Origin of the sequence: Veillonella agrestimuris (assembly GCF_943193065.1) — a bacterium.
Classification (GTDB): Bacteria; Bacillota; Negativicutes; order Veillonellales; family Veillonellaceae; genus Veillonella; species Veillonella agrestimuris.
The window spans coordinates 1-43,347 of sequence record NZ_CALPCS010000015.1 but is presented as its reverse complement, the minus strand read 5'-3'; the positions used below and the strand labels follow the sequence as shown (position 1 = coordinate 43,347).

Below are 43,347 nucleotides of genomic sequence, written 5' to 3'. Positions count from 1 at the left end.
TGCTTATTTTTTTTGCAAAAAAATAATGTTGGTTGTGCCACCTTGATGGTGACACCCCAACATTTATTATAGAACCTCTTTTTTGTGTTTCTATGAGCAGAAATTTTTGAGCAAAATAAAGAATTGTATAAGAGACTAGAAAATAAATAGATATAAGAAAATCGTTATGTGCGGTATTTTATTTGCAATTTGCATTTTATGCAAATTGCTTTTTTTATTAAGTTCACTTTTATTTAAAATAGAACGTGTATGTTTTGAAATAATAGCTGCATGGAGATATTTATAAGCTAAAATCGTTTAGTATTTCTATGCTGATACATATATAATCTATCTCTAAAAATGTTAACTCTAATAATTAAAGTGGTTTACGTAAAATGAGAACTATGTTACTATCAAGATATAGAGGTAGTTAACAATAATGGCTGTTATATGTTAGCAAACGTATGCCATGTATCATTCGATAAGGAGGATCTTTATGTCCAGTATGTCACGAAGTACCACAGAAACTCGTCTTACAACACATGATTTAGTTTTGTTTGCGCTCTTTGCAGTGCTCATAACAGTAGGTGCCTATATACGTGTGCCAATTCCTTATGTCCCCTTTACGTTACAGGTTTTATTCACCACATTAGCAGGTTTGCTATTAGGTGGAAAACGTGGCGCTATGGCAGTTTCTTTATATGTCTTATTAGGCCTTATTGGTGTACCTGTGTTTACTCAAGGTGGTGGACCATCCTATATTTTGCAACCTTCTTTTGGTTATTTATTAGGATTCATTGGTGGCGCTTATGCAACAGGACGCATTGCGCATAGTAGTAAGATGCCTTCTTTAGCGAGACTGATTATGGCTAGTTTTGTAGGACTGGCTATTGTCTATATATGTGGTATGGTTTATGTATATATGATTAATGATTTATATCTTGGTACGCCTATAGGATTGTATGCATTATTTCTGTATTGTTTTCTTTTAATTATCCCTGGCGATATTGTATTGGTCATTGTTGCTGCATTGTTAGGGAAACGATTATTACCATTAGTTCGGAAATAAGTAGCTAGAAAGGACTGATTTAGTGGTGAGTAAAGGTATTTTTATTACAGGAACAGGTACAGATATTGGTAAGACCTATATAACTGCATTGATCATTAAAACATTACGCATGCACGGATATGATGTAGGTTATTATAAGGTTGCTGTTAGTGGTGCTTCATCCGTAGCTACTAGTGATGGTGGATACGTTAACAATATCGCACACATGGGTGAACCAGAAGATATGTTGTTATCATATCTATATGAGCATCCTGTATCACCTCATTTAGCAGCTAAGTGGGAAGGAAATCCTGTAGAAAAAGATGTTATTATGAAAGCTTGGCATCGAGTGTCAGAGGCGTATCCATTTGTTACAGTAGAAGGTTCTGGTGGCATCGTTTGTCCTTTACGTGATGATGATAAAGCCTTTTATTTACTGGAAGATATTGTTCATTGGTTTGCGTTACCATCTCTTATTGTTAGTCATGCAGGTCTAGGAACTATTAATCATACAGTACTGACCGCACATTATATGAAAGAAAAGAATTTACCTGTAAAAGGAATTATTCTAAATCATTACACAGGGAGTTTGATGGAGAAAGATAATATTCGTATCATTGAACGTCTTACTCATATTCCTGTCATTGCTACGGTCTGTGATGGTGATGACATGATTAATATAGATCCTAATGTTTTGATTGGTTTGTATGAATGATAAGAAAGAACATTAACATAGACATGTAGAATAAGATTTCTATAAAAGAATAAGAGGATTATACAAAGGATGTATTATGAATTATATAGAAGAAGATCAAAAATATATTTGGCATCCAGCCCAACAAATGAAAGACGCTGAAGTGTTTCCCCCTGTGTTCATCGATTATGCAAATGGTCCATTTCTATACGATGAAAATGGAAAAGAATATATTGATATCATTAGTTCTTGGTGGTGTAATTTATTAGGGCATTGTCATCCTGAAATTAATGAAGCCCTTAAGAAACAAGTAGATGCTTTGGAGCATGTGATTTTTGCTAATTTTACACATAAACCAGCCATTGAATTGTGTCAAGAATTAGCCACGCTTGTACCGAAAGGATTAACAAAATTCAATTTTTGTGATAATGGTTCTAGTTCCGTAGAGTGTGCCCTGAAAATGAGCTTTCAATATCAGCATCAAAAAGGAGAAACGCAGCGTCACTTATTTATGTGTTTATCCGAATCCTATCATGGAGAAACGATAGGTGCTCTTTCCGTAGGTAGTATGGATTTGTATGCGCAATTGTTCAAGCCTATGATGATGGAGAATATTCATTTTGATGGATTAGATTGTTATCGTTGCTCCTATGGGAAAATTCGTGATACTTGTGATTGTGAATGTTTTGAAAGTGCAGAAAAAGCTTTTGAAACGTATGGGCATGAAACGGTAGCTGTTATTGTTGAGCCTATATTGCAAGGTGCGGCTGGCATGCGCATCTATCCGCCAGAATATTTGCGTCGTTTGAGAGCGTTGGCGGATCAATATGGTGTGCTTCTCATTGATGATGAAATTGCGGCAGGCTTCGGTCGTACTGGTACAATGTTTGCTATTGAACATGCTGGTGTGTGTCCAGATATTTTGTGTACTTCGAAAGGCTTGACTGGTGGATATTTGCCAATGGCCATCGTATGTACTACAGAGGAAATTTATAATGCTTTTTATGATGATTATGGCACCCATAAGGCATTTGTTCATAGTCATACCTATGCAGGTAATCCCTTGGCAGCTAGTGTAGCTACGGCGGTTATTAAGATTTTAAAAAGAGATAAAATCCTTGAACAAGCACAACATACAGCTGACTATCTAACAGAGAAATTGAACGAAGCATTAGGCCATCATACACATGTGGGGGAAATCCGTCATATTGGACTCGTTCATGCCATCGAGCTTGTAAAAGATAAGCAAACGAAGGACGCTTTTCCTGCTGAACAACGGATTGGGTGGCATATATTTAGAAAAGCTATGGACCGAGGACTTGTATTGCGCCCCATTGGCGATGTCATCTATTTTAATCCGCCATTGAATATAGATAAAGATACTCTTGATAAAGCTATTGTGCTCTGTAAGGCAGCTGTAGAAGATGTATTGGGAGGGTGAAATAGATTTATAAGATTGAGAGTGTAGGAGGGAAACAAGGAATTGAGCGGCTTATAGTCGAAATAAAGAATAGCAGAGTTTAAATAAAAGGAGCTATAATAATTGACAATACGTATACACGTGTTATAATTATGGGAGAATACTATGAAGGATAGAGAATTATTAAAGCTTCTTCTTCAAAATGGATGGTCTATTAGCCGCCAAAAAGGTAGTCATATCATTGTAGTTAAAGGTTCTAAACATATATCTTTGCCAGTGCATAGGAAAGATATGAAAAAGGGACTTGAATTAAGTATTTTAAAAAGGGCTGGTTTACGTTAAGTAAGGGAGGTCTATATGGTATATATTTATCCCGCTATTGTTCATTATGAAGATGACGGATATTGGTTGGAATTCCCCGATTTGCCAGATACATATACACAAGGTGATACTATTGAAGAGGTCATGACTAATGCTGTTGAAAGTATGGAATTAACGTTGTTGCATTTGTTGGAAACTGGTGAACAGATTCCTCAGCCTAGTAATATTCAAGCGTTAACTACCGATACGGATTCTTTTACAACATTAGTGCAATCTAATATTGATTTGGCTAAACATTGTACATCAGTAAAAAAGACATTAACCATACCGCAATGGTTGAATGATCGAGCACTAAGTGAACATTTGAATTTTTCGCAAATTTTACAAGAAGCGTTGATTAAAAAGTTGACTATGTAAACGAAAAAAATTCTTTGAAGAAATGGTCTGACTTACAAAAGTCGGGCCTTTTTTCATGCCTTTTAGGAAGCTATTTATATATACCTAAAAATGGTATAATAAAGAATACGATATAATTATGTGAAGTAATGGAGTACGCCTATGGAAGCATTTCGTTTACTAATAGTTACAGGTATGTCTGGTGCCGGTAAAACACAAGTTCTACAAGCGTTAGAAGATATGGGATATCTTTGCATCGATAATATTCCACCTGTGTTGATTCCTAAATTGAGCGAGATTTGTCGCCAAGGTGGGGAACGTACGAACAGAGTAGCCCTCGTGGTAGATATTCGGGGCGGTGAATTTTTCGAAGCCTTATCTACATCTCTTGATAATTTAAAAGAAATGAAAGTGGATTATGAAATCGTATTTATGGATGCCACTGATGAAACATTGATTCGCCGTTATAAAGAGACGCGACGCAGTCATCCATTGGCTCCGAATGGTCGTATTACTTCTGGCTTGAAACAGGAGCGTGCAATCCTTGATTCGGTGCGACATAAAGCAGATTTCATTATTGACACGACTAATATGAAAACGGCAGCCTTAAAAGACTATTTAAAAGAGCGTTTTGCTCAAGTCGGTCAAAAACAAGGCATGGCGATTACTGTCGTGAGTTTTGGTTTTAAATATGGATTACCTCTCGATGCCGATATGGTTTGGGATGTACGATTTTTGCCAAACCCTTTCTACATTCCCGAATACCGCCATAAAACTGGTCGCGTTAAAGAAGTTAATGAATATATTCATTCCTTTGATGTAACGGAAGAGTTTAAACGACGCTATTTCGATACTATCGATTTTCTCGTACCAAATTATGAGCAAGAAGGGAAGTCGCAGTTTATCGTCGCTGTCGGTTGTACGGGTGGTATGCATCGTTCTGTAGCCATGGCAGAAGCGCTATATGCGCATCTTTCAGAAAAAGGATACCGTGTATCTATTGAACACCGAGATATGATGAAAAATAATGTAGAAGAGGATTTCAATCCACACCAAGTGATATCTGCGTGTGATGAACAATAAGGTGATAGTATGTTTCGAAAACGTTGGTTTCGGTGGTTAATACCGGGACTTAATATAAAACGATGGCTCACCTTGTTCAGTTTAGGTGTAGGCCTATTGATCATTGGTATTTCCTTGCTTTTCAACTATCAATGGTTATCTGCTATTGAAGATATTGTGTTAGCTTATTCGTATACGCTAACGGGATTTTATAATTATACTGTGCTCACTGCGATTGGATTATTACTCATTGCCTTAGGGGGCATTTTAATGCTCATCGGTACGAGCAAGGTTATTAAAACGATTATCCGTGCTGTGTTGCCTGATCCATCTAGCAAAGTATCAGATATTATTTTCCAAAATATTCGTCTCGACAAAGGTCCCAAAATTGTCGTTATCGGTGGCGGTACGGGTTTATCAAATTTGCTAAGAGGGTTGAAAGCCCATACGTCTAATTTGTCGGCTATCGTAACGGTGGCTGACGACGGAGGCTCTTCGGGACGCCTTAGAGAGGACTTTCAAATGATTGCTCCTGGTGATTTGCGAAACTGTTTGATTGCCCTCGCTGAACAAGAGGGGGATATGGAGAATTTGTTCCGCTATCGCTTTGATGGAAACAATGAATTATCTGGTCATAGTTTCGGTAATCTCTTTATTACGGCTTTGGCGCAAGTATACGATGGCGATATTCATGAAGCCCTCGAAGCGGCTAGTAAATTGTTGCGTGTCCGCGGTCGTGTCATTCCGTCCTCTACAGAGTTTATCAATTTAAGTGCAGAAATGACTGATGGTTCTATCGTAGATGGTGAAAGTAATATTCCTAATAGCGGGAAACAGATTCGCCGTGTGTTTAGCACCCCTGAAAGTCCAAAACCAGAAGGGGCAGCATTGCGCGCTATCGACGAAGCGGACGTTATCATTTTAGGTCCTGGTAGTTTATATACGAGTATCATTCCTAATCTGTTGACCGATAAGATTGCTGACCATGTACGGGCGAGCAAAGCTAACAAGCTTTATATTGCTAATGTGATGACCCAACCAGGGGAAACGTCTGGTTATTCCTTGGCCGATCATGTACAAGCCATTATTGATCATAGTGGGGCTGGCATTATTGATACGGTCCTTGCCAATGATGGGCCATTGCCAATTCAAATGGTAGAACAATATAGCGCTGTCGGTTCTGAGCCAGTAGCCATTGACTCGAAACGATTAAAAGAAATGGGTATTCGCACCGTTCGCGCTACCTTGATTAATTCTGAAAAACCAGCTGTTCACGATCCAGTACGGCTTGGCAAAGTTATTATGGACATCGTATATGCTATGAAGTCCGATATGGAACCGCGCGTGTTAGAATATTATTTGCAACGAAGCGACCATTAAATTGACTGTTAAGTGGTTTATTGTATTGATCATTACATGAAAGGAGGTTCCTATGTCGTTTGCAGAAGATGTGAAAAATGAACTATGTTCCTATGAGCCAGAAAAAGATGCCGACTTGGCTATGAAAATTGAAGCATCTTGTTTGCTGCGCATGGGAGGTTCTTTGTTGCTAGGCATGAATGGAGCCATTGGTATTCGGTTAGCCACCGCGAATAATGCGGTGGCTCGCCGTTTGTTAGGCATTCTAAAAAAACAATATGCATTGCCTACTCACGTGATGGTGCGGCAAGGTCTCAATTTGCGGAAAAAGAATATGTACACTTTGTCTGTCGATCCCTCCCAAGAAGGACGATCCGTATTAGAAGATTTAGCATTATGGCCTGTAACAGAGCAGTTGCCGCGGCCATGGCTTTCGTCGATGGAAGCACGTCGTGCTTTCTTGCGAGGCGCCTTTTTAGGCGGTGGTTCTGTGAATAAACCGCAAAGTGATTACCATTTAGAATTTATGACTGGTAATGAACATTTCGCTCGAGAAATTGTACATGTGTTGAAATTATTCCACATTCACGCTGGTTTAACGGAGCGAAAAGAAGAATTTGTAGTGTACCTCAAAGAAGGGGATGCCGTAACGAATTGCTTGCAAATTATGGGGGCCCAATCGGCGTTGATGGAATTTGAAAATGTACGAATTATGAAAACAGTGCGGAACCAAATTAATCGTCAAGTCAATTGTGAAACGGCAAATTTACAAAAAACTGTCAATGCTGCGGTGCGCCAAGTAAAGGCCATCCGCATTGTAGATGAACATATGGGTATTGAAAAACTGCCAGAAAAGTTGCGTATTGTTGCTCGCTTGCGGTGGGAACATCCAGAAGCGAGTTTAAAAGAATTAGAAGAACTGATGGAAGGCACTTTATCTAAATCGGGTATTGGCCATCGGTTGAAAAAAATTGAATCTATGGCTCTCACCTTTGATCCATTGGGACTAGAAGAGGTTTAATATGTTTTTTAAGAAATTATATAAATTAGCATCTATTTTTACGGCATTAGGCCTCGTGTCTGCTCATGCTAGTAATACAGACATAGATTTGCAGAAGGTTGGCTATTATGGTTTTACGGCTATGCCAGCGACATTAATATCGCAGAAGGATACATTGCTATTATCCGATAGCCCTGAATATGTAGGCCCTGTAGGCGGTGTATTGAGTGCAGGCACGATGAACGGCAAAGGGCGGGTTTATTTCTACCATGTTAATGAAATGGCGGATCCTCATAAAATTGCTATCGTCTTAGAAAATACTTCTGATGAGCCTAATACGATTACTGTATATCGGGAATTAAAATCTGTGTCTACATCAGATTATTTCGTAGCTGGTAGAGATTTGTCCCGCAAAGATTTAGAGCAACCTTTGACAGATAAACCGCTCTACTCCTTTACGATGGAGCCTCACAGTCGACATATTGTATTTGATGATTTAGAAGAAACGCCAGTATTAAAAGATGAGTTGTTTACAGGTATCGTTGATTTAAACACGACGGCGCCTGTATTTACTCGTGTTATGATGATTCCTATGGGGCTTAACTCTGTAGAAGCATCCCATTGGGTTAAAAATCTCCCTATCGATCACGTTCGTTTGCGTGGTACTTTTACCGGTGCTGAGCGGGTCATGGCGGTGCCTCAAGAATATAATTCCATGTTAGGCGGCGCCTATGTGGAAATTGGTAATGACCGAGAAGATCCATTTGTAGAAGGCGTGGACGAACTCGATCAAAACGCCTATGTAAAAGATGTTGGTAACTATGGTATTTCCTATACTCTCACGATTCCTACAGCAGGAGCAGATCCATTCCGTCTCTATTTAAATCCTATGGGTGGCGCTTATTCCGGTTCGTTCACTGTGAAATCTCAACGTCGTTGGCAACAAGACCCTGGTGAAAGTGTAACTTACCATGTTGGTGGTGAAGATGGTATTCGAGTGTTAGGTCACAATACGATTATGGATAATCGTCATATTGGTAGCTATAATGGTGGAGATACATTAACAATTAATTTTATGCCTGCAGGGGCGTCGAATTTGCCAATTCGTTTCTTATTAATTCCAGAAGCCTTAGCAAATCCGCAATATACAGAGAAATTAAAAATGACAGAAGCTGGTCGTAAAGTTTTGGCGAAAGAGGCGAAAAAAGAGTTAGAGAAAAAAGCGAAGGCCGTAGCGGCTACAGAAAAAATCGCCTTGTCTAGAGAAAAAACACGGGATAAAGCAAGTGCTGCTTTGGAAGAAGCGAAAGTAGCTCTTGAAAAAGCAAATGCCGATTATAGAGCGGCGGCAGCTAAAGCAAACGGAAAAGGTTCGGATGAAGTATCTTCGGCAGCTCGTAAAGTAGAAAAAGCTCGCTTATTAGTGGAAAAACGAACGCGCGAATATGATGGTGCTCAGCAACAAGTTATGGAGGCGCGTCATGCGTGGGATCGCGAAGTAGTGGCTTATAAAGAGTTAGAAAAACAATTGTAAAAGGATGGGATTTTTCGTCCTTTTACATTGACTTTCACTAGTGAATTCAGTACAATAAATAAAGAAATAATGCATAGAAGTGGTACGAGAGACCGCTGCATTACACAACACCTTTTAATTTGGTCCAGAGAGGCTAAGAAAGGAATATAGTTGAAGTCTGCCCGTAAGGGTATCTTTGTGTAACTATCGACCTTTTGCCTCTTGGTAGAAGGTCGTTTTTTATTAATAGCACCAGTAATAGTAATAGTAATAGGAGGCAATGATGGGACAAGTGAGCTTACATGGCAAACATTTGCTAGGTTTGCAACAAGCTACACCAGAAGAAATTAAATTGATTCTTGATGTAGCGAAAAAAATGAAACAGGTTGTATTGTCTGATGACAAGAAAATTCCTTATTTAAAAGGTAAAGCTATTATCAATCTATTCATGGAACCTAGTACGCGGACGCGCAGCTCCTTTGAGTTGGCTGGCAAGTATTTAGGCGCTGATGTTATTAATATTTCGCCAAGTGGCTCTTCCATGGGGAAAGGTGAAAGTTTCCGAGACACATTGCTAACATTATCCTATATGGGAACTGATGCCATCGTTATGCGTCATAGCGCAGAAGGGGCACCATTGTATGCTACAAAAGCAGTTGATCCTATCATCATCAATGCTGGTGACGGTGCTCATGAGCATCCAACGCAGGCTTTGCTTGATATGTATTCTATTATCGAGCAAAAAGGATCCATTGAAGGTAAAAAAATCGTCATCGTTGGTGATATTATGCATAGTCGCGTAGCTCGTTCCAATATTTACGGTCTCACTAAAATGGGGGCTGACGTTCATTTAGCCGGTCCTCGTACTATGGTGTATCCAGAACTTGAGAAATTAGGTGTTACTGTTCACCACGATGTACGAGAAGCTGTAAAAGATGCAGATGTGGTCAATGTATTGCGTATCCAATTAGAGCGTATTCATTCTGCTCTATATCCGACAAATCGTGAATATGCTCGAATTTTCGGTATCAATAAAGATGTCTTAAGTCTTGCTAAAGACGATGTAATGGTAATGCATCCAGGCCCAATGAACCGAGGCCTTGAAATTTCTCCGGACGTAGCGTACTGGGATCAATCGGTTATCCAAGAACAAGTACGAAATGGTGTAGCTGTACGTATGGCCGTATTATACTTAACAATTCATGGAGGTGACGGTAGTGAGCTTGCTAATTAAAAACGGTACGGTAGTGAATCCGGCAAAACAACAACATGAAATTGCAGATGTACTCATTGAAAACGGCAAAATTGCAGCCATAGGCCAAAATTTAGAAGCCAATGGTGTCGAAGTATACGATGCTACAGGACTTATCGTAGCGCCTGGTCTCATTGACATTCATACACATTTACGCGAACCGGGACAAGAAGCGAAAGAAGATTTCCATTCTGGTACACAAGCTGCCGCTGCCGGTGGCTTTACGCGGGTGGTAACGATGGCTAATACGACACCAGTTGTAGACAATGCGCCACTCGTACGCGGTCTTAGAAAACAAGCAGAATTGACAGGCGTTGTAAAAGTCGAATTTATTGGCGCCGTATCAAAAGGCTTGGAAGGTAAAGAATTAGCTGAATTAGGTGATATGGCCGAGGCTGGTGTAGTGGCTTTCTCCGATGACGGTCACTATGTAGAAAGTGCTGCTTTCATGCGTCGGGCTCTTGAATATTCGTCTATGTTCAATAAAATGGTTATCGACCATGCGGAAGATGTAACACTTTGTAAAAATGGTCATATGCATGAAGGCATCGTATCTTATGAAATGGGCGTTATCGGTCGACCTGCCGTAGCAGAAGATATGGCAGTAGCTCGTGATATTATGTTAGCTGAAATGACAGGCGGTCATATTCACATCGCTCATGTAAGTAGTAAGAATACAGTTGACATGGTACGTGCAGCGAAAGCAAAAGGTCTCAATGTAACGTGCGAAGTAACGAGCCAACATTTATCCTTTACCGATGAATATTTGAGAGATTATAATCCGGCTTTTAAAATGGCTCCTCCTATTCGTTCGGAAGATCATCGCCAAGCATTAATCGAAGGTTTGTTAGACGGTACAATTGACGCTATTATTACAGACCATGCGCCACATGCATTTGAAGAAAAAGACCAAGAGTTCTGCTGTGCGCCGAACGGGTTCAGCGGTCTTGAAACATCTTTAGCAGCAGTCATTACGAATGCCTATGGAGAAGGTAAATTGTCCATTGATCAAGTGGTGTACCATATGAGTACGCGTCCTGCTGAATTGATGCGTTTAGATGCAGGTGTCTTAGAAGTAGGTAAAGCGGCTGATATTACCGTGTTTAGTACTACAGAAGAGTGGACAGTAGATAGGAATCAGTTCTACACAAAAGGCAAGGTGAGTCCTTTTGATGGTATGACTGTTACAGGGAAGGCAAAATTAACCGTTGTAGACGGTGAAATCGTTATGAAGGAGGGCGTAGTCCTACGATGAAAGGCAAATTAGTACTAGAAGATGGTTCCGTATTTGAAGGGTCCTTATTGGGTGGAGCCCCAACAGTAGGGGAAGTCGTATTTAATACAGGTATGACTGGCTATCAAGAAATTTTGACAGATCCATCCTATGCAGATCAAATCATTACATTAACATATCCATTGATTGGTAACTATGGTACATTGAGTTCCATTACACAAGGTCCAAAACCATATGCTAAAGGCATGATTGTTGGTGAGTTATGCGACTTTCCAAGCAATTGGCAAAATGAGGGGTTATTTAGTGAATACCTTCGCCTTCATGGAATTCCTTGCCTTTATGATGTAGATACGCGCGCTATTACTCGTACATTGCGCAATCATGGGGTTATGAAAGGCGTTATCGTTCGTGCTGATTTCCCTATGGAAGATATTCAGCAACTATTCAAACAAGAGTTGCCTACAGACCAAGTTATGCGTGTTACAACGAAATGGAAAGGTATGAGAGGCGATAAAAACGCAGAGTTCCATGTAGCAGTTATGGACTTTGGCGTGAAAGAAAGCATTCTTCGTTCTTTAGAGGCTGCTAATTGCCGTTTAACCGTATTTCCAGCGGATTCCAAAGCGGAAGAAATTTTGGAAGTCAATCCAGATGGTATTTTCTTATCTAATGGACCTGGAGATCCAAAAGATCTTGGCTACGCCGTCGAAGAAGTGAAACAATTATTTGGTAAAAAGCCGATTTTTGGTATTTGTATGGGCCATCAAGTATTGGCACAAGCCTATGGTGGGGCTACTTTCAAATTAAAATTTGGTCATCGTGGATCCAACCATCCAGTACAAGATCTTCGCACAGGTCGCGTCTATATTACATCTCAAAATCACGGTTACGCTGTTGATGACACCACATTGCCTGATGATGTAGAAGTGACACACCGTAGTGTTAATGATGGTACGGTAGAAGGTATGAAACATAAAACATTGCCAATCTTCTCTGTACAATATCATCCAGAAGCGTCCCCAGGACCAACTGATAATTTATATTTATTTAACGAATTTGAAGCATTGATGAGAAAGGGAAAATAAATGACCGCAGAAGCAAAAAAAGTACTCGTAATTGGTTCGGGTCCAATTATTATCGGCCAAGCAGCCGAGTTTGACTATGCTGGTACACAAGCATGTCGTTCCCTTCGTGAAGAAGGTTATCAAGTCGTATTGGTAAACTCTAACCCGGCTACGATTATGACAGACACGGATATTGCGGATCGTGTATACGTAGAACCAATCAGTCTTGAATTCGTTACAGAAGTCATAAAAAAAGAACGTCCTTGGGGCTTGCTCGCTACTTTAGGCGGTCAAGTAGGTCTTAATATGGCGGTGCAATTATCGGAAGCGGGGATTTTAGAAGAATACGGCGTACAACTCTTAGGTACAACGTTAGAAGCTATTAAACAAGCGGAAGACCGTGAATTGTTTAAAGAGGCGATGAAAGAAATTAACCAACCTGTACCAGAATCGGATATTTTTAATGACTTAGAAGAAGCCGTAGCTTTTGCAAATCGCATCGGCTACCCTGTTATTATCCGCCCAGCCTATACATTGGGCGGTACTGGTGGTGGTATTGCTCATAACGAAGATGAAATGTATGAAATTACTCGTCGCGGATTGAAGCTTTCACCAATTCATCAAATTTTGGCAGAACGTTCTGTAGCTGGTTGGAAAGAAATCGAATATGAAGTAATGCGCGATAGTGCTGATAACTGTATCATCGTATGTAATATGGAAAATATCGACCCAGTAGGCGTTCATACAGGTGATTCCATTGTAGTGGCGCCAAGCCAAACGCTAAATGATATTCAATACCAAATGTTGCGCACTGCATCGGTAGATATTATTCGATACCTTAAAATTGAAGGTGGCTGTAACGTACAATATGCGTTGAATCCAAATAGCAATGAATATATCGTTATTGAAGTAAACCCTCGCGTATCTCGTTCTTCGGCGTTGGCATCGAAAGCGACGGGATATCCTATTGCTAAAGTGGCAGCAAAAGTTGCGGTAGGTATGACATTAGATCAAATTACCAATGCTGTAACAGGAGAAACAAAAGCTTGTTTCGAACCGACATTAGATTATGTAGTGACAAAATTCCCGCGCTGGCCGTTTGAGAAATTCAACCTTGCTGATCGTACATTAGGCACGCAAATGAAAGCGACTGGCGAAGTTATGGCTATTGACCGTACTTTAGAAGGCTCTTTGTTGAAAGCCATTCGCTCTCTTGAAATCGGCTTAGATCATATTGAACTTAAGAAAATTAGCCACGAGTCCATGGAGCAATTAATTGAACGCTTGCATTTGGTAGATGATGAGCGTATTTACGTCGTTGCGGAAGCATTGCGTAAAGGCATTAGTGTAGAGAAAATCCACTACATTACGAAAATTGATCCATTCTTCTTAGAAAAAATCAAAAATATCGTTACAGTAGAACAAGAATTGGCTGTACATGGCGTAACAGAAGATGTGTTGCGTCGTGCAAAACGCTATTCTATGACTGACTCTGTAGTAGCTCGTTATGCTGGTACTACGGTAGAAGAGGTAAAAGCAAAACGCAAAGAGTGGAATATTGTTCCTACTTACAAATACGTAGATACTTGTGCTGCAGAATTTGAATCTCAAACGCCATATTACTATAGCGCTTATGCAACAGAAGACGAAGTGCGTCCACTGGGTGACAAATCTGTTGTCGTTCTCGGCTCTGGACCAATCCGTATCGGTCAAGGTGTTGAATTTGATTACTGCTCTGTACATTCTTCTTGGGCACTTCGTAAAGCTGGCTATCAGTCGATTATGATTAATAACAATCCTGAAACGGTGTCTACAGATTTTGACATTTCCGATTCCCTCTACTTTGAACCATTAACAGTAGACGATGTTATGGAAATCATTGAAAAAGAAAAACCAACTGGCGTTATCGCTCAGTTTGGTGGACAAACGGCGATTAATTTAGCTGGTCCATTAGCAGAGCGTGGTGTAAAAATCCTTGGCACTTCTGTAGATAGTATCGATATGGCAGAAGATAGAGAACGCTTTGATGCACTTTTAGCAGAGCTGGGGATTCCTCGTCCAGTAGGGGCTCTCGTTACATCTGACAAAGAAGCATTAGAAGCGGCAAAAAATCTTAAGTATCCATTAATTGTACGGCCTTCCTATGTTCTTGGTGGTCGCGCTATGGAAATCGTATATAACGATAAAGAATTAGACGTATATATGAAAGAAGCCGTTGTAGCGTCCAAAGAACATCCAGTATTGATCGACCGTTATATGGTTGGTATGGAAGTAGAAGTAGACGCTATTTCTGACGGTACTGACGTATGTATTCCTGGCATTATGGAGCAAATTGAGCGGGCCGGTGTTCATTCTGGCGACTCCATGGCGGTATATCCAGCACAACACTTGAGCCAAGAACTAGTAGATCAAATCGTTGATTATACACGTCGTATTGCAATAGGTTTGAATGTAAAAGGTGTACTTAATATTCAGTACATCGTAGCTGATGGGGAACTTCACGTTATCGAAGTAAACCCTCGTTCTAGCCGTACAGTACCGTTTATTTCCAAAGTAACAGGTATCAATATGGTTGAATGTGCAACGCGCATTGCTCTTGGTGAAAGCTTACAAGACTTAGGATTACCATTAGGTTTAGTACCAAATAAACCATATGTAGCTGTTAAAGCGCCAGTGTTCTCGTTTTCTAAAATGGGTCTCGTAGAAATTGCTCTCGGCCCTGAAATGAAATCCACTGGCGAAGTTATGGGCATTGGCCGCACCTATTCGGAAGCTCTATTTAAAGCGATCAATGGCGCTAACATGCGCATTCCAGAAGCGGGCACTATCCTTATGACAGTAGCGGACCGGGATAAAGAAGAAGCGAGCCAATTGGCCAAAGGCTTTATTGAACTTGGTTATCGTATCGAAGCTACAGGTGGTACTGGTAAATACTTTAAAGAACACGGCGTCGATTGCACAGTGGTTAACAAAATCTCTGAAGGTGAGGATAACTGTGCTGATCACATTCGTCAAGATAAAGTTGATTTGGTGTTAAATACATTGACAGCTGGCAAGCGTCCTGAACGGGAAGGGTTCCAATTGCGTCGTCTCGCTGTAGAAATGGGTACACCTTGTTTAACGAGCCTTGATACAGCAAGAGAAGTATTGCGTGTTGTAGCGAGTCGTAAAGATAATGCAAATTACACCGTAGAAGCATTACAAGATTTTGAATTAGAGTAATTACAAGTACTATTTTGAATACGTAGTTTTGTAATTCTGTGAAAACAATCTGCCATTGGTATCAATGGCAGATTGTTGTATAGGAGTAATAACATGAGTGGTTATGTAGAAATGGGCAAAGTTATTCGTAATGTCCAAATTGGATCTGATGTATGGCTCATTGACGTATATGCACTAAAACAAGCAGCAGAAGCCAAAGTAGGGCAATTTTGTAATGTTCGTGTTACCAATAATAGCGCCCCATTACTGCGTCGCCCTATAAGCTATGCTGGATTTGATGCGGAAAAAGGTACTATTACTTTGTTATATCGCGTTGTAGGAGCTGGCACGGAATTAATGACCCATCTCGTAGCCGGTGATACACTCGATTGTTTAGGACCATTAGGGGAACCGTTCCAAACGACCCCTAATATGCTCCTCGTTGGCGGTGGTGTAGGTATTGCCCCTATGTTGTGCATTGCGTCACACTTACAAGAAGGAGAAGCAGCACAAGTTATATTAGGTTTTAGAAATGAATCGGAAACCTTCTGGGCTGATTTATTTAAAGATACATCTGTAAAGGTTCATATTACCACTGACGATGGTAGCGTAGGGACGCAAGGGTTCCCTACTGCTATTATGCCTGCATTATTGCAAGAGAATGATTTCACTTCCGTTATGACTTGTGGCCCTACACCGATGATGAAAGGCGTGGCAACAGTAGCTCAAGAACATGGTGTACCTTGCCAAGTATCTTTAGAAGAACGAATGGGTTGTGGTACAGGTGGCTGTTTAGGGTGCTCTTGTGATGGTGCAAACAACAAACGTTACAAAGTGTGTACTGATGGTCCCGTATTCCCTGCAGAGGAGGTGTTCTTTTAATGAGTGAACGCGATTTAAATAACACCGTTATGCCAAACCCTAAATTGGCTGTTAATTATTGCGGTATTGCTATGAAGAATCCTATCATTGCTGCATCCGGCACATTTGGGAATGGTCCTGAATATAAAGGCTATATAGACCTTAGCAATGAAGTAGGCGCTATTTCTGTAAAAGGATTAACACCAAAAGGCAGACATGGAAATCCGGGAACACGCATTGCAGAAACCCCGTCAGGTGTACTGAACTGTATTGGTCTTGAAAATCCAGGGGCGGAGCATTTTGTAGGACATGTATTGCCAGGTTTGATGAAATACGACGTTCCATTGTTGGCGAATGTATCAGCAGGATCGGTAGCAGAATTTGCATGGATGGCAGAAACATTATCAGTAGATGGTATTGCTGGTATCGAAGTAAATGTGTCGTGTCCTAATGTAGAATGTGAAGGGATGGCTTTTGGGGTAGATCCAAAGGTTGTGGAAGAGGTAACAAAGGCCGTTCGGAAAGTAACGAATAAGCCTGTTATTGTGAAATTATCTCCCAATGTAACAGACATTGTAGAAATTGCTAAAGCTGTCGAAGCCGGTGGTGGCAATGGGGTGAGCCTCATCAATACCCTTCTTGGTATGGCTATTGATATACATCGCCGTAAACCACTATTAGGTAATACCTATGGAGGGTTAAGTGGCCCTGCTGTAAAACCTGTAGCGCTTCGTATGGTTCATCAAGTTTATAAAGGTGTCAACATTCCTATTATTGGACTTGGTGGCATTATGACTGGTACCGATGCTATCGAGTTTATGATGGCAGGTGCCAGTGCCGTACAAGTGGGCACAGCTACAATGGTGAATCCTAATGCTATTAGTACAATTGCTAAACAAATGGCAGATTATGTAGAACAATACAATTTAAATTCTATTACCGATATCGTTGGTGCTGTACATCAGTAGTTTTATGATGTATGTAGTGAGTTAACAGTATATGTAAAAAGGCAATCATTTAGTTACATACTAAATGATTGCCTTTTGATTTTTATAGCAATTATAAGAGGAAGCCTATACTGGCATTTTATAGACCTTTCGATTAGCAGCATTAGCGATTCGTGGTATAAAAAATGTCAGTATGGGCTTTTTAATATTATTAGTGTAGATATAGTTGTAAGTACTAGGTTAAATATAACCTTTATAGAAGTCAATAAACTGCTGTGCCACTGGTGATAAGGCGTGGCCTTTCAAAATAATAAAGGCTTTTTTGAAGTCCCCAGAGAATTCAGGTAATTTAATGCGTGCCATTTTTCTGTGGTTTACTAATTCTTTTTCATCCATTGGTACGACCGCAATAGTGCGACCTGAAGAAGCCCATTCGATAGCGGAGCTTTTAGTAGTCGTTATAGATTGCGTATCTAATTGATCTAAGTCAGTTAGGGAGGTTTGGATAATCATGCGCACAGACCCGCCAGAGAGAGTAATAGGGCATTGTTTGATATCATCCCAAGTGATGGTGCTGTGATCTTGTTCTGTCCAAAATACGTCTTCTCTAAATACGGCGTAAAGGTGTTCTTCTTGGGTTAAGATAATATCAAATTTATCAGTATCTACCATTTGAATATTAGCGATGCCAATTTCGGCGCTGCCCTTAATGAGTTGGTTCACGACGTTTGTCATAAGGCCTTCGTAAATTTCAAAGCGTACCGATGGGTATTTCATGCCGAAAGCCGGTAAGTACTGTTGTACCATTGGTGTGGAGCGGGACGCTGATGTAGCGATACGCAATGTCCCTTCAATACGGGAGTTCAATTGGTTGACTGCATTATAGGTAGATTCTTCGATAGAGCACAATTGCTGGGCTTTTGCGTAGAAGATTTTTCCTGCTTCTGTTAATTGTAAATTAGTACCTCGTTGACCGCGTTTAATATTGATAAGTTGAGCTCCGAACTCGGCTTCTAAATATTTTAACTGCTTACTCAGGGCTGGCTGTGTAATGTGCAATACCTCGGCAGCTTGGGTCATATTCCCGATTTGAACGAGGGTAATAAAATTTCGATAATACGATGTGTCCATAATCTCTCCATTAGTACAAAGATATAATAAAAATTTATACCGAAACAAACGATAGTCATTTCACATTAGATATATTCTCTTCTATACTATAACCGTAGAGAGAAATTAAGTCATTAATAATTTTTATAATGGCGATGTGAATTGCAGTGTACCATTCTTGTAAGGTATATAGAAAGAGGTTCAGTATGAGTTTAGTAAAAGTATCATTAACAAAAGCATTACATAAATGGGAAAGTCGTAAATTAGTTAGTGCCGAAAGCCATATAGTGACTAAAAAAGATACAATCAACCAATGGCCACATCCATTGACACATGAACAACGGAAAGCCTATAAACAAGGATTACGTTCCTTAGTATAAAGGTAATACTATTTCGGTAGGATCTTGTTCCGCAAATATAGCAGCTCCATGACTGAGGTCTTGGAGCTCTTTTTGTATTGTTTCTAGTTCCTCAATAGGACATAAAATAGTAACCACTACTTTTTCACTGAATTGGCTTTCACTGTGAAGGTTGTGATCGTGAATGTACCGTTCTACAGCGCCATATAAGGTATAATCTACTGTTACTTCTAAGGGAATACGTGTCGTATGCAAGTCTTTAGGAGCTAATTGGAGTGTATCGGCTACAGCGTGGGAGTAAGCACGGATAAGACCGCCAGCCCCTAATTTGATGCCGCCAAAGTATCGTGTTACAACGACGGCTACATTGGTAATACCAGTTTTTTTGAGCACTTCTAACATAGGTTTACCAGCCGTGCCAGATGGCTCGCCATTATCGGAAGACCGTTGCTTCTCTTGGTTAGGTCCTAATGCAAAGGCGGTGCAATTATGACTAGCATCCCAGAATTCTTTGTTGATGCGGTTAATAAATTCTTGTGCATCTTCTTCCGTACTGCAAGGATATAAGGTCGTAATAAATCGAGATTTCTCTACTATAGTTTCGTGACGAAACTCCTCTCGTACGGTAGTAAACTCCGTTTTCATGGACACCTCCTTCTCATTGTTATTCTTATGATACTATTTGATAATACTATTTATAATTATAATCTATTTAATATATTGATGTATAGATAGAGAAAGGCCTTTGAAATCCCTGCCTACTTTAGTAGGATATTGACAGGTGCGTAATGTGTGATATGATTTTGATATGAGTAGTTATTCATATAAAAAGCCTAGAGAAAAGGATAAAGGGGTGCTATATGAGTATTAATAAGCAAGAATTCGATATTATAGGTATGCACTGTGCAGCCTGTGTCAAACGAGTAGAAAACGTAGTGGCTAAGGTGGACGGTGTAGAGTCCGTTAAAGTTAATTTATTGACGCGTAAGGCGCGCGTCGATTATGCACCTGGTGCCAATGTAGAAAGTGAGCGCATTATAGAAGCGGTTACAAATATTGGTTTTGGTGCTACTGAGTCTGATGACAGTAAGAAGGAAATTGAGAAGGTTAATCTGAGACCTCACATCATTCGTCTCGTCGTAGCCGCAGCGATGGCTATTCCTATGATGGTTAATATGGGTCTACATCATATGGGATTTAAGGCCCTTCCAGTTTGGATGGAATTCGTGTTAGCCACTATCGCTCAATTTGGACCAGGCCTTATGTTCTATAAGAGTGCTTGGAGTGCTGTAAAAAGTGGTGCCCTCACTATGGATGTGCTCATTGTATTAGGTACTACTGTAGCTTATGGTTATAGTATTTATAATTGGTTGTTTGTTCCTGAATTAGGGGCCGCTGGCATCTATTTTGAAACATCTGCATGGCTAATTACGTTTATTTTATTAGGTAAATACCTTGAAGAAGTGGCAAAAGGGCGGACTTCGGAGGCGTTGCAGAAATTGATGGCTTTGCAACCAGCCGTAGCTCATGTGCTTAGGAATGGACAATTTGTAGATATTCCTACTTCTGAAGTTGTCATCGGCGATGTGCTCCAAGTGCGGGCCGGTGAAAAAATCCCTGTTGATGGGATAATTACAGAAGGCTATTCTACCGTAGATGAGGCTATGCTCACCGGTGAAAGCATGCCTGTAGAAAAATCGGAAGGTTCCGAAGTGATTGGGGCAACTATCAACTTGAGTGGGGCTTTCACAATGGAAGCGAAACGAATCGGTTCCGATACGATGTTATCGCAAATTATCAAAGTCGTAGAAGAAGCGCAAACGTCGAAAGCCTCTATTCAACGGGTAGCTGATGTAGTGGCATCGTATTTCGTGCCTACTGTGATTGCTCTTGCTGTGTTGACTGCTCTCGTGTGGTATTTTGTTATGGATGCAGGTATCAATACAGCACTCATTAATGCGACGGCAGTACTCGTTATTGCTTGTCCTTGTGCATTAGGTTTGGCGACGCCAACATCTATTATGGTAGGCTCTGGTTTAGGTGCAGAACATGGTATCCTCATTAAAAGTGCAGAATACCTAGAGAAAGCAGGTAAATTAGATGCTATCGTTATGGATAAAACAGGAACGTTGACGCAAGGTGTTCTCAATGTGCGAGCTTTCACAAATTATAGGGGTGATGAAAGAGAGAATATGTCTCTCATGATGGCCCTTGAAAGTGGTACATCCCATCCTATTGCAAAAGCGATGGTGTACTATGGCGAAGATCAGGGATATAAAGGAGAAGAAGCATCTATTGACTCCTTTGTCGATGTGCCTGGTAAAGGCTTGGAGGCGATGTACCATGGTCAATCTATTCAATTGGGTCACAGCCGTTGGATGCGAGAATTAGGTTATGATATTGGGCCTATGGAATCGGATATTACAGGATTTGAAGAACAAGGTGCGTCTGTATCCTTGCTCGCTGTAGATGGTACGATTCGGGCATTATGGGCCGTAGAAGACGAATTGCGTCCTGAAACGACAGAAGTAGTGAAGGAATTACAGCAACAAGGTATCGATGTGTGGATGATCACTGGCGATAATGCGCGCACAGCCCATTATATTGCTAAACAAGTAGGAATTTCTCATATCATTGCCGAAGTATTACCACAAGATAAAGCAAGCAAGGTAAAAGCATTGCAAGCAAAAGGCCTCACTGTAGGTATGGTAGGGGACGGTATTAATGATGCGCCAGCCCTCGTTACAGCAGATGTTGGGTTTGGTATTGGCAGTGGCACCGATATTGCTGTAGAATCCGCAGACATCGTATTGGTGCGCAATGATTTGCACACCTTAGTGAAAGCTGTACGCTTAAGTAAAAAGACGATGACTAATATTAAACAAAACTTATTCTGGGCGTTGATTTTTAACTGCATCGGCATTCCACTAGCGGCATTGGGCGAGCTTAATCCTATGATTGCTGGTGCGGCTATGGCATTTAGTTCAGTTACCGTTGTAAGTAATGCATTACGCTTAAAACGAGCTAAGCTATAATGATATGCCCCGTTTGGCATATAGTCGAGTCTCACCAAAGGATAAATCTTTTATCATAATTTGAGCCTCTAGTTAATTTTCCTATAAATGGCTAGAACCGGTTAGCATAAAATAGATTGAAGTAAGAAAGGCGTTAAGAGATGAAATTAAGTACGCGTGATATAGTGTATATTGGATTTATTGCTGCCTTGTGTGCGGTGGCAACGACGATTCGTATCGAAATTCCTGGCGGTGCTATGGTTCATTTAGGATCGGCCGCATTATTTACGACGTCTATTTTATTTGGCGGTCTTTATGGTGGATTAGGGGCGGCTATTGGATCTACTTTATTCGATTTATTCGGAGGGCATACGCAGTATATTGTTTTTTCTTTCTTTATAAAGGGATTAGCAGGTCTTATTGTAGGGACTATGACGGCTGGTTATTTACCGCCGTCACTTCAAAAAGGTACGGTTAGTATCAGTCGTATTCTTATCGCTCTTATAGTAGGTGCTATATGGACGGCTATGGGCTATTTTTTTGCTTGGTGGTTTGTTCTTGAAAGCGCTACTGTGGCTGCTAGCAAAATACAATATAGTTTGATGACAAGTGCAGCAGGTATGGTAGTGGCTATTATATTGGCACCGAAGTTACAAAAGGTAGTACGGAAATTATTTACAAACCATTGACATAAAAAGGCCGTAGAAGCTAATTTAGTTTAGCATCTACGGCCTTTGTGTTGTATATATTAGAAGTTACAGAGATCGTTTAGATTTTCTGCCATGGTAGGATGTGTAAAAATTTGGCTTTGGAAATACGTATATGGGATTGTATTGTCCATGGCTAGTTTAATGAGGTTAATTAACTCTTCAGATGATTGTGAGTATAATGTTGCACCGAGGATTAAATCGGTTCAGCGTCGACTACGATTTTAAAAGCACCTTTTAAATTATCGTTTACATGTGCTCTAGGCATTGTAGAAACGAGCATTTCGTTTGTTTTTACAGTATATCCTTTATTGATGGCCTCTTTTTCTGTAAACCCTACCCGAGAGAGTGGAGGGTTTAAAAATGTTGTATAAGGAATATTTTTTCTATCTTTTAATGTATAGTGGCGGTTACCTGTTAATGTGTCAAAGACGATGCGAAAATCATCTAGAGATATATAGGTAAATTGCGGACCACCATTTACATCACCAACAGCGTAAACGCCAGGGACGGAACTTTCACATACATCGTTTACAACAATTGCACCGCGGTCATTAGTGATAATATCTGTGTGTTCTAGACCTATATGTTCCGTATTAGGTTTACGGCCAGTGGCATATAAGACGGCATCAAAGGTGTAGTTTTGATTATCAGCGACAATAACTGGTTTATTATTTTTGTTGGATACAGAGTCTAAGGTTACAGAATTAAGAATCGTAATGCCTTGTTCTGTTAAATAGGTAGTAGCTAATTCTTGGATAATTGGTTCCTCCCGTTTTAGAATGGCGGGTTCAATATTAAAAACCGTTACTTTGGTTCCCATTTTTGCAAATAAGCTGGCAAATTCTAAACCAATAGGACCAGCACCGATGATACCTAATGTAGCTGGCTGAGTTGGCAAGTGTTGTATTTCTGTACTATTATAGAAACCACTAGCTGTATCAATGCCTGAAATAGTAGGCTTAATAGATACGGCTCCAGTATTGATAATAATCGTTTCTGCAGATAATACAATTATATCATCCCCAGCAGTTACGGTAATTTCTTTATTGCTTGTAAAAGCGCCATATCCAGTATAAACATCTACATGAGGATTGGTATCCAACATTGCAAAGTTTTTATTGCGTAAACGAGAGGTAACTACTTCTCGTTGATTTAATACTTGTTCGTAAGATAAGCCTTTTGATGCGGCTATGATCATAGTTTTAGTAGGAATGCAAGCAATATTAATACATGTGCCTCCATACATAAGTGGATTCTCTTCAATCATAGCTACAGATTTGCCTATAGCACCCAATTTAGCGGCTAGTGTTTTTCCTGCTTTACCAAAGCCAAGAATGATAATGTCATATTGCTTAGTAATCATTACATACCTCCTATCTTTCATATTGAAAACATTAGATGTCTATATTATAACATGTGTGTATAAATATAAGCGTCTTAAATTATAACTATTAAATTATCAAACTGAAAATTAATATTTTGTTTAGCTTGTCAAGAAAATTTCCTTGACAGATACTTTCTGGTGTTTTATTATATGTAAAGTAATATAGCTTGACAGTGATGGAGGTGCCCTAGTGGAGGAACGAGTTCTTATTAGTTTGCTCTTGGATTTTTATGGGCCATTATTGACAGATAAGCAGAGATTATCGTTACAATTACATCACGAAGATGATATGTCACTCGGTGAAATTGCTGATGAATTAGGGGTCTCACGACAGGCGGTATATGATAATCTGCAGCGCGCACGTCATCTATTACATGATTATGAATCGAAATTACAGCTTGTTGCCCAATATGAGGCGCGGGAGCATATATTAGATGAGCTGAAGAAGGTATTGCCTCAAGAGGTGCTTTCACAGCCGAGAGTACAAGAGTTATTGACGCAAATGGAGGGATAATATGGCATTCGATAGTTTATCAGAAAAGCTGCAAGACGCCTTTAAATCCTTAAAAGGGAAGGGCAAAATTACAGAAGATGATGTCAATCTTGCGTTGCGTCAAGTTCGAACGGCATTATTAGAAGCAGACGTTAATTTCATGGTAGCCAAGGATTTTGTGAAATCCATTAAGGAGAAAGCACTTGGTGAAGAAGTGTTTGGTTCTTTAAATCCAGCACAAACAGTTATTAAAATTGTTAACGATGAATTGACGGCCCTCCTTGGGGGAACTCAAAGTCGTATTATGATTGCTTCTAAACCGCCTACTATTATTATGTTAGTTGGTTTACAAGGTGCTGGTAAGACGACGACGGCTGGTAAATTAGCGGTATATTTACGGAAGCAAGGGAAACATCCTATGATGATTGCTGCCGATGTATATCGCCCAGCAGCGATTAAGCAATTACAAGTGGTAGGCAAGCAAATTGATATCCCTGTATTTGCTGACGAAACGCCAGGCGCTAATCCTGTCGATATTGCTCGTCGCGGCGTAGAACAAAGTACGCATATGTTAAAAGATGTAGTCATTATCGATACGGCAGGCCGCTTGGCTATCGATGAGCCACTTATGGAAGAGTTATCGAATATTAAGTCTGCTGTTAAACCTCATGAGATTCTCCTTGTTGTAGATTCCATGATTGGTCAAGATGCGGTGACGACAGCTCAAACATTTAATGAAAAATTAGGTGTTGACGGTGTTATTCTTACTAAATTAGATGGCGATGCTCGTGGTGGTGCGGCTTTATCTATTAAAGCCGTAACAGGTCTCCCAATTAAATTTACTGGGGTGAGCGAGAAAATGGATGGTTTCGATGTGTTTTATCCAGATCGCATGGCCTCTCGTATTCTTGATTTAGGGGATTTTAAAACGCTCATTGAAAGCGTGCAAGGTGCTATTGACGAAGAAGAAGCGCGTGAAATGGCACAGAAAATGGCAAAAAATAATTTCACTTTAGATGATTTTTTAAAACAAATGAATCAAGTGAGAAAATTAGGACCATTACAAAATATTATTGGTATGTTGCCAGGTATGGGGCAGGTGAAGGATCAATTAAAAGATCTGGATCTCAACAGTAAAGAGGTGCGCCGTATTGAAGCTATTATACAATCTATGACGGCAGCGGAACGACAAGACCCTAGTATATTGAACGGTTCTCGTCGTAAGCGTATTGCGATTGGATCTGGTACACAGGTACAAGATGTAAATCGCTTGATTAAACAATTTGAAGAAGCGCGTAAAATGATGAAACGCTTACAAGGGTTACGAGGCGGTAAAGGCGGTTTCCCTAAGATGCCAAAATTACCGTTTATGTAATACATGGGCAGGGGCGCTGAACCTGTCCACCATATCAGTATAAGGAGGTGAATTTGATATGTTAAAAATTCGTTTAACTCGTTTAGGTGCTAAAAAAGCTCCTTTCTACCGTATCGTAGTTGCTGATGCACGTGCTCCACGTGAAGGTCGTCCTGTTGATACTATTGGTCAATATGATGCTACTAAACAACCAGCTATCGTTAACGTAGACGAAGAGAAAGCTTTGGCTTGGTTAGCTAAAGGTGCTCAGCCTACTGACACTGTTCGCTCCTTGTTCAAAAAACAAGGCGTTATGCAAAAATTTGCAGACGCTAAAAAGTAATTAATAGAGAGGCAACTGTGATGATAGAATTAATTTCATTAATTGCGAAATCATTAGTAAAGCAGCCTGATGCCGTTTCTGTTACTATGGTCCAAAAGGGTGGCGTTGAGGTTTATGAACTTCGCGTAGCCCCAGAGGATATGGGTAAAGTCATTGGAAAACAAGGGCGAATTGCTAAATCAATTCGTTCTGTGGTGAAAGCGGCGGCTATTAAAGAGAACAAAAAGATATCAGTCGATATTGTGTAAAGGGAGTATTTCAAATGGAAGAAATGACATTACGTGTCCCTGTTGCAGTTAAAGCAAAAGTAACAGAAGACTTGAAAGCTAAAATTGTAACTGATCTTGAAACTCGCCTTGAAATGGTGAATCGAGATTTAGAAACAATTGAGTTTCAAGCACAACGAATTTTAGCAGATGCTGCTAAAGTGGATGCTACTAGCCTTACTGCTATTCGTCAACAAATCGACGAAGAAAAAAATAAACGATTGGCTTTCAAAGAAGAAGTAACAGCTAAATTGAAAGAAGCTCAAGATTTAGTCTTAGGAACTGAAATTCCTCAAGGCACATTGGAGCAAACGATTACCGTTAAAATGGGAGATGATTTAGATGCTCTTATGGGCGCTGAAATTCTTTTAGAAGACGGTAAAATTGTTGCGTTTCGTCAATAATGAAACATAACGATTTAATCACCATAGGTGTTATTGTTGCCCCGCACGGCGTGCGGGGTGATCTTCGTATTATGCCACAAACCGATTTTCCAGAACGGTTTATGCATATGGATGCCTGTTACATTGATGGTACAGAATACCACATTGCATCTACTCGATTCCATAAACAATTTATATTAGCTACTTTCAAAGAAATTCCTGATCGAAACGCTGCTGAATTGATGAGTAAAAAAGAAATTCAAGTACGCCGTGAAGATTTAGTAGAATTACCAGAGGGGCGCTATTATATTTTTGATATGATTGGTCTCGAAGTACAAGATACGAAGGGCCATGTGTTAGGTACATTAACAGATGTGCTGCAGCCTGGCGCTAATGACGTATATGTAGTTTCCCGTGATGGGGAAGCTGATCAATTGTTCGCTGCCATTGAAGATGTAGTAATTGATATCGACATGGATAAGCGAGTGATGATAGTAGATCCGCCTGAATGGGTATAACCATCTAGGCGGCTTTGCTATATGTAAAGCAAAATGCAGGTCTCTGTGCATATAGGAGAGCGCTGTTGTCCTATGTGCATTGAGATGAATGTCTATAAATAAACACGAATACTTCCCTATCGCTTGCTATAAGGAGAGTTTATGCGTATTGATATTATTTCATTATTTCCAGAGTTTTTTGATGCCTTTTTTTCTCATTCCATCATTAAACGCGCTATTGAGGCAGAACGACTGTCTATGGCCGTGACAAATCCTCGCGATTTTAGTCATAATAAGCATGGTCAAGTAGACGATACCCCTTACGGTGGTGGTGCAGGGATGCTTATGATGGCGCCTCCTATTTTCGAAGCCGTTGAAAGTGTTACTACTGATGAATATGTAAAGCGACGCATTGTCTTTATGGGGCCGACAGGGACTCCGTTTACACAAGAAAAAGCGAGAGAATTAGCCACCTATGATCAATTAGTACTCGTTTGTGGACACTACGAAGGTGTCGATTATCGAGTGGAAGAATATTTAGTAGATGAAACGATTTCTATTGGTGACTATGTGTTGACAGGTGGAGAATTGCCAGCTATGGTCGTTGCCGATGCGGTGGCTCGCATGATCCCTGGCGTATTAGGGGCTGCTAGTGGGGCTATAGAAGATTCTTTTTATAAACCGTTGCTAGAATGTCCTCAATATACAAAGCCGCCTGAATTTAGAGGGTGGACTGTACCAGAGGTTTTGCGCAGCGGTCATCATAAAAATATTGATGCTTGGCGTTTTAAAGAGTCTTTAAAGCGGACGTATCTATTACGGCCTGATTTATTAGAGCGGCCTTTAACAAAAGAAGAACAACATGTATTACAAGATATTATTGAAGAGGAACCTATCAATGATTAAGGAGTTATTATGAAAGCATTAGTAGTAGGCGCTACTGGCGCAGTAGGGGCGCAAGTAGTAAAACAATTAGTAGCACGGGAAGATATTCGTGAAGTCCATGTGTTCGTGAGACGACCTAAAACATATCTATCGCCAAAAGTAGTGGTTCATGTTGTAGATTTTGATGAGCCTCGTGAATGGGGACATTTACTGGAAGGGGACTTGTTGATTTCCGCTATGGGTACAAGCCTCGGACAAGCAGGTTCTAAAGAAAAACAATGGACAGTAGACTATACATATCAATATGAAGCCGCTCGTATGGCAGCCCAACAGGGTGTAAAAAAATACGGTCTCGTATCTTCTGTAGGGGCTAACAGTAGTTCCCCTTTCTTCTATTTATCTATGAAAGGTCAATTGGATGAAGCAGTATGTGCATTGCCATTTGAGTCTGTAGTTATTATCAAACCAGCTACTTTAATTCGAGATGAACCACGATTAGTGGAAAAAGCAAGCCATACCATTCTAGGTGCGATCAATAAATTAGGAGTACTAAAATCTCAAGAGCCAGTATCCACCGAAATGGTGGCGCGAGTTTTAGTGAATGCTACAGTAGAACAACAATACGGCATTTCTGTTATTGAGAATATCACCATTCACAAACGAAGCGAGTATTTTTAAAATTAGCGTAATGTTTGTGATGTATATAAAGTTAGTTATAGTTAAGTTAGTATTGTTTCATGGGGGTTATCATGCAGTTTGAATGTTATGATGTTTTGGAAATTCAGGGAAAACGATATGTTATTACTGAAAAGATAACATATTGGGAATCCAATGAAGGCATCTCCTCTTCGGAATCAAATCCTTATAGGAGAAACAAAAAAAGTGAATATTGGCATGAGTATGGTATGATATCTCTTGAAACTAAAGAACGATGGTGGCTTACTATCACGGATGATACAGAGCAAGCTACATTATCGCAAAGTTCGGAGTTACTAGATCCTCCTGCGGGGTATCATTTATGTGAGCAAGGATTACAAGAAGTTACATCAGTCAATGGGAAAAGTGATGCTGCGCGTGGTGATAAAGCCGATTATCGTGCTTATGAGTTTGTCGGTTATGAAAAAACGTTGGTGTTTTTCCGAGAAGATTGGCATGGTGGCAACTATATGTATGCGGAAGGCGAGCGAATCCCCTTATCTCAAATCCGACGTTGTAAAGATACAGCAGCTTTAAAAGTAGGTAAAAAAGAACGTAATAAATATAGGTTAGAAGTTGGTGCATATTCGTTTGTTATAGTAGCATTCATAGTAGTGTGTTTAGGGGCATGGCTTACTGATGGTAAAATTTTATCTTGGAGAGGTTTTAGGGAGGTAATACATTTTCCCTATACTATGGAAGAACATATAGGTGAAGTTTCCTTTTATAAAAAAGGAGAAGTTAAAGGTTCTACAAAAGTATTTAGCACAGAACGTGATCCGGTTAGTGTTGCTTTAGATTTAATTGACGCTATAGATGGTAAGATTGATCGAGAAATAGAAAATATAACATTTGGTAAAGAGCAAATTGTATTATGGACTCGTTATGAAATATGCATGATTTATCAACAAGAAGGGACTACTTATGTAGAATTTTCTAAGCCATCTGAGGTAAACCGTGAAATGCTTTCTAAGATAGAAGCGGTCTCTGTTACTAGCGATTGGTTACAACGTTATGCAAAAATAGTTAGAACAAATAATAAGAATGGCCGTAATGAGCTTTTTAATATAAATCTGAATAGATAATAATTGAACGAAATGGAAGGATAATAGCGATATGATTTATATGGAAGATATGATATTAACAATTTTTTATGCTTGTTTTGGTATTCTATTAATGATTACTGCGAATACGGTTATCGATTTATTTGTTCCTGGTAAATTTAGTGCCGAAATTAAACGCGGCAATCAAGCTGTAGCATGGCTTTCGGCAGGAACATTTATTGGCATTGGTGAGATTCTCCGTGCTGTAATTATGTCCCCCAGTATTGCTACTGTTGCACCATCTTTGTTTCAAGGTATTGTATCTAGCTTGGTATATTCCATATTAGGGATTGTTTTATTTGTTACAGGGTATATGTTTGTTAATTTATGGCACCGTAAATATAATTTATCGGAAGAAATTATGAATGGTAATACTGCTGCTGGTATTTTGGTATTTGGTATATTTGTAGGATTAGCTCTTGTTGTTAGTGGTGCTGTTCACTAGTAATAATAGAAAATACTAAAAATACCATTTTTATAGCCTTTGTTATTATAAGGAGTATTTTTATGTATAAACCTAGTAAAAAAACAATATACATAGCATCGGCGTTCCTCGCTGTGGCAGGGATTTATACATATTGGGAAGATGTCTCTTTTAACTATAATGAGCTTATAAACCCCGAAGAAAATAGAGGTGAAGCTAGATTAATCGATAGTAATGGAATACGATACACTCTTTTGAATCATGGTAATGGTAAAGAATCTGCTTTGTATGATGATGACAAATCTGTCACATTTCATCGGGATAGCGAGGGAAATCTAGTTTGGGATGCTGGATTAGCTAGCTTAATACCAAATATTGCTGCAGGATATTATATGTTTCATGGTTATTCTGTGCCAAATGCAAGAATGGATGGTAATGCCATGACCTATCGGTTGATGTCACCATTGAAATCTTATGAGGCACAAAAGCAATCTTCTAATGGTTCAAACTTGCGTGCAGTTTATTTAGGGAGTTTATTGGGGAGGCAGTTTGCTACTGACGGATATAACCGTGAGATTAGTCAACGTGCATATAAGATTGGTGAACAGAAAGGTTTTGGCAGCTCTGGTGCAAGAAGTGGTGGCTCCTAATAGATTTATCAATATATTTGTGTTTGTATAAAGAGAATTAATAGCTATGAAATCTTTTATCGACAATATCGACAAAAGCATATTCTCTTATGTAGATTATGAAGGATTTGTTGATCGGTATCCAGCGTTGTCTATCCAGTCTTTTCCTGCGGAGTTTTACGATGAAATACGTCATGCATCGCGCATGTTATTTCAAATTTTCTGTAAAGCTGCCAAGGTGTTTCAAAATGCGCCGCATGATTTTGTGCGTCACATGGACATGCCGGAGAATATAATTCCTTATATTCGGAGGTCCAATGCCTTAGGATTGCCTACGTGGTTGTCTCGGTTTGATTTTGTTCTTAATCAAGAAGGACAGCTTAAAATGGTGGAAATCAATGCGGACACACCATGTTTTCTTATTGAAAGCTACTATGCTAATAGTGTGGCAGCGGATTTTTTTTCATAAAGCACATCCTAATGAAGGGGCTCGCGAAGAATTACGTATCTTTTTACAGTTTTTGCAACAATCTATTTATAAGAATCCCCATAGATTGGCTCATCCAGAGGGGCCATTTGTCTTCTCTTGCTTTCATGATTATGAAGAGGATTATGGGACTACTCAATTTCTTATGAATGAAATGAAGTCAGCCTGTCCTACATTAGATGTACGATTTTTGTCATTTTATGATATGATCATTGATGATGAAGGCATTTTATTGCCTGATGGTTCTCATGCAGGGGCATTGTATCGTTTGCACCCATTGGAGATTCTCATTGATGAAACTACTAACGATGGGGAGCCATTAGGGGAGATGTTTCTCGATTTATATATGGAGAGGAAATTTGCATTGTTCAATCCGCCAGAGGCTATTGTATTACAGAATAAATCTTTCATGTCTTTGGTATCTGCTCTCTATTTAACAGAACAGTTCTTTACGGGCTCTGAACGAGATATTATTGCACAATATTTGACACCTTCTTATTTTGAAAGCGATTTTGACGCATTGCCAAATGGTCAGTATATTCAAAAGGAAATTTGGGGCCGTGAAGGTCGTAACGTGCAGGTCGTTGAAAAGAACTGTACAGGAACACACGTGTCGATAAAAAAACTAGTTCATAATTATGATGATATTATTGCCCGTGAAAGCCATAAAGTGATGTATCAAGACTTTATCGAACAGAAGAAATTTATACATACTGTTGATAGTGGTACCAAGGAAGGGTATCTTACGATGTCTTGTTTTATGCTAGGTGATAAGACCTCCGCTGTAGGCTGTCGGTTCTCGCCAGAGAAAATTGCTGGTACAGAGGCTTATTTTGTACCGCTAGTCATTGACTAGCTTATATCCCAGTGATATGAATTGTATGGCTACATATATAGCAATATAGATTTTTAGCTAATTTTATCTAGTTAATAGATTTTCTATGTATGGTTTTATTTGATAAGGAAAGAACATTGGCAAATTTATATATCGGTTTAGTTCATTATCCGATTATGAACAAACATAATGAAGTTATTACAACAGCTATTACCAATTACGATATTCATGATATTGCACGGGCTGCGGTAACATATGATGTGTCGAAATATTTTGTGATTCATAATGTACCAGCACAACGAGAGCTAGCAGCGACAATTATGGACCATTGGAAAACTGGTTTTGGCAGTACCTATAATCCCGATCGAAAAGATGCTTTCACAGGTGTGGAATTGGTCAATTCTATTGCCGTTGCGGTGAAGACTATTGAAGAGATAGAAGGGGTAAAACCGATTATTGCGACCACAGATGCACGGACCTATGATAATACCATAACCTATGCTGCTATGCGGAATCATCTTGAAAAGGAAAGTACCTCTGTGTTAGTATTATTTGGTACTGGCTATGGTATGACGAAAGAAACGATGGAAAGCTTTGACTATATTTTGGAACCTATTTATGGTCATGGTGAATATAATCATTTATCTGTGCGCAGCGCTGTGTCGATTATCCTCGATCGATTGCGAGGCGAAGCGTGGTGGAATAAATAGGAGGGTTTTATGGCAGGACATTCTAAATGGGCCAATATTAAACATAAAAAAGGTAAAACTGATGCATTAAAAGCTAAAATGGCGACGAAAATCGGTCGTGAAATTACGGTAGCAGCTCGTATGGGTGGCGCTGATCCGACTGGTAATATGCGTCTTAAATTGGCATTGCAAAAAGCGCGGGAAAACAATATTCCAAAAGATAATATCCAACGTGCTATCGATAAAGGCATTGGCGCTACTGATATGAATGCTTATGAAGAAATCATTTACGAAGGTTACGGCCCAGCTGGCGTAGCTGTTACTGTAGAAGTGATGACAGACAACCGCAACCGTGCTGCTGCGGATGTGCGTCATGCTTTCTCTAAACATGGCGGTAATCTTGGTGAAAGCGGCTGCGTAGGTTGGATGTTTAAATCTAAAGGTGTATTCGTTATCACAAAAGATGGAAATGATGAAGACGAAGTGACTATGCTTGCTCTCGAAGCTGGTGCAGAAGATTTAAAAGCAGAAGACGAAGTGTTCGAAATTTATACGACACCAGAAGATTTTGATGCCGTTGAAGCTGCATTAGCAGAGGCGAATATTGAAACAGAAGTGGCTAAAATTACGATGGTACCAGATACAACGATTGAATTATCTGGAGATGATGCTGTTAAGATGCAAAAAATGTTAGATTTATTGGATGATCTTGACGACGTGCAAAATGTATACCACAATGGCTTACTTCCTGATGAAGAATAGAGAAATATAGAGAAATAGCGTATTCATTTAACCTAATGAGGTTGTATGAATGCGCTTTTTCTGTCTTGTTATATGCGTATTTAGTATATAGAACAATTGTTTTGTGCTATAATAATGAGATAGATTTTTATAATTTAGAAAGCGTTGAGCCTGTTGTTCATAGATAAGGAGGATGGCGTGCGTATTATTGGAATTGACCCAGGTACAGCTATATGTGGGTACGGTATTATCGACGTCGAAGGTAGCCGACTGAAGCCCGTTACGTATGGTGCTATTACGACGCCAAAGGAATTAACAGACTCGCAGCGTTTAGAAATATTATTTAACGATCTTAGTGATTTGTTAGAAGAGTATAGTCCTGATAAATTTGGTGTAGAGGAGTTATTTTTTAATCGTAACGTGACGACTGCTATTAAAGTAGGACAGGCAAGAGGCGTTATTTTATTAGCTGCTGAACAGCGGCGGATTCCTTTATACGAATATACACCGTTGCAAATTAAACAAGCCGTTACGGGGTATGGTAAAGCTGATAAACAGCAAATGATTTATATGACTATGAATATATTAGGTATTCGTGAGAAAATTAAACTCGATGATACAGCTGATGCATTAGCTGTGGCGATTTGCACTGCTCATAGCTCTCATCGAGATCGATTAATGGAGAAGATACGACTATGATTGGATATGTTAGGGGCATTGTGACGCATTTGTTTAAAGATGCTTGTTATATTGATGTACATGGTGTAGGTTATCGTGTACATGTGCCACTTACAACAAGACAACAATTGATAGAAGGTAAAGAGTTCACTTTATTTACGTACTTAAATGTTCGTGAAGATGCTATGCAACTTTATGGTTTCTCTACAGAAGATGAATATGATTTATTTATTTTGCTCATATCTGTATCTGGTATTGGTCCAAAAGTAGCATTAGGTATTTTATCGGGTATGACGCCGGAGGCTTTCAAACTAGCTGTCATTAATGGACAAGTAGGGCAGCTCACAAAATTGCCTGGTATCGGTAAGAAATCGGCAGAGCGTCTTGTATTAGAGCTGAAAGATAAACTTGCTAAAATGACTACTATCAGTATTGATACAACGACTGCTATTCAACCGATTATGACAGTATCTACAGGCCCTGCAGAAGAAACTATAGAAGCATTAGTGGCTTTAGGCTACGCACAAAAAGATGTAGAATCTCTCGTAGAATCCTTGAATGATGGTAGTAGGGATGTATCGGAATTAATAAAAGCTACGTTAGTTGAACTTGGGAAAGGTCGTTAATCATGAACGAAGAAGTACGTTTAGTGGGTGGCGGTGACCGAGAAGAAGATATGTGGCAATATAGCTTGCGGCCCAAATATTTTAATGAATATATTGGGCAACAGGAAGCGAAAGAGAATTTACGCATCTATATTCAAGCCGCAAAACAGCGTGGAGAAGCGTTGGATCACGTCCTTTTATATGGTCCGCCAGGGCTAGGTAAGACTACATTGGCTGGTATTATTGCTAATGAAATGGGCGTTAATTTTCGTATCACCTCTGGACCAGCCATTGAAAAAGCTGGTGATTTAGCAGCTATTTTAACGAATTTAGATGCTAATGATGTGTTATTTATTGATGAAATTCATCGTTTGTCGCGTAGTGTAGAAGAAGTGTTATATTCGGCTATGGAGGACTATGCCTTAGATATTATTATTGGCAAAGGTCCAAGTGCTCGATCTGTGCGTATTGATTTACCTAAGTTCACCTTAGTTGGCGCTACGACGAGGGCTGGTGCTTTGGCGGCCCCATTGCGGGACCGATTTGGAATTGTTAGTCGCTTAGAATATTATAAACAAGAAGAACTTGAGTTTATTGTTACGAGAGCTTCTGAAATTTTAAATATTGGTATTGAACCTTCTGGGGCGGCAGAAATTGCTCGCCGCTCTCGAGGAACGCCACGTATTGCTAACCGTTTGTTGAAGAGGGTGCGAGACTTTGCCCAAGTTATGGGAGACGGTGTGATTACAGCAGAAATCGCTGATGAAGCATTACAGCGCTTACATGTGGACCATAAAGGGTTAGATCGTATTGATCGGCGTGTGTTGAAATGTATTATCGAAAATTACGATGGCGGCCCTGTAGGTATCGAAACGATTGCTGCTGCCATTAGTGAAGAACGAGATACAATTGAAGATGTGTATGAACCATATTTGATGCAATTAGGATTTTTAGGGCGTACTCCGCGAGGTCGTATTGCTACTAAATTAGCTTATGAACACTTAGGAATTGCCCAACAAGGAAAGTAAGATGAAACGAAAACAATTACCAGTCATGATTCTTGCTGCATTAGTAGTGAGCTTACATAGCGTAGGAACTGTCGATGCTGCAATGACTCCATCGAAGTCTAAAGTTTCTAGTGCGTCAAAAATAACGGCAGTTAAAGCAAAGGCAAAAGTAACGCCATCAGCAAAAGTTACCACTAGTGGACAAAAAGCGAAGGGAACGCCATCTGCGTCAAAATCAAAGGTAACACCTTCTGCATCGAAAGCTAAGGCGACAACATCTATACCGAAAGCAAAGGTTACTCCTTCTGTGTCAAAGGCAAAGGTAACGCCTTCTGCATCGAAAGCAACTGTAAATACAGGAAAGAAAGCAACTACGACTACAGCTACCGCTAAGTCAAAGGCTTCTTCTACAGCAAAATCTAATACAACAGGAAAAGCGAATACAGAAACAAAGACTAATACTACAACAAAAGAATATGCTTCGCAAATGGAGCGTGTCGAACATTCTCCAGAGATTCGTGTATTATTAGGAAGTCGTACGAAAGAGGCTTCCGTATTTAGTGATTCTGGTGTCAATGTATTAAATGGATCACACCATAAAGTGACGTCTCATAAAATGGCGAAAGTAAGTCTTAAAGGCAATAAAATCGCTGTTAATGGGAAAGCCATCGATTCGGTAGTTACTTTGCAACCAACTCGAGGTGATATGTTTACTTTCGAAGATAAAAACTATCGAGGAACTCTTTCATTGTGGGCTAATAATGGCTCCATGATGGTTATTAATTCTGTTCCATTAGAATCTTATCTATACGGAGTTGTGCCACAAGAGGTGGTTCCAACGTGGCCAGAAGCGGCATTGGAAGCACAAGCCGTAGCGGCGCGCACTTATGCACTACATACGATGGAGGCTAATAAACATAAACCTTATGACGTAAGCCCTACGACAGCTCATCAAGTTTATGGTGGTGTGGATGGCGAAACATATCGTACTACCGAAGCGGTGGATCGCACGAAAGGGATGGTCATGCTATATAATAATCGCCCTATTAATGCCTTATTCCACTCTGATGGTGGTGGCTACACAGAAAATAGTGTCAATGTATGGGGTAATGAAGTACCGTACTTAAAAGGTGTAAAAGACTTTGTAAATAGTGAATCAAGCGTGTCTAATTGGACGGTAACGACAAATCGCCAATCCTTAGAGTCGAAGCTTAACGCGGCAGGCAAAGGGGTTGGGAAATTGAAAAGCATTCAATTAACGCCACTTAGTAAGCAAGGTAAAGAAACAGCTGACCGCGGTATATCAGGTCGTATTAAAGAGGCTACTTTTGTTGGTTCTTCCGGCAAGGTAACCCTTAGCGGTGATGATTTGCGGAATATGCTAGGTTTAAAATCTACATTATTTGATTTTTACATTAACCATAATCCGGTTAAAAAGACGAGCAAGGCGTATCATACTTTCACAGGAAAGAATGACTCCGTTTATATTAAAGGTCATGGCTGGGGGCATGGTCTGGGTATGTCTCAATGGGGCGCTGCTGAAATGGCAAGACGCGCTGATCCAGGAGATACCGATTATTATCAAACGATTTTAAAATATTATTACAGTGGTATTACATTGAAAAAAATGTACTAAGGATTATGATGAAAGTTACAGATTTTGATTATTATCTGCCAGAGGAGCTGATTGCTCAACATCCAGTGGAACCGAGAGATACTTCGAGGCTCCTTACGTTGGATAAAATAACTGGTGACATTCAACATAAAGCCCATTTCTATGAACTATTAGAGGAATTAGAAGAAGGGGATGTTCTCGTATTTAATAATACAAAGGTTATCCCTGCTCGTCTCTATGGACATCGAGAAGGTTCTGGTGGCAAAGTAGAAGTACTATTGCTCACGCCTTGTGGGGAACATCGATGGGAATGTTTGGTTAAGCCTGGCAAAAAATGTCCTGTAGGGCAAGTAATTGTTTTCGACGATCGTTTGAAAGCAACGGTAGTGGATAAAACAGAGTTTGGCGGACGTATCATTGAATTCACAGTAGATGGTATTTTTGACGATATTATTCAGGATATTGGTGAAATGCCTTTACCTCCTTATATTCATGAGAAATTAGAAGATCAAGAGCGCTATCAAACCGTATATGCAAAGGAAAAGGGATCGGCTGCTGCGCCTACAGCGGGGTTACACTTCACACCAGAATTATTAGAGAAAATACGAGCCAAAGGAGTAGAGTTAGAATTTATTACTCTTCATGTAGGGCTTGGCACATTCAGACCTGTATCGGTAGAATCTATTGAAGATCATCATATGCATAGTGAGTTTTATAGTGTTACGCAAGAAACGGCGGATCGCATTAATGCAGCAAAAGCTAATGGGCGACGTATCATCGCTGTAGGTACTACATCTGTGCGTACATTAGAGTCTGCTACTAATGATGAAGGGATATTGCAAGGTATAAGTGGTTGGACTCAGATCTTTATTTATCCTGGTTATACCTTTAAATTAGTAGATGCATTAGTGACGAATTTCCACTTACCACAATCTACATTGTTGATGTTAATTAGCGCCTTAGCTAGTCGAGAGCATTGTTTAGCAGCTTATGAAGAAGCAGTTAAAGAAAAGTATCGATTCTTTAGTTTTGGCGATGCTATGTTTATACGTTAGGAGATAGTATGGCGAGTATTACTTATGAATTACAAAAGACCTGCCCTCATACAGGGGCCCGTGCAGGACTTTTACATACGCCGCATGGTACCTTTGAGACTCCTATGTTTATGCCCGTAGGTACGCAGGCGACAGTAAAAACTATGACTCCGGAAGAGTTAAAAGCGATTGGTTCACAAGTGATTTTGAGCAATACTTATCATTTGTTTTTACGTCCTGGTGCGGAGCTTATAGAAGAAGCGGGAGGCTTACATAAATTTATGAATTGGGACCAAGCTATCTTGACTGATAGCGGTGGTTTCCAAGTCTTTAGTTTAGGGGATATGCGGAAAATCACTGAAGAAGGGGTTACCTTTAGATCTCATATTGATGGAGCAAAGAAATTTCTTTCGCCTGAAGTGGCTACAAAGGTACAGGAGCAATTAGGTGCTGATATTGCTATGGCTTTTGACGAGTGTATTCCTTATCCGGCAGATTATGATTATGCGAAGCGCTCTACGGCTCGTACGACGCGTTGGGCAGAACGTTGCCAAGAAGCACGTACCGCTTTTGATCGCCAAGGCATGTTTGGTATTGTACAAGGTGGCATGTATAAAGACTTGCGAGAAAAAAGCGCTAAAGAATTAGTGGCTATGGATTTTGAAGGTTATAGTATTGGCGGTTTATCTGTTGGTGAACCTATAGATTTAATGAATGAAATCCTAGAATATACGACGCCGTTCTTGCCCACTAATAAAGCTCGTTACTTAATGGGGGTCGGTACGGCTGACTGTTTAGTAGAAGGGGTGGCACGTGGCGTTGATATGTTTGACTGCGTATTCCCAACGCGGGTAGCTCGTAATGGCATGGCAATGACTTGGCAAGGTCGTCTCAATATTAGGAATGCACAATTTGCTCATGATTGGGGCCCATTAGAAGAAGGGTGCCAATGTTATACATGTAAAAATTATTCCCGCGCTTATATTCGTCATTTGTATAAAGCAGAAGAAATTTTAGCATTGCGGTTAGTAACGTATCATAATTTATATTTCTTGTTAGAATTTATGCGTCAAATGAGAAAGTCTATTTTAGAGGATCGGTTCCCGCAATTTAGAATGCAATTTTGGGATAGTTTCAAAAAATAATAAATAAAGCTAGTCAAATATACATAGAGTGGCTATACTTATAAATGACCATACATTTTAAATAGGAGGAATATCCATGGGTGATATTGAACAAATTTTACAGACAAGCTGGCCAATTTTATTAATGATCGTTATCTTTTATTTCTTACTGTGGAGACCACAAAAGAAACAACAAAAAGAGCGTGCTAATTTGTTGAGTAGCTTGAAAAAAGGCCAAAAAATTGTTACTATTGGCGGTATTTATGGCGAAATTCTTGAGTTAGATGAAGAAAAAGTAAAAGTACAAGTGGCAGAAAAAGTAGAAATGACTTTCTCTCGTTCTGCTATTGCTAGCGTCCTTTCTAAAAAAAATAAGGACGCTAACTAATGATATCAAAGGAAGCAGTGCGCCAGGCATGCAAGTCGCGGCGTACTGCTTTGTCTGTTGATGATTGTGCAGTATGGACAGAACAGCTAACATATCATATTACGTCTTTAGCATCTTATAGACAGGCACAGCGTATTATGGCCTATTTAGCAATGCCTAAGGAGGCTAATCTAGATAAGCTCATAGAACATGCTCTCAAGGATGGGAAGGATGTATATGTACCTGTTTGTATCGATAGAACTACAATGATAGCAGTTAGATTGCACAGCCTTGAGGCGGTAGAGAGTGGCCTTTTGGGGATTAGGGTTCCTAAGGAACCATATGAAGTGCTAGATGCTAAAGATCTTGATTTAATATTAGTACCCGGCCTTGGTTTTGACTATTTGGGCGGCCGTATGGGCATGGGGAATGGATATTATGATCGATTTTTAGCGGAACTTTCGCCAACGTCTTATATAGGTGTTGCGTGGTCGATGCAAGTCCTCGACATGCCCATACCTATGGATGAACACGATTCCCGCATGGTGATGGTGGTAACAGAACAAGGCGTTATCCATATGTAGTGAATAGAAGGGAGTTAGAATTTTGAACGGCAAGGCTATAGTAAAGTTTTTCGCAGCCATTGCATTAATTATCGGATGTTTCGTATATAGTATTGTTCCTTTAGCAAGTTCTTTGAAACAAGGTCTTGATTTACAAGGTGGTACTCATATCGTCTTAGAAGCAGAAGATACTGCTAATGGCGTAGCCGATAATGATGCGGTAGAACGAGCAAAACAAATTTTAGAACGTCGTATTAATGAAATGGGTTTATCTGAACCTTTAGTGCAAAGGGAAGGGGCTCGTCGTATTATCATAGAATTACCAGGTGTTAAAGATCCTGATGAAGCTATGGAACGAATCGGTAAAACAGCGGTGCTAGAGTTTAAAAATGAACAAGGCGAAACTGTTATGACCGGCGATGATTTGAAAGATGCGAAAGAGGAGCTCGGTCCTAATAAACAACCTCTTGTAGCTATCGAATTGAGTGATGAAGGGGCTCGTAGATTTGCTGATTTAACGGCGAAGAATATTGGCCGTCGTATTGCCATTACATTGGATGGTAAAGAATTGACAAATCCTGTAGTGCAGCAAGCCATCACTGGTGGTCGAGCTACGATTTCCGGTAGTGCTACATTACAAGAAGCAAAAGATTTAGCTATCTTATTGCGTTCTGGTGCATTGCCAGTAAAAATTAATGTTTTAGAAATTCGTACAGTAGGTCCGTCTTTGGGGCAAGACTCGAAAGATAAATCAGTAGTCGCTTTTGGTGTCGGCATTGGCCTTATCATGGTATTCTTACTCGTACTATATAGATTATCTGGTTTCGTTGCTAACGTAGCATTGCTTGTGTACGTTATGTTATTGCTCCTTGTATTGGGCAAAGGCTTTGATGCAACCTTAACATTACCAGGTATTGCGGGTATTATTCTCTCTATGGGGGTAGCGGTAGATGCGAATATCCTTATTTTTGAACGATTTAAAGAGGAAGTGTTCACTGGTAAATCCATGCGCGTTGCTATAGAAGCAGGTTTTAATCGTGCTTTATCTACTATTACTGATGCGAATGTGTCCGTTATGATCACGGCAGGTATCTTAGTACTTCTTGGATCTGGTCCAGTGAAAGGCTTTGCTATCAACTTAGGTCTTGGCGTTCTTGTAAGTATGTTTACAGCTATTCTTGTAAGCCGTTTTTTATTGCGCCTATTAATTGATTGTAATTTCACGAACCATCCATTTTGGTTCGGTGCTAATGTATCTCCTTTTAAAAGTGCCGAGGAATTTGCGCCAGCACCAAAAGTATTGAAAGGAGGTAAAAGCAAATGATTTTCGACGTAATTAAACATCATCGTTGGTGGTTTGTTATTTCCTCCATCCTCGTTATCCTTAGTTTTGTATCTATTTTTACTAAAGGCTTTAACTTCGGTATCGACTATACGGGTGGTACTATTGTGGAAATTCAATTTAACAAGCCTGTAGAAGTTGGCCAAGTGCGGGATGTATTAAAAGAATTTAACCTTGAAAATGCACAAATCCAATTATCTGGTGAAAGTGCAACGACATCAGGGGAAAATGTGATGATTCGAACTCGTAATTTGGAAACTGCTGAAAGTGCTGCAGTAGTGGAAAAATTAACTTCTAATATTGGGCAAAATACAGTTAAACGAATTGAAACAGTAGGGGCCGTTATTGGCTCCGAAGTGACACAACATGCGTTATTAAACCTAGTTGTAGCCTTTGTCGTATTGGCGTTATATATTACATATCGATTTGAGTATAAAATTGCCATTTCTGCTTTGACTGCTATTATTCATGACTTGATAATTGTGTTAGGTATATTTTCTTATTTTCAATTGGAAATTGACGCCTCCTTCTTGGCTGCTATTTTGACAGTTGTTGGTTATTCGATGAATGAATCGGTGGTTATCTTTGACCGTGTTCGTGAAAATATCCATACTCATAAGAGAACCGATACATTTGCAGACTTAGCGAATGATTCTATTGCTCAAAGTATTCATCGTAGTTTCTATACATTAGCAACTGTTATGTTTGCTTGCGTATCTCTCTATGTATTTGGGGGAGATACGACTAAAAACTTTGCTTTGTGTATGATCATCGGTTTTTCGTGTGGCGCTTATTCTTCTATTTGCGTTGCTACATCCCTTTGGGTATTGTGGAAAAACCGTAATAAAAATGATGTGCGCAATCAAAGCGTAACTGAATAAATCGATAGTTGCTTTAGTGAAAGCCCTCCTTCTGTTTTGAAAGAGGGCTTTTTCATTTACCGTGCTTTCTTTTGAAAGATAAGATGAAAAGATGGTGAAAATTAAAAGAAAGATAAAAAATCTGTTGACGTAGACTTTCTTTACAGATATAATTGAAAAAGTTCTTCTCAAAAGAAATAATTCTCTTTTAAGGGAGCTTCATTTCAAAAAGAAATTTTGGAAAAACTTTTCTAAAAGTCCTTGACGAAATGAATTGAACTTGATATTATAATCAAGTCGCTAGTACACAGATATGACTAGTAACAGATCTTTGAAAACTGAACAATGATAGGTAATCAATCAAATGATTGAACATATGCCAGAGTGCGGGTTTTGACA

At 39.7% G+C, this 43,347-nt stretch carries 43 protein-coding genes and 3 pseudogenes; 43 read left to right on the top strand and 3 right to left on the bottom strand.

The features are described 5' to 3' along the window. Window positions 1–475: 475 nt before the first annotated feature. The 15 genes from NFR29_RS07650 to NFR29_RS07580 all read left to right on the top strand — a co-directional run bounded on the left by NFR29_RS07650 (window position 476) and on the right by NFR29_RS07580 (window position 17,372). Entirely contained in the window at window positions 476–1,048 is a 573-nt protein-coding gene (locus tag NFR29_RS07650; RefSeq protein ID WP_251425224.1) for a biotin transporter BioY, read from the top strand. 25 nt (window positions 1,049–1,073) lie between these two features. Next, window positions 1,074–1,742, top strand: coding sequence for a dethiobiotin synthase (gene bioD / locus NFR29_RS07645; protein WP_251425221.1), 669 nt, complete (start codon window positions 1,074–1,076; stop codon window positions 1,740–1,742). A gap of 76 nt (window positions 1,743–1,818) precedes the next feature. Next, complete coding sequence (gene bioA, locus NFR29_RS07640; RefSeq protein ID WP_251425218.1) at window positions 1,819–3,162, top strand: adenosylmethionine--8-amino-7-oxononanoate transaminase; 1,344 nt, start codon at window positions 1,819–1,821, stop codon at window positions 3,160–3,162. A 144-nt stretch (window positions 3,163–3,306) separates the two neighbouring features. Further along, window positions 3,307–3,483 carry a type II toxin-antitoxin system HicA family toxin gene (locus NFR29_RS07635; protein ID WP_251425215.1) on the top strand — a complete coding sequence of 59 codons (177 nt, stop codon included), beginning with the start codon at window positions 3,307–3,309 and terminating at the stop codon, window positions 3,481–3,483. A gap of 15 nt (window positions 3,484–3,498) precedes the next feature. Continuing rightward, on the top strand, window positions 3,499–3,879 hold the full coding sequence (locus NFR29_RS07630) for a type II toxin-antitoxin system HicB family antitoxin (RefSeq protein WP_251425212.1): 381 nt from the start codon (window positions 3,499–3,501) through the stop codon (window positions 3,877–3,879). 141 nt (window positions 3,880–4,020) lie between these two features. Further along, window positions 4,021–4,941 carry an RNase adapter RapZ gene (gene rapZ, locus NFR29_RS07625; RefSeq protein WP_251425209.1) on the top strand — a complete coding sequence of 307 codons (921 nt, stop codon included), beginning with the start codon at window positions 4,021–4,023 and terminating at the stop codon, window positions 4,939–4,941. Window positions 4,942–4,950: 9 nt separating this feature from the next. Further along, on the top strand, window positions 4,951–6,300 hold the full coding sequence (locus NFR29_RS07620; protein WP_251425206.1) for a gluconeogenesis factor YvcK family protein: 1,350 nt from the start codon (window positions 4,951–4,953) through the stop codon (window positions 6,298–6,300). Between the two features lie 52 nt (window positions 6,301–6,352). After that, the gene (whiA, locus tag NFR29_RS07615; RefSeq protein WP_251425203.1) at window positions 6,353–7,300 is read left to right on the top strand and encodes a DNA-binding protein WhiA; all 948 of its coding nucleotides are present in this window, start codon (window positions 6,353–6,355) and stop codon (window positions 7,298–7,300) included. Between the two features lies 1 nt (window position 7,301). Beyond that, window positions 7,302–8,813, top strand: coding sequence for a hypothetical protein (locus NFR29_RS07610; RefSeq protein ID WP_251425201.1), 1,512 nt, complete (start codon window positions 7,302–7,304; stop codon window positions 8,811–8,813). Between the two features lie 262 nt (window positions 8,814–9,075). Then, on the top strand, window positions 9,076–10,026 hold the full coding sequence (locus NFR29_RS07605; protein WP_251425198.1) for an aspartate carbamoyltransferase catalytic subunit: 951 nt from the start codon (window positions 9,076–9,078) through the stop codon (window positions 10,024–10,026). Next, window positions 10,010–11,299, top strand: coding sequence for a dihydroorotase (locus tag NFR29_RS07600; RefSeq protein WP_251425195.1), 1,290 nt, complete (start codon window positions 10,010–10,012; stop codon window positions 11,297–11,299). The genes NFR29_RS07605 and NFR29_RS07600 overlap by 17 nt, the downstream gene beginning before the upstream one ends. After that, window positions 11,296–12,363: a glutamine-hydrolyzing carbamoyl-phosphate synthase small subunit gene (gene carA, locus NFR29_RS07595; RefSeq protein WP_251425192.1), complete on the top strand. Its 1,068-nt coding sequence runs from the start codon at window positions 11,296–11,298 to the stop codon at window positions 12,361–12,363. Before NFR29_RS07600 ends, carA begins: the two co-directional genes overlap by 4 nt. Continuing rightward, window positions 12,364–15,564 carry a carbamoyl-phosphate synthase large subunit gene (gene carB, locus NFR29_RS07590; protein WP_251425189.1) on the top strand — a complete coding sequence of 1,067 codons (3,201 nt, stop codon included), beginning with the start codon at window positions 12,364–12,366 and terminating at the stop codon, window positions 15,562–15,564. A gap of 93 nt (window positions 15,565–15,657) precedes the next feature. After that, window positions 15,658–16,425, top strand: a complete 768-nt coding sequence (locus tag NFR29_RS07585; RefSeq protein ID WP_251425186.1) for a dihydroorotate dehydrogenase electron transfer subunit — start codon at window positions 15,658–15,660, stop codon at window positions 16,423–16,425. After that, complete coding sequence (locus tag NFR29_RS07580) at window positions 16,425–17,372, top strand: dihydroorotate dehydrogenase (RefSeq protein ID WP_251425182.1); 948 nt, start codon at window positions 16,425–16,427, stop codon at window positions 17,370–17,372. Before NFR29_RS07585 ends, NFR29_RS07580 begins: the two co-directional genes overlap by 1 nt. A 219-nt stretch (window positions 17,373–17,591) precedes the next feature. Here the strand turns inward: NFR29_RS07580 and NFR29_RS07575 are convergent, their stop codons facing one another. Continuing rightward, on the bottom strand, window positions 17,592–18,482 hold the full coding sequence (locus NFR29_RS07575; protein WP_251425179.1) for a LysR family transcriptional regulator: 891 nt from the start codon (window positions 18,480–18,482) through the stop codon (window positions 17,592–17,594). A 185-nt stretch (window positions 18,483–18,667) separates the two neighbouring features. On the opposite strand from NFR29_RS07575, the gene NFR29_RS07570 reads away from it, so the two are divergent. Further along, entirely contained in the window at window positions 18,668–18,841 is a 174-nt protein-coding gene (locus NFR29_RS07570; protein ID WP_251425177.1) for a hypothetical protein, read from the top strand. Here NFR29_RS07570 and NFR29_RS07565 read toward each other — a convergent pair. Continuing rightward, on the bottom strand, window positions 18,833–19,465 hold the full coding sequence (locus tag NFR29_RS07565) for a YigZ family protein (RefSeq protein WP_251425174.1): 633 nt from the start codon (window positions 19,463–19,465) through the stop codon (window positions 18,833–18,835). The genes NFR29_RS07570 and NFR29_RS07565 overlap by 9 nt on opposite strands. A 215-nt stretch (window positions 19,466–19,680) precedes the next feature. Between NFR29_RS07565 and NFR29_RS07560 the strand changes: the two genes are divergently transcribed. Further along, window positions 19,681–21,855, top strand: coding sequence for a heavy metal translocating P-type ATPase (locus NFR29_RS07560; protein WP_251425171.1), 2,175 nt, complete (start codon window positions 19,681–19,683; stop codon window positions 21,853–21,855). 140 nt (window positions 21,856–21,995) lie between these two features. Beyond that, window positions 21,996–22,523, top strand: a complete 528-nt coding sequence (locus tag NFR29_RS07555; RefSeq protein ID WP_251425167.1) for an ECF transporter S component — start codon at window positions 21,996–21,998, stop codon at window positions 22,521–22,523. A 59-nt stretch (window positions 22,524–22,582) separates the two neighbouring features. Here NFR29_RS07555 and NFR29_RS07545 read toward each other — a convergent pair. Next, window positions 22,583–23,907: pseudogene (locus NFR29_RS07545) on the bottom strand (FAD-containing oxidoreductase). A 211-nt stretch (window positions 23,908–24,118) separates the two neighbouring features. Between NFR29_RS07545 and ylxM the strand changes: the two are divergent. The 25 genes and pseudogenes from ylxM (at window position 24,119) to secF (ending at window position 42,969) form a co-directional block, all read left to right on the top strand. Further along, window positions 24,119–24,442: a YlxM family DNA-binding protein gene (gene ylxM / locus NFR29_RS07540; protein WP_251425161.1), complete on the top strand. Its 324-nt coding sequence runs from the start codon at window positions 24,119–24,121 to the stop codon at window positions 24,440–24,442. A gap of 1 nt (window position 24,443) precedes the next feature. Beyond that, the gene (gene ffh, locus NFR29_RS07535) at window positions 24,444–25,796 is read left to right on the top strand and encodes a signal recognition particle protein (RefSeq protein WP_251425158.1); all 1,353 of its coding nucleotides are present in this window, start codon (window positions 24,444–24,446) and stop codon (window positions 25,794–25,796) included. A 58-nt stretch (window positions 25,797–25,854) separates the two neighbouring features. Continuing rightward, window positions 25,855–26,118 (top strand): 30S ribosomal protein S16, encoded by a 264-nt coding sequence (rpsP, locus tag NFR29_RS07530; protein ID WP_004695565.1) that lies wholly within the window; start codon window positions 25,855–25,857, stop codon window positions 26,116–26,118. A 20-nt stretch (window positions 26,119–26,138) separates the two neighbouring features. Beyond that, window positions 26,139–26,366: a KH domain-containing protein gene (locus NFR29_RS07525; RefSeq protein WP_251425233.1), complete on the top strand. Its 228-nt coding sequence runs from the start codon at window positions 26,139–26,141 to the stop codon at window positions 26,364–26,366. A 14-nt stretch (window positions 26,367–26,380) separates the two neighbouring features. Further along, window positions 26,381–26,788: a YlqD family protein gene (locus NFR29_RS07520; RefSeq protein ID WP_251425155.1), complete on the top strand. Its 408-nt coding sequence runs from the start codon at window positions 26,381–26,383 to the stop codon at window positions 26,786–26,788. Further along, complete coding sequence (rimM, locus tag NFR29_RS07515) at window positions 26,788–27,285, top strand: ribosome maturation factor RimM (protein ID WP_251425153.1); 498 nt, start codon at window positions 26,788–26,790, stop codon at window positions 27,283–27,285. Before NFR29_RS07520 ends, rimM begins: the two co-directional genes overlap by 1 nt. Window positions 27,286–27,426: 141 nt before the next feature. Further along, window positions 27,427–28,170, top strand: coding sequence for a tRNA (guanosine(37)-N1)-methyltransferase TrmD (gene trmD / locus NFR29_RS07510; protein WP_251425150.1), 744 nt, complete (start codon window positions 27,427–27,429; stop codon window positions 28,168–28,170). Between the two features lie 9 nt (window positions 28,171–28,179). Beyond that, entirely contained in the window at window positions 28,180–28,827 is a 648-nt protein-coding gene (locus tag NFR29_RS07505; RefSeq protein WP_251425147.1) for an NAD(P)H-binding protein, read from the top strand. A 71-nt stretch (window positions 28,828–28,898) separates the two neighbouring features. Next, on the top strand, window positions 28,899–29,930 hold the full coding sequence (locus NFR29_RS07500) for a hypothetical protein (protein WP_251425144.1): 1,032 nt from the start codon (window positions 28,899–28,901) through the stop codon (window positions 29,928–29,930). 31 nt (window positions 29,931–29,961) lie between these two features. Further along, window positions 29,962–30,393: a DUF350 domain-containing protein gene (locus tag NFR29_RS07495; protein ID WP_338146909.1), complete on the top strand. Its 432-nt coding sequence runs from the start codon at window positions 29,962–29,964 to the stop codon at window positions 30,391–30,393. Window positions 30,394–30,455: 62 nt separating this feature from the next. Next, window positions 30,456–31,022 (top strand): hypothetical protein, encoded by a 567-nt coding sequence (locus NFR29_RS07490; RefSeq protein WP_251425138.1) that lies wholly within the window; start codon window positions 30,456–30,458, stop codon window positions 31,020–31,022. Between the two features lie 46 nt (window positions 31,023–31,068). After that, a pseudogene (locus NFR29_RS07485) lies at window positions 31,069–31,459 on the top strand (glutathionylspermidine synthase family protein); the annotation flags it as partial. Window positions 31,460–31,564: 105 nt separating this feature from the next. After that, window positions 31,565–32,344 (top strand): annotated as a pseudogene (locus tag NFR29_RS07480) (glutathionylspermidine synthase family protein); the annotation flags it as partial. A gap of 116 nt (window positions 32,345–32,460) precedes the next feature. Beyond that, window positions 32,461–33,033 carry an RNA methyltransferase gene (locus tag NFR29_RS07475; protein WP_251425130.1) on the top strand — a complete coding sequence of 191 codons (573 nt, stop codon included), beginning with the start codon at window positions 32,461–32,463 and terminating at the stop codon, window positions 33,031–33,033. 9 nt (window positions 33,034–33,042) lie between these two features. After that, entirely contained in the window at window positions 33,043–33,774 is a 732-nt protein-coding gene (locus NFR29_RS07470) for a YebC/PmpR family DNA-binding transcriptional regulator (protein WP_251425126.1), read from the top strand. Between the two features lie 177 nt (window positions 33,775–33,951). Continuing rightward, complete coding sequence (gene ruvC / locus NFR29_RS07465; RefSeq protein ID WP_251425123.1) at window positions 33,952–34,452, top strand: crossover junction endodeoxyribonuclease RuvC; 501 nt, start codon at window positions 33,952–33,954, stop codon at window positions 34,450–34,452. Further along, on the top strand, window positions 34,449–35,057 hold the full coding sequence (gene ruvA, locus NFR29_RS07460) for a Holliday junction branch migration protein RuvA (RefSeq protein WP_251425119.1): 609 nt from the start codon (window positions 34,449–34,451) through the stop codon (window positions 35,055–35,057). Before ruvC ends, ruvA begins: the two co-directional genes overlap by 4 nt. Window positions 35,058–35,059: 2 nt before the next feature. Further along, a complete protein-coding gene (gene ruvB / locus NFR29_RS07455; RefSeq protein WP_277612511.1) occupies window positions 35,060–36,064 on the top strand; it encodes a Holliday junction branch migration DNA helicase RuvB in 1,005 nt (334 codons plus the stop codon). Window position 36,065: 1 nt separating this feature from the next. After that, a complete protein-coding gene (locus tag NFR29_RS07450) occupies window positions 36,066–37,679 on the top strand; it encodes a SpoIID/LytB domain-containing protein (RefSeq protein WP_251425116.1) in 1,614 nt (537 codons plus the stop codon). A gap of 8 nt (window positions 37,680–37,687) precedes the next feature. Continuing rightward, window positions 37,688–38,713 (top strand): tRNA preQ1(34) S-adenosylmethionine ribosyltransferase-isomerase QueA, encoded by a 1,026-nt coding sequence (gene queA, locus NFR29_RS07445; RefSeq protein WP_251425227.1) that lies wholly within the window; start codon window positions 37,688–37,690, stop codon window positions 38,711–38,713. A gap of 8 nt (window positions 38,714–38,721) precedes the next feature. Then, window positions 38,722–39,837 (top strand): tRNA guanosine(34) transglycosylase Tgt, encoded by a 1,116-nt coding sequence (gene tgt, locus NFR29_RS07440; protein ID WP_251425113.1) that lies wholly within the window; start codon window positions 38,722–38,724, stop codon window positions 39,835–39,837. A 76-nt stretch (window positions 39,838–39,913) separates the two neighbouring features. Further along, the gene (yajC, locus tag NFR29_RS07435) at window positions 39,914–40,204 is read left to right on the top strand and encodes a preprotein translocase subunit YajC (protein ID WP_251425110.1); all 291 of its coding nucleotides are present in this window, start codon (window positions 39,914–39,916) and stop codon (window positions 40,202–40,204) included. After that, on the top strand, window positions 40,204–40,767 hold the full coding sequence (locus NFR29_RS07430; protein ID WP_251425108.1) for a 5-formyltetrahydrofolate cyclo-ligase: 564 nt from the start codon (window positions 40,204–40,206) through the stop codon (window positions 40,765–40,767). Before yajC ends, NFR29_RS07430 begins: the two co-directional genes overlap by 1 nt. A 22-nt stretch (window positions 40,768–40,789) precedes the next feature. Beyond that, a complete protein-coding gene (secD, locus tag NFR29_RS07425; protein WP_251425105.1) occupies window positions 40,790–42,070 on the top strand; it encodes a protein translocase subunit SecD in 1,281 nt (426 codons plus the stop codon). Further along, window positions 42,067–42,969 carry a protein translocase subunit SecF gene (secF, locus tag NFR29_RS07420; RefSeq protein WP_251425102.1) on the top strand — a complete coding sequence of 301 codons (903 nt, stop codon included), beginning with the start codon at window positions 42,067–42,069 and terminating at the stop codon, window positions 42,967–42,969. The genes secD and secF overlap by 4 nt, the downstream gene beginning before the upstream one ends. Window positions 42,970–43,347: the final 378 nt, after the last annotated feature.

Bases quoted from the DNA above. Each gene is read 5' to 3' on its own strand.
- NFR29_RS07565 (WP_251425174.1), bottom strand. From the start codon at position 19,465: ATGAAAACGGAGTTTACTACCGTACGAGAGGAGTTTCGTCACGAAACT.
- NFR29_RS07620 (WP_251425206.1), top strand. From the start codon at position 4,951: ATGTTTCGAAAACGTTGGTTTCGGTGGTTAATACCGGGACTTAATATA.
- trmD (WP_251425150.1), top strand. From the start codon at position 27,427: ATGCGTATTGATATTATTTCATTATTTCCAGAGTTTTTTGATGCCTTT.
- NFR29_RS07610 (WP_251425201.1), top strand. From the start codon at position 7,302: ATGTTTTTTAAGAAATTATATAAATTAGCATCTATTTTTACGGCATTA.
- ffh (WP_251425158.1), top strand. From the start codon at position 24,444: ATGGCATTCGATAGTTTATCAGAAAAGCTGCAAGACGCCTTTAAATCC.
- NFR29_RS07585 (WP_251425186.1), top strand. From the start codon at position 15,658: ATGAGTGGTTATGTAGAAATGGGCAAAGTTATTCGTAATGTCCAAATT.
- NFR29_RS07605 (WP_251425198.1), top strand. From the start codon at position 9,076: ATGGGACAAGTGAGCTTACATGGCAAACATTTGCTAGGTTTGCAACAA.
- bioA (WP_251425218.1), top strand. From the start codon at position 1,819: ATGAATTATATAGAAGAAGATCAAAAATATATTTGGCATCCAGCCCAA.
- NFR29_RS07525 (WP_251425233.1), top strand. From the start codon at position 26,139: ATGATAGAATTAATTTCATTAATTGCGAAATCATTAGTAAAGCAGCCT.
- NFR29_RS07630 (WP_251425212.1), top strand. From the start codon at position 3,499: ATGGTATATATTTATCCCGCTATTGTTCATTATGAAGATGACGGATAT.
- NFR29_RS07470 (WP_251425126.1), top strand. From the start codon at position 33,043: ATGGCAGGACATTCTAAATGGGCCAATATTAAACATAAAAAAGGTAAA.
- NFR29_RS07570 (WP_251425177.1), top strand. From the start codon at position 18,668: ATGAGTTTAGTAAAAGTATCATTAACAAAAGCATTACATAAATGGGAA.
- NFR29_RS07580 (WP_251425182.1), top strand. From the start codon at position 16,425: ATGAGTGAACGCGATTTAAATAACACCGTTATGCCAAACCCTAAATTG.
- NFR29_RS07635 (WP_251425215.1), top strand. From the start codon at position 3,307: ATGAAGGATAGAGAATTATTAAAGCTTCTTCTTCAAAATGGATGGTCT.
- NFR29_RS07555 (WP_251425167.1), top strand. From the start codon at position 21,996: ATGAAATTAAGTACGCGTGATATAGTGTATATTGGATTTATTGCTGCC.
- NFR29_RS07650 (WP_251425224.1), top strand. From the start codon at position 476: ATGTCCAGTATGTCACGAAGTACCACAGAAACTCGTCTTACAACACAT.
- whiA (WP_251425203.1), top strand. From the start codon at position 6,353: ATGTCGTTTGCAGAAGATGTGAAAAATGAACTATGTTCCTATGAGCCA.
- NFR29_RS07575 (WP_251425179.1), bottom strand. From the start codon at position 18,482: ATGGACACATCGTATTATCGAAATTTTATTACCCTCGTTCAAATCGGG.
- yajC (WP_251425110.1), top strand. From the start codon at position 39,914: ATGGGTGATATTGAACAAATTTTACAGACAAGCTGGCCAATTTTATTA.
- NFR29_RS07495 (WP_338146909.1), top strand. From the start codon at position 29,962: ATGATTTATATGGAAGATATGATATTAACAATTTTTTATGCTTGTTTT.
- NFR29_RS07490 (WP_251425138.1), top strand. From the start codon at position 30,456: ATGTATAAACCTAGTAAAAAAACAATATACATAGCATCGGCGTTCCTC.
- rpsP (WP_004695565.1), top strand. From the start codon at position 25,855: ATGTTAAAAATTCGTTTAACTCGTTTAGGTGCTAAAAAAGCTCCTTTC.
- NFR29_RS07520 (WP_251425155.1), top strand. From the start codon at position 26,381: ATGGAAGAAATGACATTACGTGTCCCTGTTGCAGTTAAAGCAAAAGTA.
- tgt (WP_251425113.1), top strand. From the start codon at position 38,722: ATGGCGAGTATTACTTATGAATTACAAAAGACCTGCCCTCATACAGGG.
- queA (WP_251425227.1), top strand. From the start codon at position 37,688: ATGAAAGTTACAGATTTTGATTATTATCTGCCAGAGGAGCTGATTGCT.
- rapZ (WP_251425209.1), top strand. From the start codon at position 4,021: ATGGAAGCATTTCGTTTACTAATAGTTACAGGTATGTCTGGTGCCGGT.
- NFR29_RS07450 (WP_251425116.1), top strand. From the start codon at position 36,066: ATGAAACGAAAACAATTACCAGTCATGATTCTTGCTGCATTAGTAGTG.
- NFR29_RS07430 (WP_251425108.1), top strand. From the start codon at position 40,204: ATGATATCAAAGGAAGCAGTGCGCCAGGCATGCAAGTCGCGGCGTACT.
- ruvA (WP_251425119.1), top strand. From the start codon at position 34,449: ATGATTGGATATGTTAGGGGCATTGTGACGCATTTGTTTAAAGATGCT.
- rimM (WP_251425153.1), top strand. From the start codon at position 26,788: ATGAAACATAACGATTTAATCACCATAGGTGTTATTGTTGCCCCGCAC.
- NFR29_RS07505 (WP_251425147.1), top strand. From the start codon at position 28,180: ATGAAAGCATTAGTAGTAGGCGCTACTGGCGCAGTAGGGGCGCAAGTA.
- carB (WP_251425189.1), top strand. From the start codon at position 12,364: ATGACCGCAGAAGCAAAAAAAGTACTCGTAATTGGTTCGGGTCCAATT.
- ruvB (WP_277612511.1), top strand. From the start codon at position 35,060: ATGAACGAAGAAGTACGTTTAGTGGGTGGCGGTGACCGAGAAGAAGAT.
- NFR29_RS07560 (WP_251425171.1), top strand. From the start codon at position 19,681: ATGAGTATTAATAAGCAAGAATTCGATATTATAGGTATGCACTGTGCA.
- carA (WP_251425192.1), top strand. From the start codon at position 11,296: ATGAAAGGCAAATTAGTACTAGAAGATGGTTCCGTATTTGAAGGGTCC.
- NFR29_RS07500 (WP_251425144.1), top strand. From the start codon at position 28,899: ATGCAGTTTGAATGTTATGATGTTTTGGAAATTCAGGGAAAACGATAT.
- secF (WP_251425102.1), top strand. From the start codon at position 42,067: ATGATTTTCGACGTAATTAAACATCATCGTTGGTGGTTTGTTATTTCC.